We start from the raw sequence: 57456 nt of genomic DNA, 5'->3' as shown, positions 1-57456 counted from the left end.
AGCGCGCTGTTGCCGATGCTTTCGCTCGGTATTCCCGGCTCGGCCACGGCCGCCGTCATGATGGGCGGGCTGATGATCTGGGGATTGAACCCCGGACCGATGCTGTTCGTCGACCAGAAGGATTTCGTCTGGGGGCTGATCGCCTCGATGTATGTCGGCAACATCGTCGCGGTCGCGCTCGTGCTGCTCACCGTTCCCGTGTTCGCCGCCCTCATGCGCATTCCGTTCGCCGTCATCGCGCCCCTGATCGTCATCATCTGCGTGGTCGGCGCCTATTCGGTCTCGAACTCATATCTCGACGTCGTCCTGATGCTCGGCTTCGGTATCGTCGGCTATCTCTTCAAGAAGCTGCATTATCCGCTGGCGCCGTTGGTGCTTGCGATTGTGATCGGTGACAAGGCCGAGGACGCGTTCCGGCAGGCCATGCTGATGTCCAAGGGATCGCTTGGGATATTCTTTGCGAACCGGCTGGTGACGACCCTCGTCCTGGCAGGGATGGCGCTGTTGCTGCTTCCGCTCGCTCTGCAGATCGTGCGTCTGCTGCGAAAATCGGACGAAGCCGCTCATGAAAAGGTGAGGATCATATGAACCTGCATAGCCCCGGCAAGCCGGTGATTGCGCTGGCAATGGGAGACCCCGCCGGCATCAGCCCGGAGCTGACCGCAAAACTCGCCTGCCTCGACGAAATCCGCTCCCGCGCACGCCTGATCGTGATCGGAGACCGCCGCGTTCTCGACGAAGGCGCGCGTGTGGCCGGCGTCAGAACGGACCTGCCAAATGTAGCGCCATCTGCGGACCCTCGAACCATCGGCAGTGACGCCGTCTTTATGGACCTTGGCCATCTCGATCCCGCGACCATCCAACGTGGTGTCGCGAGCCAAGCCGGCGGCGCGTTCGCGCTGGAGAATTATCGTCGCGCGCTCACGCTGGCGCGTGACGGGCGGGCCGATGCCGTCTGCTTCACGCCGTTCAACAAGAAGGCGATGCGGCTCGCGCGCGCGGAGTATGACGACGAGATCGCGTTCTCCGCCGAGATTGTTGGCCTGAAAACGCCAGCCAGCGAGTTCAACGTGCTCGACAGGCTTTGGAATGCCCGCGTCACCTCGCACATCCCGCTCAGGGACGTGGCCTCGCGTCTCTCCATCGAACGGATTCATCGCGCGCTGAAACTGACCGATGCCTGCATGCGACGGGCCGGCTTTGCCGAGCCCCGCATCGCGGTGGCCGGGCTCAATCCGCATGCAGGCGACGGCGGCAATTTCGGCCGCGAGGAGATCGACGTGATCGAACCCGCTGTGATGGCCGGCCGGGCCGACGGAATAGCGGCGGAAGGACCGTTTCCGGCCGACACGGTTTTCCTGCGGGCGAAGAACGGGGCCTTCGATGCGGTGCTGACGATGTACCACGATCAGGGCCAGATCGCGATGAAGCTGATGGGTTTCGATCGCGGCGTTACGATCCTCGGCGGCTTCCCGTTTCCGATCTGCACGCCGGCCCATGGCACAGCCTATGACATCGCAGGCCAGGGTGTCGCCTCGGTTGGTGCCAGCCGCGCGGCTTTGTTGCTCGCGGCTGAGATGGCGGGCGCGGCCAGGGTGGGAAATCGCGCCGCGTGAGGCGCCTGTCTAGGCGGCGGCCCTCAACGCCGCAAAGCCACGCTCGAGATCGGCCTTGAGGTCGTCGATATTCTCCAGGCCGATGTGGAGCCGCAGCGTCGGCCCGCCGGGAGACCATTTGGTCGCAGTGCGATATTCATTGCAGTCGAACGGAATGATAAGACTTTCGAAGCCGCCCCACGAATAGCCCATGCCGAACAGCTTGACCGCATCGAGCAGGGCATCGACCGCCTTCTGCGGCACCGGCTTCAGCACGATACTGAACAGGCCGGAGGCGCCCGTGAAATCGCGCTTCCAGATCGCGTGGCCGGGATGGCTTTCGAGCGCCGGATGCAGGACCTGCAGGACTTCGGGGCGGCCGGCAAGCCAGCGCGCCATTTCGAGGCCCGAGCGATAATGCTGTGCGAGCCGTACCGAGAGCGTACGGGTGCCACGCAACGCAAGGAAGACGTCGTCCGGCCCTGCACAAACGCCGAGCAGGCGGATGCCCTCAGCGAGCAGCGGCCAAGTTTTCGCGTTCGCCGAAATGGTGCCGAACATAATGTCGGAATGGCCGCCGATATATTTGGTGGCGGCCTGCATGCTAATGTCGACGCCCTGGTCGAGCGAGCGGTGAAACAATGGCGTCGCCCAGGTGTTGTCGTCGATGACGAGCGCGTCCCTTGCATGCGCGACTTCGGCGATGGCAGGGATGTCGCTCATTTCAAACGACTGCGAGCCGGGCGCCTCGACCAGCACTGCACGCGTGTTGGGCTTGAACAGCTTTTCGATCCCAGCCCCGACCAGCGGATCGAAATGGGTCACCTCGACGTCGTAACGGGCCAGCATGCCGTTGCAGAAGTTGCGCGAGGGCCGGTAGACGTTGTCGGTCACCAGCAGATGGTCGCCGGCCTTCAGCACCGAGAGCAGGGTGGTGGTGATTGCGGCCAGGCCCGACGGCGCCAGGCCGACGCCTGCGCATTGCGGCCCTTCCAGCGACATCAGCACGTTCTGCAACGCCTGCGTAGTCGGGGTGCCATGGCGCCCGTAGGAGAATTCGGCGCGATGGGCGTGCAGGTCCTCCGCGGTCGGATAGAGCACGGTCGACCCGTGGTACACTGCCGGATTGACGAAACCCCTCTGTCCCTTGGTGTCACGACCGGCGGTGACCAGTCCGGTTTCGGGTTTTTGCGGGTTGAACGGGCCGTCGTTCGAAAAGCTCATGCGTTTGCATTATCCAAGACGTTATGCCGCAGCCACAACTTGATCGCGAAAACACCGTCAGGCGGCGGGTGGGACCGGGAGACTTAATAACAAGAGACAGAAGACGGCAGTCAACCCCTTGACCCGGCACGCCAGTCGTTCTGAGATGCGCGCCAACTAACAGTCGCTGCAAGTTGAGGGGCCTGCCGCGATACCAGATCCACCGCCCGACCGAATGGCACGTCAAATGCACGGTCGGGATGTCGCTTTTCAGCGCGGGATCAGCGGGTTGGCCCCACAACGTCAGGCGTTGCCTAAAAAAACGATCTCCGGACGACCCCCTTGAAAGGCCTTGCCCATGAAACGCGTATCTCTGGTTGTTACCCTTGCCCTGGCCGCCGGTCTCTCGGCCGAGGCCGCCTCGGCGCAAACCCTCAAGACGGTCAAGGACCGGGGCATGCTGTCCTGTGGCGTCAGCCAGGGCCTGCCGGGCTTCTCGACCCCGGACGACAAGGGTAACTGGACCGGGCTCGACGTCGACATTTGCCGGGCGATCGCGGCGGCCATTTTCAACGACGCGACCAAGATCAAGTTCGTGCCGCTCTCGGCCAAGGACCGCTTCACCGCGCTGCAGTCGGGCGAGATCGACGTGCTGTCGCGCAACACCACCTGGACGCTGTCGCGCGACACCTCGCTGGGCGCCAACTTCACCGGCGTCACCTATTATGACGGTCAGGGCTTTCTGGTGAAGAAGTCGCTGAAGGTGAATTCGGCGCTGGAACTGAACAGCGCATCCGTCTGTGTGCAGACCGGCACCACGACCGAGCAGAACCTCGCCGATTACTTCAAGGGCAACAACATGAAGTATGAGGTGATCGCGTTCGGCACCGCCGACGAAACCGTCAAGGCCTACGAATCCGGCCGCTGCGACGTCTTCACCTCCGACGTCTCCCAGCTCTATGCGGAACGGCTGAAGCTGGCCACACCAGCCGATCACGTCGTGTTGCCCGAGGTGATTTCGAAGGAACCGCTCGGACCGATGGTGCGCCATGGCGATGACCAGTGGTTCGACATCGTGAAATGGACGCTGTATGCGATGGTCGGCGCCGAAGAACTCGGCATGACCCAGAAGAACGTCGACGAGGTGGCCAAGTCCGATAAGCCCGAAGTCAAGCGCGCTGTCGGCACCGACGGCAATCTGGGCGAGCAACTCGGCCTGACCAAGGACTGGCTGGTCCGGATCGTGAAGGCGGTCGGCAACTACGGCGAGTCCTTCGAGCGCAATGTCGGCTCCGGCTCCAAGCTCGGCATTGCCCGCGGCCTCAACCAGCTCTGGAGCAAAGGCGGTATCCAGTACGCACCGCCGATCCGCTAAGCGCTAGCGAGAGGGGCTGCGGCGATGGCCATCGAACCCCGAAAACCACCGTCGCAGCTTTTGCCCAAGCTGCAGCGGGCGCTCGGCGGCCGGGCGGGCTGGAGCGGCTTTGTGCTGCAACTCCTGTTCGTCGCCGCGCTCGCCTGGATCTCCTACGAGATCGTCGCCAATGCCCGCGCCAACCTGCAGGCGCAGCGGATCACCGCGGGCTTCGGCTTCCTCGCCAACAATGCGGGTTTTGATGTCAGCCAGAGCCTGATCCCGTATTCGGGATCCGATCCCTACACGCGCGTATTCTTCGTCGGCCTGCTCAACACGTTGCTGGTGTCGGCGATCGGTATCTTCTTCGCCACCCTGATCGGATTCCTCGTCGCACTCGGCCGGCTGTCGCCGAATTGGCTGCTGTCGCGGATCTCGGGCGGCTATGTCGAGCTGATCCGCAACCTGCCGCTCCTGTTCCAGATCCTGTTCTGGTATCTCGCCGTGCTCGCCGCTTTGCCCAATCCACGGCAGAGCATTTCGATATTCGACAGTTTCTTTCTCAGCAACCGCGGGCTGGTAATTCCGAAGCCGATCGGCCAACCCGGTTTTGAGCCTTTCGTCTTCGCCCTGTTGATCGCGATCGTCGCCACGATCGCGTTGTGGCGTTATGCCCGGCGCCAGCTCTTCCAGAGCGGCAAGTTCATCAAGGTCTGGCCCTATGCGCTGGGTCTGTTGATTGGCCTGCCATTGCTCAGCGCATTGATCTTTGGTGCGCCCGTTTCGTTCGAAATCCCGGCCCTCAAGGGTTTCAACTTCGCCGGCGGTTCGCGCGTAATACCGGAATTCGTCGCGCTGACGCTTGCGTTGTCGACCTACACGGCGGCCTTCATCGCCGAGATCGTGCGTGCGGGCATTCTGTCCGTGCATAAAGGCCAGATGGAAGCCGGCTCCTCGCTCGGGCTGCAGCGCGGCTCGGTGCTGCGGCTGATCGTGATCCCGCAGGCGATGCGCGTGATCCTGCCCCCGCTCACCAACCAGTATCTCAATCTCACCAAGAACTCCTCGCTGGCGGTCGCGATCGGCTATCCCGACCTGGTTTCGGTGTTCGCCGGCACCACGCTGAGCCAGACCGGGCAGGCGATTGAAATCATCGGCATCACCATGGGCGTTTATCTCCTGATCTCGCTCGTCACGAGCGCAATCATGAGTTTCTATGGATGGCGGATCAGCCGGAGCATGGGCGGATGAGCGACACCACTTCATCCATATTCGTCCGCCAAGACCTCGTGCCCGAGCGGCCCGCGCCCGTGAAGACCACCGGCTTCATAGGCTTCCTGCGCACGCGCCTGTTCAATTCGCCGACCAATATCCTGATCACGATCATCAGCGTGTTATTGCTGTGGGTCGTCGTCGTTCCCGCGGTGAAATTCGCGCTGGTCGATGCGGTCTGGATCGGCAAGGATCGGACGGCCTGTCTCGCTGAAAACGTCGGACGCCCGGTCGGCGCCTGCTGGCCGTTCATTCAAGCGAAATTTTACCAGTTCATCTATGGCTTCTACCCGGAGCCGGAGCGCTGGCGCGTCAACCTGACCTTCATTCTTGCGGCTATCCTGCTGGTTCCGCTGCTGATTCCGCGGCTGCCGGCCAAGGGTCCCAACGCCGTCCTGTTCTTCCTGGCGTTCCCCGCGGTCGCCTTCTTCCTGCTGCGGGGCGGCGGACTGGGTGGCCTCGGCGTGAGCTGGACCGCCGGGCTGCTGTCTGGCTTCAATGATAGCGTCGGCGACGGCGGCAGGAAGCTGGTGGCGGCGGGCGAGACAACGGCCGTTATTGGACCGTTGCTGTGGGTGATCGGCAAGCTGATCGTGCTGCTGAGCACGCTGGTCGGCTGGGTGTTGCTGCCGTTGACCTGGCTGCGCGATCAGATCCAGTCCTTCGGACGTCCGGTCTGGGCTGACCTCCTGGCGACCACCGTCATCGTCTCTGGCCTGCTATTCTGGCTCAGCGGCGGCCTGCGTACCGGCTGGCGTCCGTTGGCCGCCTGCCTGTCGATCTTTGCCGGTATCGGCCTCGTGATCGCCGTGATGGGGCTCGACAGTGGCGGATTGCCGGAGGTGGATACCCGGCTTTGGGGCGGTCTTCTCGTGACGCTGGTGGTGTCCGTTGTCGGCATCGTCGCCTCGATGCCCGTCGGCATTGCGCTCGCGCTTGGGCGGCGCTCCACCATTCCGCTGATCCGGATCTTCTCGATTGCCTTCATCGAGTTCTGGCGCGGCGTTCCGTTGATTACCGTGCTGTTCTTTGCAACCTATATGCTGCCGCTGTTCGTGCCGGCCGGCTTCACCATCGACGGGCTGATGCGCGCGCTGATCGGCATTGCGCTGTTTGCCGGTGCGTACCAGGCTGAAGTCATCCGCGGGGGTCTGGCGGCCATCCCGCGCGGGCAAGGGGAGGCAGCGAGCGCGCTCGGCTTGTCCTGGGGCAAGACTACGGCGCTGATCGTGATGCCGCAGGCGCTGCGGCATGTCATCCCCGGTCTCGTCAACAGCTTCATCGCTCTTTTCAAGGACACTTCGCTGGTCTCGATCGTTGCGCTATTCGACCTGCTTGGCAGTCTGCGCGCCTCGTTCTCCGATCCGGTGTGGTCGACACCGACGACGCTGTTTACCGGCTTTGCCTTTGTCGGCATCATCTATTTCGTTTTCTGCTTCGGGATGTCGCGTTACTCGCTGTTCGTCGAGAACCGGCTGAACGCCCATCGTCGCAACTGAGTACATCACCATGGCCGCAAACTCGATCGTTGGCATTAACGCACTCAACAAATGGTACGGCGATTTTCACGTGCTGCGCGACATCAACCTCGATGTCGCCAAGGGCGAGCGCATCGTGATCTGCGGCCCCTCAGGCTCGGGCAAGTCGACGCTGATCCGCTGTATCAATGCGCTGGAGGAATTCCAGGAAGGCCAGATCGTGGTCGAGGGCATCGAACTCGGGCCGAACCTGCGTCGAGTGGACGAAGTCCGCCGCGAGGTCGGCATGGTGTTCCAAAGCTTTAACTTGTTTCCGCATTTGACCGTGCTGGAGAACTGCACGCTGGCGCCGATCTGGGTGCGCAACATCCCGAAAAAGGACGCCGAGGCGATGGCGATGAAATTCCTTGAGCGGGTCAAGATCCCGCATCAGGCCAACAAGTATCCGGGCCAGATGTCCGGTGGTCAGCAACAGCGCGTGGCGATTGCCCGCGCGTTGACGATGAACCCGAAAGTGATGCTGTTCGACGAGCCGACGTCGGCGCTCGATCCCGAAATGGTCAAGGAAGTGCTCGACACCATGGTCGATCTTGCCAAGGAAGGCATGACCATGCTGGTCGTCACCCACGAAATGGGATTTGCCCGCGAAGTCGCCAATCGCGTCGTGTTCATGGACGCCGGTCAGGTGATCGAGTCAAACACGCCGCAGGAATTTTTCGCCAATCCGCAGCACGCGCGGACGAAGCTGTTCCTGAGCCAGATCTTAAGGCACTGATCGGGCGACGTAGCCCGGATGGAGCGCAGCGCAATCCGGGACAGCATCGCCGCGGTGAAACCGCCCCGGATTCGCTCCGCTCCATCCGGGCTACAAACGCGCGCTCACACCTTCTCGAACGGCACGTCGATCTTGGTGCGCTTTTCCAGCCATGCCGGCACCGGCAGGTTCTTCGAGCGCATGAACGCCGGATTGAACAGCTTTGACTGATAGCGGCCGCCGGAGTCGGCAAGGAGGGTGACGATGGTCTTGCCAGGTCCGAGCTGTTTAGCAAGCCGGATCGCACCCGCCACGTTGATGCCGGTCGAGCCGCCGAGGCACAGACCTTCCTGCTCGAGCAGCTCGTAGATCACTGTTACGGCTTCCTCGTCCGAAATCAGGAAAGCGTCGTCGACAACAGCGGTCTCGATGATGGGCGTGACGCGGCCCAGCCCGATCCCTTCGGTGATCGAGTCGCCTGGCGTCGATTTGGCAGTACCATTCTTGAACAGCTCGTACATCGCGAAGCCATGCGGATCGGCACAGGCGGTCACGATGTCCTTGTTCTTTTCCTTCAGAAACCGGCTGGTGCCCGCGAGCGTGCCGCCGGTGCCGACCGAGCAGATAAAACCGTCGACCTTGCCGCCGGTCTGCTCCCAGATCTCGGGTCCGGTGGATTCGTAGTGCGCCTTGGCGTTGTCGAGATTGTTCCACTGGTCAGCGAACAGCACGCCGTTTGGCTCCTTCTTGCGAAGCTGGTCGGCCAGCCGCCGCCCGACATGCTGATAGTTGTTCGGATTGGAGTAGGGCAGCGCCGGCACTTCGACGAGCTCGGCGCCGCATAGCCGCAGCATGTCCTTCTTTTCCTGGCTCTGCGTTTCCGGGATCAGGATCAGCGTGCGGTAACCGCGGGCGCTGGCGACCACAGCAAGCCCGATGCCGGTATTGCCGGCGGTTGATTCCACGACGAGCCCGCCAGGCTTGAGGTCGCCGCGCTTCTCGGCCTCCAGGATCATCCATTTGCCGGCGCGGTCCTTGACCGACTGGCCGGGATTCATGAATTCGGCCTTGCCGAGAATGGTGCAGCCGGTCGCTTCGGAAGCGTGCTTCAGCTTGATGAGGGGCGTGTTGCCGATCGCTTCGATGACGTCTTTGTTGAAGGCCATGTCTTTGAAATCGCCGGTTTTGTTTGCCTAATCGTTAGGCGACCCTAAAGGAGGGCCGCCAGCCACACAAGCCAGCGTTGGTGAGGGGCGATCAGCCCGATTTCGCAAACACCACCTGGCGCACATCGATATTTCCGGACAGGAAACCGGCCTCGCAATACGCCAGATAGTATTCCCACAGCCGACGGAAACGGTCGTCGAAACCCGATGGCGTCAGGTTCGGCCAGGCCGCGCGGAAATTGCTTCGCCAGATCGCGAGCGTCTTGGCATAATCTTGCCCAAAGATGCGTTCGCGAATGACGGGAACGCCGAAGCGCTCGCCCAGCGTCTTCAGGATCTGCGGCGAAGGCAGCATGCCGCCCGGAAAGACATAGCGCTGGATGAAATCGACTTCGCGGCGATAGGCCTGGAACAGGCTGTCCTGGATGGTGATCGCCTGGATGCCGGCGAGCCCCCCCGGCAGCAGGCGGTCGCGCAACTGTGAAAAGTACTTTGGCCAGAATTGCTCGCCAACCGCCTCGATCATCTCGATCGAGACGATCCGGTCATAGCGATCACGCTCGTCGCGATAATCCCTGAGCTTGATCTCGACCCTGTCGCTGAGCCCGGCATTGTGAATGCGCGCTTGCGCGAAATCGCGCTGCTCCTTGCTGATGGTGAGGCCGACGACCTTCGCGCCGAACGTCTTGCCAGCGTATTCGGCAAAGCCGCCCCATCCGCAGCCGATCTCCAACAATTTCTGGCCCGGCCGCAGATCGATGGCCTCGGCGAGCCGGCGGTATTTGTTGTGCTGCGCAGCCGTCAGGTCGGGCGTGTGGTCCTCGAACAGGGCCGACGAATAGGTCATGCTGGGATCGAGCCACGCCGAATAGAAGGCGTTGCCGATATCGTAATGCGCATAGATGTTGCGGCGAGCCTGCCGCTTGGTGTTGCGGTTGAGCCAATGCCTGACCGCCTGGAAGGTGCGCGTCAGCGGATTGGCGACCAGCATCGTCTGCATCCAGTCCTGGTTGACGCAGAACAGATAGAGGAATTGCGTGAGATCGGGCGTGTCCCATTCACCGCGCAGAAAGGCTTCGGCGATGCCGATGTCGCCGCCGCGCAGCAGCCGCGAGGCAAAGCCGTAATCGTAAATCTTCATCACGGCGGCAGGGCCCGGCCGGTTGCCGCCCAATCGGACCATGCGGCCGTCGGCCAGTGTCACGTCGAGCGTGCCATGTTGCAGCTTTGAACCAAAGCCCAGCGCCAGCCGGACCATGCGGGGCAATTCCGGAAACGTCGCGTCTACAGTTTCCGATGTCACCGAAATCAACTCGGGCATGGGCGATCCATCGAACGTCGGTTGACCCGGACTTCGCATGACCGATCGGCCCTGCTTCAATCCTTGGCATGGGCGGACAACGCGGGCGAAGTATAATCGTTGGATTTGCCCGTCGCCAAGCCAGTATTGAAGGCTGCGTCCTTCCGCGGGACCAGCCGCATGCCCGTGAGCCAGAGCCGCAGCGCCTTCCTCAATGCTCTGCTGGTTGAAGGTGAGGATGTCACGGAGCATCCAGAGACAGGAGGGCGACAACAGGTTGCGAGGCTGCGCGAACAACCCGCGTGTGGTCTCGAACCAGTTATTGCCGCCGCCTTTCCACTCGAAGCGGCCGGTGTCCGCCGTCACCGCAAAACTCATGCAGCTTTCGACGGTTTCGACGCCGAGATGGGCGAACAGCGCCGTGAGGTCCGGATAATTCTGTTCGTTGTACACGATGAAGCCGATGTCGACCGCAAGCCGCGCGCCATCATAGTCGATGCTGACGGTATGGCTGTGGCCGCCGGGCCTAAGTTCGCGGTCGTAGACGGTGACCGGATAATGTTTCGACAAGGTCCAGGCCGCGGCATTGCCGCTGATTCCCGTACCACCACCGCGACCCGCATTTTGGGGCCCTCCATTGCACGGTGCGAGATACGGGGGCTGTTCCCGGAGTTTCAAATCGGCCACAGGCCGGGGCCTCGCTGTGCGATGAGCCGGTGTCGGACGCTAGAACAGGGGAAAAAACCCATGAAATCTTCGTAAGAATTCGGCGGCCCTGCGGCGTCCCGAAATTGTTCCAAGCCCTATAAAACAAGGGTAGAGAGCTCTTTGCCGCCCGTTTTACGCACCTAAAAGCACGATCGGCGAGGGGCTGCGCGGGGCTGTCCGCGTGCAGATCGCAAGGCTAGTATCGGGCTCGGATCCAACGGAAGCATCACCCCCGTGAACCTACCCCAGCCCATCAGGAGAAGCGCGCGCATTGCGCCGGGCCGGGATTTGTCCGGTGGAGAACGGGTGTGACCCAGCGAATTGCAATGGCTGCGATCAAAGCGTGGCCTGTTCTCATCGCGGACGGCAAGCGACTGGCGCGATGGCTTACCAAGCTTGGCCTCGTCGCCAGCTCCGCAGGCTGTATCCTGACCAAGGATCTTCCCGATCCTGCGCTCGACATACCCGACGGCTACAAGGCGGCCCGGCTTTCGAAGGCCGCGGACGCGCCGCCAACGCTCGACTGGTGGCGTGGCTTCCGTTCGCGGGAGCTGACGGGCCTGATGGAAGAAGCGCAGACTGTCAATCTGGATATCGCAGCCGCCACCGCGCGGTTCAGGCAGGCCGATGCGCAGGCACGAATCGCGGGCGCGGCGCTGCTGCCAAGTCTCAGCGGCAGCGGCTCGGAGAGCTATTCCCGCACCTCCGGATCGAGCGCCAGCGGTCTGTCCATTGGCGGCCGCGAGGTGGTCAATTACTCGGGCTCGCTCAGCGCCAGCTACGAGCTGGATTTCTGGGGCAAGAATCGCGAAGCCGCCCAAGCGGCGGAAGAGACCGCGGTCGCCAACCGTTTCGATCGCGACGTCGTGGCGCTGACCACGCTGACGACGGTTGGCAACGCCTATTTCCAGGTGCTGGCGGCGCAGGACCGGATTCGCACCGCGCAGCGAAATATCGCCAGCGCCGAGCGCATCCTCAATGCCATCCGCGACCGCTTCAAGGCCGGCACCGGCACCGACCTTGATGTCGCTCAGCAGGAGAGCATTCTCGCCAACCAGCGCGCGCTGGTGCCGCCGCTGCGGCAGACGCTCGACCAGAATATCAACGCGCTGGCAACGCTAGTGTCGCGGCCGCCGGAAGCCGTGCGTGTCACCGGGGGGTCGCTCAACCAGATCGCCGCGCCCCGAGTCACGCCGGGCCTGCCTTCTGAGTTGCTGACGCAACGGCCTGACATCCGCCGCCAGGAAGCCCAGCTCGCCTCGGCGACCGCCAATATCGGCAACGCCCGCGCGCAGTTCTTTCCGAGCATTCAATTGACCGGGCAGGGCGGCTATCAAAGCTCGGCGTTGGCCTCGCTGTTTCAACCGCATGCCGCGTTCTTCAGCATGGTCGGCAGCCTGACCCAACCGATCTTCGATGGCGGCAGGATCCTCGGCAATTTCGAGTTCACCAAGGCGCGGCAGGACGAACTGCTGCAAACCTACCGCAAGACGGTGGTGCAAGCCTTTGCCGATGTCGACAACGCCCTGATGTCGATTCGCCAGACAACGGAGAAACTGCGGCTTCAGCGCGAGGTCGTGGCGGCGTCGCGGCGGGCGTTTGAATTGTCCGAGCAACAGTTGCGGGCAGGAACCGCTGACATCGTGGTTGTGCTAAATACGCAGCTGACATTGTTCCAGGCGGAGGATGCGCTGTCGCAGGCCCAACTGGCCCGGCTGCTGGCGATCGTCAGTCTCTATCAGGCGCTGGGGGGCGGCTGGGAGCCTAGGATGGAAAGGCCGGTCAATGCTCTTTAAGCCGGAAGTAAAGGACACGAAGACGGCGGGCAAGCGCGTCGCGCGCGGCATTGGCCGGCGGATGGTGTCGCTTTCGATCACGCTGTTGATTCTGGGCGGCCTCGGCTATCTCGGCTGGAACGCCTTTCAGCAGAAGCAGAGCGGCCGCGGCGGTCCCGGCGCACGTCCCGATCTCCCGGTGCCGGTGTTGGCGGCGACACCGCGAACGCAGGACGTGCCCGTCTATCTCGATGCCGTGGGCTCGGTCCGCGCGCTGAACACGGTGACGGTGCGCGCACAGGTCGACGGCAAGCTGATCAAGGTGAACTTCGTCGAAGGCCAGGACGTCAAGCAGGGCGACGTGCTGGCCGAGATCGATCCCGTCATCTACCAGGCGCAGTACGATCAGGCGGTGGCGAAGAAGGCGCAGGACGAGGCGCTGCTCGCCAACCAGAAGCTCGATCTGGCGCGCTATCAGCAACTTGCCGCATCCAACGCCGGCTCCAAGCAGCAGGCCGATACGCAGCGCGCCGTGGTCGCCCAGCAGGAAGCACTGGTGCAGGCCGATCAGGCCGCGATCGATAATGCCAAGGCGATGCTCGGCTACACCAAGGTGATCGCGCCGTTGTCCGGGCGCGCCGGCCTGCGCCAGGTCGACCAGGGCAACATCATCCGCGCCTCTGATGTTACCGGCCTCGTCATCATCACCCAATTGCAGCCGATCGCGGTGCAGTTCAGCCTGCCGCAGCAGCAGATCGTGCGGGTCAACGCCGCCGCCGCCAAGGGTGTGTTGACGGTGGACGTGTTCGGCAACGACAGCGTGACGGTCATCGATACAGGTACGCTCAAAGGCATCGACAATCAGGTCGACCCGACCACCGGCACGCTGAAGCTCAAGGCCGAATTTCCCAACGCCAAATTCCAGCTCTGGCCCGGACAATTCGTCAATGTGCGGCTGAAGGTCGAGACGCTGGAGAAGGCGATCGTGGTGCCCGCGTCGGCCGTGCAGCGCGGCCCCGTCGGTACGTTCAGCTATGTGATCGGCCCCGACAATGTCGCGACCGCGAAGCCGGTCGTGGTGACGCAGCAGAACGAGAATGACGCCGTGATCGCGAGCGGGCTTACCACCTCGGACCGCGTCGTGACCACCGGCTTTGCCAATTTGTCCGACGGCGCCAAGGTGCTGATCGGGACGGACGATCGGGCACCGACCGCCGACCTCGCGCCACGCAAGCGCAGCCGTTCGCCGGACGCCAAGGGAGGTCAGGGCAAAGACGGACAGGCCCAGCAAGGCAAGGATGGTCAGGGCAAGGAAACTCAGGGCAAAGACGTCGAGCACCGCGGCAAGCGCGAGCGCGGCGAGGGCGATCAGAAGGGACAAACCGGCCCGGCACCAGCCGAGCCAACGGGCGGCGCTGCGAAGTCGCAGCCATGATTGACGCCGCCCGCCTGAAATGAATTCGCAAGTGAGCACGCAACCATGAGCGTCTCCGAACCGTTCATCCGCCGGCCGATCGCGACCTCGCTACTCGGGATCGCGCTGATGATCGGCGGTGCGCTCGGCTATTGGGCGCTGCCGGTATCGGCGCTGCCGCAGGTCGATTTCCCGACGGTGCAGGTGACGACGCAACTGCCGGGCGCGAGCCCCGACGTGGTGGCATCCCTGATCACCGCGCCGCTGGAGCGCCAGCTCGGGCAGATCCCGTCGCTGTCGTCGATGCAGTCGACCAGTTCGTTCGGCGTCAGCCAGATTTCGCTGCAGTTCGACCTCAACCGCGACATCGACGGCGCGACCCAGGATGTACAGGCGGCGATCAATGCGGCGGCAGGTATTCTGCCAAAGAATCTGCCGTATCCGCCGACCTACGCCAAGGTGAACCCGGCGGATGCGCCGGTCCTGACACTGGCGCTGACATCGGAGACGATTTCGCTGCGCGCGATGAGCGATATCGCCGATACGATCCTGGGCCAGCGGCTCAGCCAGATTTCCGGTGTCGGGCGCGTTGCGATCCTCGGCGGGCTCAAGCCTGCGGTGCGGGTGCAGGCCGATCTGGCGCGGCTCGCGGCCTATGGCATCTCGATGGAAGATTTGCGTAACGCCATTGCGGGCGCCAACGTCTCAGGGCCGAAGGGATCGCTCGACGGCGCGCAGCAGGCCTACACCATCGCCGCCAATGACCAGATTGCGGCGGCGGAGGCCTACAAGCCCATCATCATCGCCTATCGCAACGGCTCACCTGTCACGATCGGCGACGTCGCCATCATCATCGACGGGTTGGAAAACGACCGGACCGGCGGTTGGTATCAGGGCACGCCGGCGGTGATTATCGATATCCAGCGGCAACCCGGCGCCAACGTGATCGAGGTCGTCCGGCAGATCCGCGCGGAAATCCCAAAAGTGCAGCGCGCGATTCCGGCTGGCGTCAATTTGACCATCGTCTCCGACCGCACCGTCACCATCCGCGCCTCGGTGCGGGACGTGCAGTTCACGCTGATCCTTTCCGTGGTGCTGGTCACGCTGGTGGTGTTGCTGTTCCTGCGATCGCTGCGGGCGACCCTGATCGCGGGCGTGGCGCTGCCGCTCTCGCTGATCACGAGCTTCGGCATCATGTATTTTTCCGGCTTCAGCCTCGACAATCTGTCGCTGATGGCGCTGACGATCGGCACCGGATTCGTGGTCGACGACGCCATCGTGATGATCGAGAACATCGTCCGCCACATGGAAAACGGCGAATCCGTGATGGAGGCGTCGCTGAAGGGCGCCAGCGAAATCGGCTTTACCGTGATTTCGCTGACGGTATCGCTGATCGCGGTCTTCATCCCACTTCTGTTCATGTCCGGACTGGTCGGGCGCATGTTCCGCGAATTTGCGCTCACGCTGACGATTGCGGTCGTGACCTCGGCGATCGTATCGCTGACGCTGACGCCGATGATGTGTTCGCGGCTATTGAAGCATGTCGGCGAGGAGATGACGGTCCCGGGGCTTGCCGCCGTCAGCCGCTTCATCGATCGCATGGTCGCCTTCTATCATCGCACGCTGCTGTGGGTGCTGCAGCGCCAGCGCGCGACGCTTCTGGTGACGTTCGGCACCATTGCCGCGACGCTCTTCATGTATGTGATCGCGCCGAAGGGCTTTTTGCCGCTGCAGGACACTGCTTCGATTACGGCGGTGACAGAAGCCGGCCCCGACGTTTCCTTTGCGGAGATGCAGACCCGGCAGGCGGAGGCCGCGGCTGCGATCCAGGCCGATCCGGATGTGATCGGCGTGGTTTCCGTGATCGGGGCGGGCTCGGTCAATCCGACCACCAATGTCGGGCGCCTGGTGATGACGCTTAGGCCACGCGGCGAGCGGCACGACGATATTTCCGTCGTGGTCGACAGGCTGAAGCAACGCACCGCGTCGATTCCCGGCATGACGATCTATTTCCAGCCGGTGCAGGACGTGCAGATCTCGACCCAGTCGAGCCGCTCGCAATACCAATATACGCTGACCGGGACCGATGCCGCGCAGGTGGCGCTGTGGTCGCAAAAGCTCGTCGCCGAAATGCGCCGGGATCCACTATTCCGCGACGTCTCGTCGGAAGCGCAGGAAGGCGGCTTGCGCGCCGCGCTCAACATCGATCGCCAGCGCGCCGGCCAGCTCGGCGTCAGCATCCAGGCGGTTAACGACACCCTCAACGATGCCTTCGCGCAGCGGCAGATTTCGACCATCTACGGCCAGGCCAACCAGTATCGCGTGGTGCTGGAGGCGATGCCGATGTACCAGCGCGATCCGTCGATCCTGTCAAAGCTCTATCTGCCGGGGGCCGCGAGTACCACCGCCGGCGCGCCGGGCGCCCAGGTGCCGCTATCGGCGGTGGCGACGCTGACCCGCACCACGGCGCCGCTGGCAATTTCGCATCTGGCGCAGTTTCCAGCCGTCTCGCTCAGTTTCAACCTCGCGCCCGGCGAGGCGCTGGGCGATGCGGTCGAGGCGGTCAAGAAGATCGAGACCAGGATCGGCATGCCCGGCAGCATCGCCGGCGTCTATGCGGGTGATGCGGCCGAGTTCTCGAAATCGCTCGCCGGGCAGCCATGGCTCATCCTGGCGGCGATCGTAACAATCTACATCGTGCTTGGCGTGCTCTACGAAAGCTACATTCACCCGATTACGATTCTCTCGACGCTGCCGTCAGCCGGCGTCGGCGCCATTCTGGCGCTGATGCTGTTCGGGCAGGACCTGTCGGTGATCGGCCTGATCGGCATTATCTTGCTGATGGGCATCGTCAAGAAGAACGCGATCATGATGATCGATTTCGCGCTGGAGGCGGAGCGGCACCAGGGCATGTCGCCCTCGGACGCGATCGTGCAAGCCTGTCTGTTGCGTTTCCGGCCGATCATGATGACGACGCTGGCGGCGCTGTTCGGCGCGCTGCCGCTGGCGATCGAAAGCGGCACCGGCGCCGAGCTGCGCTTTCCGCTCGGCATTTCGATCATCGGCGGCTTGCTGCTGAGCCAGTTGCTGACGCTGTATACGACGCCGGTGATCTATCTGGCGCTCGACCGGATCAATCGCAAAATCGAGAAGGCCGTGCCGGACCCGGGGCCGCCCGGACCCACGGTTGCGGGCGCCACCGAGGGGATGCAGTAGATGGCATCGATCTCGGAGCCCTTCATCCGCCGGCCGGTGGGCACCACGCTGCTGGCGATCGGGCTCTTTCTGGTCGGCATGGTCGCGTATGTCTTTCTGCCGGTATCGTCGGTACCCAACGTCGATTTTCCGATGATCCGGGTGTCCGCCACGCGTCCGGGCGCCGATCCTTCCATCATGGCCTCGACCGTTGCAGCCCCACTGGAACGCCGGCTCGGCCAGATCGCGGGCCTCGACCAGATCACCTCGACCAGTTCGCTCGGCACCACCAGCATCCAGCTGCAATTCTCGATCGGCCGCAATATCGACCGTGCCGCGCGCGACGTACAAGCCGCGATCAATGCGTCGCTGGCGGATCTGCCGAGCGACCTGCCGTCGCTGCCGCGATTCCGCAAGGCCAATCCCGCGGCCGCGCCGGTGTTCGTGCTGGCGCTGACGTCGAAGACGCTGACAACCAGCGCGATGTATGATGTCGCCGATACCGTGATCGCGCAGCGTATCTCGCAGGTGCCAGGTGTCGGCGAAGTGAACGTCACCGGCGCTGACCAGCCCGCTGTGCGCATCGCGCTCAATCCGGTGGCGCTGTCGAATGCCGGAATCGCCACCGACGACGTGCGGCTCGCCATCATCAACGCCAATCCGCTGGGGCCGGTCGGCATCTTCAACGGCGGCCGCCAGAGCGAGACGATTGCGACCAACAAGCAGATGCGCACCGCGGCCGAATTCCGCGACATCATCGTCAAGAGTTCGGCCGGCAATTTCGTCCGCCTTGCCGATGTCGCCGATGTCGAGGACTCCGTCCGCAACAGCCGCTCGATCGCCTGGTTCAACAAGCAGCCGGCGGTCCTGATTCAGATCACCAAGCAAGGCGATGCCAACGTCATCGACACTGTCGACCGGGTGCGGGCGCTGTTGCCGGAATTGAAGCAGTGGCTGCCCGGCGGAGTGGAGATTTCGACCCTCGTCGACCGCACCGGCACCATCCGCGCCAGCGTGCTCGACATGCAGTTCACGCTGCTGGCGACTGCGTTCCTGGTGATGATCGTCGTGTTTGCGTTCCTGCGCCGGCTGACGCCGACGATTGCAGCCGGCGTCTCGGTGCCGCTGGCTTTGGCCGGCACCTGCGCCGGCATGTGGCTCGCCGGCTTCTCGATCGACAATCTGTCGCTGATGGCGCTCGCGATTTCCGTGGGCTTCGTGGTCGACGACGCCATCGTCATGATCGAGAACATGTACCGCAACCTCGAACATGGCATGGCGCCCTATCCGGCGGCACTCGAGGGCGCCAAGCAGATCGGCTTTACCGTGCTGTCGATCAGCCTGTCGCTGATCGCGGCTTTTACGCCGTTGATTTTCATGGACGGGATCGTCGGCCGCTTGCTGCGCGAGTTCTCGCTGACGCTGACCTTTGCCATCGTGGTCTCGACCGTCGTCTCGCTGACGATCACGCCGATGATCTGCGCGCATTACATCAAGGAGGCGACCTCCGATCGCGCGACCTGGTTCGACCGCCTGGTCGAGGGCACGCTGTCGCGCATCGTTTCCTTCTACACCTGGACCCTGCGGGCGGTGCTCGGCTTCCCGTTCCTCACCCTGCTCGTGTTCTTTGCCACCATCGCGCTGACGGTGGTGCTCTATATTAAAACCCCCAAGGGCTATTTCCCGACCGACGACAGCGGTTTTGTGATCGGCGCGACACGCGCATCCCCCGACACGTCCTTTCAGGCGATGCTCGGGCTGCAGCAGCAACTGGCCGATATCGTGATGGCCGATCCGGCGGTCGCCGGCGTCGGCTCTTCGCTCGGCGGCAGCGCAGGTCCGGGCGGCGGCGGTTCCAATCGCGGCACCATGTTCATCAGCTTGAAGCCGCCGGAAGAGCGGGCAGGGATGTCGACGGCGCAGGTGATCGATCGTCTGCGGCGCAATCTCTACCGGGTGGCAGGCATCCGCCTGTTCATGTTCGCGGCGCAGGACATTCGCACCGGCGGCCGGCAGAGCGATTCCGATTACCAGTATACCCTATCCAGTACCAACCTCGATCTCCTGCAGAAATGGGCGCCGCTGGTTGCCAAGCGCATGGAGACGGTGGAGGGAATCACCGACATCTCGAGCGATCGCGATCCCGGCGGGCTGCAATTGTCGCTGGTGATCGACCGCAAGACCGCTTCGAGCTTAGGGGTTCGCGTCCAGGACATCGACAACGCCCTGAACAACGCGTTCGCGCAGAGGCAGATTTCGATCATCTATACCCAGCGCAACCAGTACATGGTGGTGCTGGAGATCGATCCGAAATTCCAGAGCGACCCTGCCAACCTCGAGCGCATCTTCGTGGCCGGCGCCAACGACGCCCAGGTGCCGCTGTCGGCGGTGGTGCGCTACCAGCGCGGCCTGTCGCCGCTCGCGGTATACCACTCGCAATCTTTTCCTTCGACCACGGTCTCGTTCAATCTCCTGCCCGACGTGCCGCTGGAGGTCGCGACGTCGAATATCCAGCGCGCGGTCGAGGAACTGCACATGCCGGAAGGCATCCGCGGCAGCTTTGACGGCAATGCTGGCGATTTCAACAGGACCAGCGGCCGGCAGCCGCTGTTGATCCTCGGGGCACTGGTGGCGATGTATATCGTGCTCGGCGTACTCTATGAGAGCCTGGCGCATCCGATCACGATCATCTCGACCTTGCCGTCCGCAGGCCTCGGCGCGCTGCTGGCGCTGCAGGTGACGAATACGCCGCTGACCGTGATCGCCTTTGTCGGCATCATCCTGCTGATTGGCATCGTCAAGAAGAACGGCATCATGATGGTTGATTTCGCGCTCGATGCCGAGCGCAACCGCGGCCTGTCGTCGGCGGAAGCGATCTTCGAGGCGTGCCGCGTCCGCTTCCGGCCGATCCTGATGACGACGATGGCGGCGTTGTTCGCCGGTATTCCGCTGGTCATTGCCACCGGCCCCGGCACCGAGCTGCGCCGGCCGCTCGGCATCACCATCATCGGCGGATTGTTCGTCTCGCAAATCCTGACGCTGTACACGACGCCGGTGATCTACCTCCTGATCGACCGGCTGCGGCAGCGATCCCGGCCGGCCGCGATTGCCGCGCCTGCCGAATAGTTGAATTACTCGCCACGAAGCGTATAGCGGGCGGATGTCAGAACGATCCAATCCCCAAGCCGGCGCCGTGGAAGCGGTCGCGGACTGTCCGCATTGCGGCAAGCCGCTGCCGCTCTGCATCTGCGACAGCGTCACGCCGATCGAAAGCAAGATCTCGCTCCTGATCCTGCAGCATCCGCAGGAGCAGGACAGGATGCTCGGCACCGCGCGGCTGACCGCGCTGCATTTCAAGAATGCGGTCGTCAAAATCGGCCTGTCCTGGCCAAGCCTCTCCAAGGCGCTGGGGCGGAAGGTTGACGATCCCTCGCGCTGGGCGGTGCTCTATCTCGGCTCCGCCAAGGTCAGCGATCTCGATACCGATGCCGAGATTGTCGCGATCAACCGCAAGGGCGAGGTCGAGCCGCACCAGCGGACCATCCTGGCCGACATCGAAGGCGTCGTGCTGCTGGACGGCACCTGGAGCCAGGCCAAGGCGCTGTGGTGGCGCAACGCCTGGATGCTGAAATGCCAGCGGGTGATTCTGGGGCCGAAACGCCCATCGCGCTACGGCAAGCTCCGCAAGGAGCCGCGCCGCGACGGCCTCTCCACCATCGAGGCCACCGGCCTGCTGCTCGCCGGACTCGAAAGGCGGCCCGAGATCGCCGAAACGCTCTATGCGAGCTTTGACCGCATGCTGGCACGGTATCGGGAAGTGCAAGCGGAAATGCCGGATCTCGCGCCGAAGCCGAAAAAACGGGATTATCGGCGGCGGAAGCGGGGATGAGATTTTATTGGGTACCTCTTCGGGACACCTCAGCCCTAGCCGAGCTTTTTTGCCGCGCCCTCCACGGGAAAAAGCTGCAATTTTCGGCCATTTAATGCACTACCTTAGGGAGAACCTTGGACCTCCTTCGAACCTTTGCGCGATGGCCGGACTCAGATTGTGTCGGACATTCCTACCATGACTCCCCTAAGAATCGGGTATCGCAGCGATGAGCGACGCCGCAATGAGGCGGAGTGACTTCGCGAAAAGGTAGAATGCGACCTGGGATTGCGGCAAATGCAAACACATCCGACTAATCCGCGAAAGTCGTCCATGCGCGTGCTCGTTGGGACGCCGACACGGTTCGGTTCCAATGTCGGGTTCATGACAATAACTGGTGCAGCGCAAAAAATGATCACCCGAAACGCCTGTTGATAATGATGACATTTATCTTGACGGTGTTAAATTTGGTGGCTTCCGCGTAACAGTTTGGAGATTATTTTCATGTCTGTATCCGCCGAAATTCTCACTCGCTCTCCATTGCTCGATGCCGATGAAATCGAAGGGGAGATCGGCAACATCATCCAAAATCGTCGGCCAATGGATAACGTGAGCAGCCCGACGATCCGCGCCATGCTGAACGACCATCCACTGCCAAAGGGCCCGATGCCCGACTATGTTGAGCATAGGCAAGGCGTCAATCAGGTTGGCAAGCTTTCAGCCGAAGCGGTCGTTCGCGAATATGATGCGGCGGTGAAGGAGATTGAAGCGCTCGGTGTTGAACTAGCTGATGCCGCCAAGAAGTGCGAAGCCATGGTGGCCGGCGTTCACAGCATGGTGGGCGAGATCAAGGAATTGGCTGCAAATTATCGCGAGGAAGGCAAGCGCTACTTCCTGCAGATCGAGGACTGTTCCTTGATGACGTCCGAAGTCCGCACCGTCTGTGAAGCTCTCAAGAAGAAAATTGCGGCAGGTAGTAGCCTAGCGGCCTGATGTTCCGGCTTTGGCCCGTCTTGCTGGTGGCCGTGCCGTTCATCGTCGCGGCCATCAGCATGATGTTGTAACGCCGCACCGGGCATCACGCAAAGCAGTTCACCTGTGGGCGACGTGAGGTCCTTGGCGGGTGAGCGCTTTCGATGTTCAAACGCGCGTGAGTCCGGCCGCAAATAGGCCGCGGTCCGGATAGCGGCCGCCGGCCAAAAAAAGCCGCCCACGGCAGCCTGAGGCTCGGGGCCGCGGTCCAATCCCTATGCCATTGTGGCGATATGTCGCCAACGCCGCCACGGGAACGGGGAGCCATTTGCAGGCTTAATGATTATCTGCGCCGAGCGTATCTGAAGTCGGGCCGCTGGGCGCGGCTCGTCTTCATCACGGACGTGCAAGGCTCGAGATAACGAAGCATCGTGGGATAACCGCCCTCGAAGTCTACGGCGTTCGGGACGCAAATATTGCAATTGAACGGACGGAGCTTGTCTCCTGTCTCCAGGGAAAGGATATTCGCGCTTTGCCGCCTTCGATCACCTCGCATCTTCCTTTCGGTGGCGCCGAGCTCAGCCTCCGGAAGAAATTCCGCCTGTTCTTCACGGTCGGCATCATCGTCCTGTTACTCGGCGGCGCCAAGGCAATCGTTCACTATTTCGGATTCGAGTTCCTCGATCTCAACGGGCTGGTGACAAGCGGCATTGGTGGCTCCATATTCATTATCGGCTTTCTGCTCTCGAGCATTCTCAAGGACTACAAGGAAGCCGAGCAAATTCCGACAGCACTGCGTACCGCGACCGAAGCAATCGACGGGGATCTTGAGTGCTTCGCGCGGACCAACGAGCGCTTCAATCTCAGGGAAGCACGGCTGATCCTGATCGGGGTCATCGCAAAGCTGCGCGAAGGTCTGGATCGTGCCTACGACCACAAGAACATTTCCCCCGTGCTCGACGAGCTCAGCAAGCTGACGCCAATCCTCGGCCGATTGGAGGGCATGGGTATGGCGGCGAATTTCGTCGTGCGCCTCCGCACCAATCAGGACGCGATCCGCAGGGCGCTGCTTCGGATCTACACCATCCAGCGCGTCGAATTCGTCCCATCGGTGCATGTGCTCGTGCAAACGCTGGTATTCTCGATCATCGTCCTATTGCTCCTGCTGAAGACGGAGGGTGATCCGGCCGCGGCCCTGTTGTTCGGATTCATCACCTACATGTTCGTCTACGTCCTGTATCTGATCCGGCTCCTCGAACAGCCCTTCGCCAAGGGGCGCGGCTCCGTCGACGATGTCAGCTTCTTCCTGCTGGACGAACTGGAGGAGCGGTTGCGGCGCTCGCTCGACCAGGCCGGCGGACGTCCGCGGATCCAGGCAATGGAGCGGGTCTGAGCGGGGCACAGCCTTATCAGGGGGCGCGACCCCCCAGACTTCCGGATAACACGATGTTGCTCCATTCTGCGGCGCGCACTATGGCTGATTACATCGGATACGGGGGGCAGCGGATGGAATTGGTTGCGCATTGGCGCCTGTCCAAACAGGCTTTGATCGATATCGTCTTCTTCTGCGGCGTTCCGATCGTGCTGGCGATGCTTTCGGTGATTCTTGGACCTTATGCGGCCATGATGGGAGGCGCCGGCGCGACGCTTTATGTTCTCTCGCTCGCCATTGTGCCCTGGTGCCTGACCGGCCTCGCCACCCAATTGGTGAGCAAAGCAGCCGGGCGAAGACTGCCGCTCTGGCTGGTGGCGGCCATCGGTGCCATCGTCTCGGGCCCGTTCGTGTCGCTGTACGTCTTTTTCGTCAATTCAATCGCTTCAGACGTCTGGCCCGCCATGAACGCCTTGTTGCCGGCGACGTTCAGCGCGGGACATATCAAATCCGCCGCCCTGTCCGAGCGGCGGGCCATCGTTCTCTGGATCGCGTTCGTCGTCATTTTCCATGAGACCCTGGGTTGGACGCGGTTTGCAGCGCCGACCAGGGAAACTGGTCGCGAAGACCGCTTTCAACTGAGCGGCGCCGAATGGACGGCGGAAGACGATGTGCTGCTGCGCTTTCTGATCGGCAGCGGCAAGCCTCCTAGAGTCATCGCACTCGAAATGAAGCGCACGGTAGGGGGCATCCGCGCAAGGACTGCCAAGCTGGGTCTGCGAAACAATCGCCTCGGCAATACGTCTGCCGACTGAAGCGGCATGGGCGCGGTAACGCGCGCCAACGAGACGAGCGGTTGGTCGGCAACAGCAGGGATTTCGCCGCGATGAAGCCCGGGACGGGCCGGACCGATTCAAACAGTGTCGGTCCGCTAACCAGCGCGGGCAGGAATTGCGCTGCTCGGTTGCCTATCCGGGGCCGGCCGTATATGAGTGCGCCCGATGGGGCCACGTGGCGGAGTGGTTACGCAACGGTCTGCAAAACCGTGTACACCAGTTCAATTCTGGTCGTGGCCTCCATCCATATAATCAATGACTTAGACCGATCATATGAGAGGCCGCAGCAAGCCGGCCGGTGGTCAGCAGGCGGCGTACCAGCCTTCCGGAAACGGAACCAGCGGCCAAGAGGCTCCGTTGTCGTTGGCGGCACGCGGCCACGGATAAAAGCCCTGGATCTGGACCACGAAATTATCCTCCGGCGCTGGCGCAATGGCCGTCTGCACGGCTTCCAGCAGCAAATCGTATTCGACTTCGCTCATCGCGCTCTCCGGGGTTCCAGAGGCGAATGATCGCAAACGTATTTTGTTTCCAGATTGAGCGGATCGTTCGAATTTTATCGATTCGGCGGCCGCGGCAAAGCTGGTTATTAAAGTGTTGAGTTCGCGGTGCGAATGCTAGGTCCGCGCACGCGCGGCGCGTGTGAGAAAAATCACATTTTGCAGAAATTGGTTCGCAAGGCACGCCCGAACAGCGCAGGGCCTGCACGCCCGACGTTTACCGGCTCTGTGCCGGCGAGATCCCGAACGCGCGTGCGGTTATCGCCTGCCTGCGCCGGCAGAAGGCAAGCCCGGAAGGCACGCGGTCATGGCAGCACTTCCTGATCGCCAATCTCGTGGAGATCCTGCCGGGGTTGGTGCCGACTAAGGACAAGCAAGTCGCCGGCCTCTGATGTTGATTACATGGCCCGCCGGTTCACGCTGGCGGGCCTGTTCGTCTTTGTGTCGGGAGCCGGACAGACTGCCGTCGAAGTTAGGAACGATCCCGCAAGATCTTGGAACGATCACACGCCGGTCCAATTTGTACGACGGGCATCAATGGAGATGCCAACGATGGCTCGCTTTTATTTTCATCTTCGTGAGATGGACCAACTAGTAACCGATGACGAGGGTGTCGAATTACCGGACCAGTCAGCAGCCCTTCGCGAAGCTCAACGAGGTGCCCGCGATCTTCTCGCTGACGCGATTAAGACGGGCAAGGACACGGTTCCGGACGCATTCGTGATCGCCGATGAGCAAGGCCGAGAGATCGCCACCCTGCTGTTCGAAACCGTGCTGCCGAAGCCATTAAATAAGTAAGGGCGCCTCAGTTGGCGGCCTCTTCGATCCAATAAGGCAACGCCTCCCGGGTCGTTTTCCTCGAACCACCTCTCGCATCGTGAAAAATGACCGTGAAATCGAGATCCTTTTCAGACGCCTCCGCCTGTACGACCAGCTCGGGCGCCGGGCTGAAGGTCTTTGCCGAACGATCCAGAGAGAATTGAAGGAGCGCTATGGGCCTAAGATCACGTTCGTTCCGAAATCGAGCACATGAGCGTCCAGGTCGGAAGACAGCGTAGGGAGATCCTACAGCTTCACCGCGCCAGCATCTCGACTGCATCGGCCGAGCTGCTGCTAACGCGGATGCTCGCGAAGATCGAGGGGCTGTGCGCCGAGCGGGACCGGCTCAGGAAAGTGCAGGGCGGCCCGACGAAAGGACGCGTGCTCGGCGGCCGGAGTTGGTAATGCCGGAGCCGCTGCAGTGGTACGACGAGAAGGCGGCCGACAATTCGCCATGGCTTAGGGCGCTGGCTGAAGTGCGTCAGCGAGCCGCGCGCGAGGGCTACTGTTATCAGCACGTCCAGGCCATCACAGTCGCGATAGATCAATACGCCGAGAAGGTGTTAGGCAATCGCGATTACTTTCTCAACAAGCCCTACAGCGTAGGCTGAGCCGCAAAGGACGACGACACTGAAGACGCATGACGCGCCGGTCGACGCAGAATTAGCGTCGCACGGGCTCTTTTGAAGAGCCTGTGGTGTTAGTGTCGCTCTTAACAGCACCGGAGGAACCAGCCCCGGCTGGCCCACCAGTCGCACCACCGGCGGCAGCGGCCGAGGCGTCGCCCGAACCGGAGCCTTGCGCGCTATCCCGGGGGCCCGTCGCGTCTCCCTTGACTGCGCTGGAGGAACCAGCCCCGGCCGGTCCGCCCGTCGCGCCGCCGGCAGCAGCGGCGTCAGAACTACCACCTTGTGCACATGCGAGTGTGGAGCCGAGCGTCAGGATTGACGCCAAAGCGATTGTCGTGAGCCTCATGGGTTGTCCTTCCATAGTAGTAGGACAACCAACGCGTTTATTCGAACGTTCCGAACAAGCGCAAAATGTCTTTAGGCAATCGCGATTACTTCCTCAACAAACCCTACGGCGTCGGTTAGCGCCGGAATCGTTGCGCGTCGGGCCGCTATTAGGAACGATGTTGGCTTGTAAGCGTTCGATGCGGTGGCTTCCGGTTTGCGTCGCCCGAACAGGCTCCCGCCGGAAGTGGACGGCTCTGACGCCTCGTTAGGGCCGTCTTGTTTGCCCTGGCGGGTTCTTCCTGCACCGCGACAGCTTGGCGACGACGAGAGCGCCCACCGCGATGACCAGAACGATAAGGCCGATTGCGTCGGTGTCCATGACACGCCCCGCTAAAGTGTGCAGGAAGTGTGCAGGCACCAAAATCGCCGCCGATTTGGCTGCTCGAATTTTCTGCTAAGTCGTTGATTTGGTTTGGCTCCCCGGGCTGGAGCCATCGGTGCGAGATAAGTCTTTGATATTGTTGCGGGACAATGCGGCGGCTGTTTGCGGTACCCCGATTTGATACCCCGGTTTCGATTGCTTTGGCCCCAAAAAAAATTTTCGTGAATGGCCGGTTGTCCACCACGTTGGGTATCGGCTCCTGTCCGCCAACACAGACGAGGCACATCACCCCGAGGAGAATGGCACTGACCCTTGTGGGTTAGAAATCCCGTTTTCCTCAAATTTAGTCGTTCGTCTCATTTACCGGGCTTTGACATTTCAGAAGTTTAGCTCCTATCGTCAATGCTGGGTTGAAGAGTCGACATCCGTAAAAATACGGGTGTGGGGGCGTTGGAAGTGCGAGCAATCGAGAAGGTGCGAAGCGTAGCTTCGCAAACGCTGGGCCGGTTTCATCTGGTGACCCAGATCGCCATAGTCATCGTCGCCTGCATTCTCGTGGGCGGGTTGTTTTTTTGGCTCTGCAATGAACTTGTCTATTACTATCTTGCCCGCAGTTATGCCGAAGAGCTTGCGGACGCCTACGATCTAAATCGCGGTATTACGCGAGCCATCCTCTGGGCGAGCTTTGCAGCCATCGCCATTTGTACCGGCTTCTTGTTTTCTTTTTCGAAACAGAAGCGCCGAATTGGGTATGCGGGTCTCCTCTCGCTCCTCATCGGACATTCGCTGTTGTTGGGAAGGATCGAAACGAACTTCTCGAAAAGCGGAGCCGAAAAATGCTACGTGGTGACTCGTACAAGCATTAAGACGCTCAACCGTATCGGCATTGATCCTGAAACCGGGCGTGAATGCCGCCCGCTCACGCCCCAAATTGCCGAAAAGATAGCGGAGTATAGAGGCGGTCACCGGCCGAAACAGATCACCTCCACTGACCCGACGTTCTTCGATCCGACAACCGGCGAGCCGGTCGTGTGGTACTCCAAAAACACCCGCGATCAGATCGAGTTGTTCGATTTGATGGGGTTTCACCCGCAAACTGGCGAGGAGCTAATACCGATCACTCGGCCAATCGTCGAAACGTGGAAGCAGCAGGCTGCAAAGATAATTCGACGGGTGCCGGTTCGCGTCGATGATCCAGAGAAGTTTGGGTTCTTTGAACCCACCACTGGGTCGGCCAAAGTTTGGTACTGGCGTGGTGCGACCGGAGACTATGAGTTTTACGACGGGCCGGGCTTTCATCCTCGATCTGGCGATCAATTCCAGATCGTCACCCGCGACGTCATCGCGGAATGGCGTCGGCAGCAGGAAGCTGTCGCAGCGAAGAGAAGGGCGGAGCAGGAACAACGGGAGAAGGAAGCCCGCGAACGCGCCGAACGCGAAGCGCAACAGGCACGAGAAGCCGCCGAACGCGAACGGCTGGCAAAGGAAGCTGCTGCTGAAGCTTTGCGACAACAGCAACAAAGCGCAAACGAATGCGACCGGCTCGCCGCCAATCCTACCGACGTTAGGAAGACCGGGGACGGTGTATCCTTCGATCTGTTGAAGCGCCAAGCTGATCAAGCGTTTGACGCGTGCATCAGAGCGGCGCAGACCTTCCCATCCGAGCTTCGGTATCAGTATCAGCTTGGCCGCGCGGCGCAGTTCAAGGACAAGAAGCAGGCGTTCGATATCTTCACGCGGCTGGTCCAAGCAAACTATGCGGCGGCCTTCGATAACCTCGGCGGCATGTACCTTTATGAACGAAAAGACGCAGCCACCGCCATTCAGCTATTCAAACGTGGTAGCGCGTTGGATGATGCGGATTCCATGGTTAGCCTCGTCGATCTGATCGACAAGGGGCTGGTTCAAACTCCCGATCCAGAGCAAACGAAGTTAGCCCTATTAAACCGCGCGGGGCAATTAGGACATTCGGGGGCTCAAAGAGGATACGAACTAGAACTTCAAAAAGCCAATCAAGCACGCATCAATCAAGTTAATCAGCAGCAGATGATGCAGTTGTTTGGGGCGTTCGTTCAGGGTGTTGCTAGACGTTAAGGGGCAAAACAATGCGTAAGGCTGGTGGAATTGTAGCACTCATAGCAGGAATTTTTGGAATTTTCGCAGCCGGAATTACACTTTTGGTAGGTGGTGTGGGCTCGGCCGTTCAGGCAAATGATGCCCAGTTGGTTGTTGGTCTTGGCTGGGGTGGCGTGGGGTTTTCCTTCTTGGTTATCGTGCTCGGGGCCGTCGCAATGGGCTCCAACAGTCGTATCCCCGGGATGCTCTTGGTACTCGCGTCTATCGCCGGGGCCGTCCTAGGTGGCACGCTAGTGGCTATATTTATGTTGCTCGCCTTCGTCGGTGGCGTGCTTGCCACAATCGGTGGCGGACGCGCGGCGGCTCAGTCTGCTTGAAACGAACGCTTGAAGTAGTTTTTTGGTGCGTGGTCGCGCTGGTCGGCGTACCCGTATTCGCGGCTTTGATTTACACGATTTTCCCAAAGCAGAGCGGCGTTGACGGAGCTACTGTCGCCTCGGATGCAAGATTAGCTTCGGAAAACGCTTCCGACCTTGCACCGACAGGCGAGCTTGCCGAAATGTTTTCGTTCTTTTCAAATTCCACCCAAATTCAGCGAGACGAAAAAGAGCGCGAGATCAAGGGCAAAATCGTTCGGTGGAGGTTACCAGTCTATAACGTCTCCGAGCGCCACGGTTACTATGTAGTTCAAACCAAATCGCGCCCCGGCCTCGTTAGCACCTTCTGCTATGTGAGGCTCTCCGATGACGCAGCCAAGCAATACGTCTTGTCGCTCAAGGAAAATGACTTAATCACGTGTAAGGGGCAAATTGCCGGGACATCAATGCGCTCTATAGAGATACGTCCGGCCGTGTTGCAATAGCGTATTCAAACTTTCGGCGAGCTGTTAGCTCGGGCTTTGAGGCGTCATCATTTTCTGGGCGGACTATCAATGCGTGCGAAAGATGAAATTCACCAACGACCGTCCGTTCGCTGATCCTGACAAGCGCGGCTGATGGAGCACGCGCGGGCCTCCGAGCCCATTCAGGACGGTCGCATCTACATCGAGGCTGTCAACGGCCCGTTTCTGTTCGGAGACAAGGGCACGCGGCCTGAATATGCGGCGGGTCTAGATCATGCGATTGCGCTCGGCTGGCTTGAACTGCATGACAGCGGCACGTTCGTGAAGTTCACGCAAAGCGGCGCGGATACCTTTTCCCCTGACGCCGTGGTTCAAGCGGTTTTATGATCCGATCATCCTGCCGGACGGGCGCAAGCTGTTGACGCTGCGCGATGCCGCCGAATACATCACGATGCAGCCGATTGGCAGGTCGCGATGGAAACGCTGCTGCTGGTCGCCGAGCGCGACGGGCCAGAAATGCTGGCGCGGATTGCGGTCTTGAAGGCACTGAACCGGCACAGCGATGCGACGCCAGCAACGGAAGAGCGCCAAGGTTGTTCGAATCGTTCCGTGATCAAGGCAACCCTGTGAATAACCGGGAGAAGCGTCCCAATTCTCGTATTGCTACCCTGCATTGTGTCATCGTGACGTCTCGCGATTCGCAGGAAAACAAACGACGTCATGCCTATTACTCTAGACGATTTAAAGCGAAGGATCGATCCGACGCGGACCGTTTTATTGCTTGGCGCGGGCGCATCAGTACCTTCAGGCGCGCCTTCAGGGGCGGAACTGGCAAAGCGGCTTTGGGCGAAGATTGCGCAGAGCGACCCTCAAAGCGAAGACCTTATCGAGACGGCCAGCATCCTAGTGCGTCGCCACACCCGACTTCCCGTGGTCGAAGCCGTGCGGGATGAACTCCGAAAATTAAAACCGAATGGAGGAATTCTCGGTCTTCCGCCGTTCGGATGGTATCAAATTTACACGACGAATTTTGATCGACTTGTCGAAGCTGCGTTTAAGGCTCAGGGGCTTCCGCTCACGCCGATCCGGTCCAACTACGACTTTAGCAACCGGGAAAACGACGCCCACCCTAAGCTATATAAAATACACGGTTGCATTACGCAGGATAAAGCGTTCGGTGACAAACCGTCTATGATCCTCACGGACGCCGACTACGTCGAATTTGCGAAATATCGGCAGGCCTTGTTTTCTTCGCTTCAGACTGCCCTGCTCACGCGCGACGTATTGATTATTGGGCAGTCCCTCCGAGATAGACATTTGCAGGACCTAGCTCGACAAATCCTCACTTCAAAACAGGAAGGTTCGGTAGGCCAAGTCTATTTGCTGATCTACAACCCGGATGATTTGCGCGCTCCGCTCCTAGAAGACCAAGGGGCTGTCATTGTGTTTGGTGGCATCGATGAGCTGGTGCATACCTTAGCTCAGGATTTCTCTGAATCGACGACCGAGGCAAGTGACAACGACACGGAGACGCACGTCCTTCCCCTGCGGCTTGTTGGCTCCACCGATAACGTAGCTTCCTCGCTCTTAGCTGCACCCAATGCAAAGAGAATGTTCCACGGAGGTCCAGCGTCGTATGCCGACATTCGATCCGGGTCGGCGTTCGAACGGGCTCTGAAGGCACGAATATTTGAGCAAATCGATACCGAACAAAATCATGTAGTAGCGATCACCGGCGCAGCGGGCGTCGGCAAGACTACGTTCGCGCGGCAGCTACTCACCGCTTTTCATGACGCCGGATACCACGCATGGGAGCACCGTTCTGACTTCTCGTTTTCCCATCAGGATTGGCTTCGCGTAGAGGCTAGTCTTCGGGCACAGAACAAGCGGGGAGTTCTGTTTGTCGATGAATGCACAAACGCAATGCGCGCTACAAACGTTCTTGTGGACCACCTGTCCAAACAGGAAGGTTCTGGGCTTTCGTTGATTGTTACGGCAAACGCTGCACAGTGGGCACCACGCATGAAAAGTCCCTATTTTGGGACAAAAGGTGCCCATTATGTATTATCCTCTCTGCAGGATGCAGAAATTTACTCATTGATTTCCTTGGTTCAACACAATCCCCAAGTCTCCGCCCTAGTACACTCCGACTTCAAGCGACAACGCCGAGATGACCAATTCTCGTCACTCCGCAGGAAGTGTGCTTCGGATATGTTCGTGTGCTTGAGGAACATTTTTGCAAACGAGAATCTCGACGTTATTCTTTTGCGAGAATTTGACGATCTGGACGAACCCCTGCAGGAGTATTACCGTTTTGTAGCCGCACTGGAGTCCATCGGAACGAGAGTTCATCGGCAACTAGTTATTCGGATGCTGCAGATCAACCCAACTCGCATTGGTGCGCTGCTAGACGGGCTTACGGGCATAGTCGATGAATACACTATAAGCGAGAGGAATGGGATCTTTGGTTGGTCCACGCGCCATCCAGTTATCGCTCGGCGGATCACACAGTATAAGTTCTCGGGTGCAGAAGAGCTGGAAAAGCTCTTTGCAACCGTAATCGACAATCTGAACCCGACAGAGCCATTGGAGTTGCAAACGGTTCGTGCGATCTGCGATAATGAATTCGGCATTGGACGCATCGGCGATGCAAAAACGAGAAAGGCCCTCTATTCTAAGCTTACCGCGCTTGCCCCGGGTGAGCGAATTCCGTGGCACCGGCTAATTCGTGAATTGCTGAACGAGGGCGATTACGAAAACACTGAATATGTCATTAGGGATGCCGAGGCAGCGGTCGGAGTGGACGCTCCGATTGCGCGCTTCAAGATAAGATTGATCGTTGCGCGCGCGACCCACACGAAAGGAATTTCCCGGCCAGACAGGCTGGCAATGCTTCGTCATGCCTATGAGCAGGCCGCCAAGAACGCCGAAATCAATCGTTTGGATAAATATTCTTTCTCCGTGCTTTGCGATGTCGCGGTCGAAGTCGCAAACATGGACGGGGGAAGGTATTTGTTGGACGAGGCAATCAATTCAATGCGGCAAGCGTCATCACGCATCCTAGATCCAGAAATGGACACACGACTGCACCTGTACGAAAGAACGCTTGCTAGAATGCATTAGATATCGCGCGCGCAGCTCGACCGCGTGCGGCAACGCTAAGGAGCGGATCGATCTTTACCTCTATCTCGAAGTGAAATGCCTTGGCCGCAACACGCATCAGACCGTTGCCCTCGACATCGTGCGGCGACCGAAGGCAACACCGATCCATGAGCTGGAGCGATACATGGCGGTGCAAGGATTGCTCACAGCTTCAAGAGCGGCCGTACAAGCGCAGCGATCTGGTGGCGCTGAGACCGACGAAGATTTCGGCCAGCGACCCGCCGTCAACGTGGTGGCCGGGAGAGCGATAGAAGGAAAGGGCTAGGATGGATGCAAATGACGATCAATGAACTAATTGGTCCTGCAGTCGTTGCTGCCGTCGTATCAGGCTTCGTGACAATAATCGGCAACATCTTTTCAAACCGGTCATCGCGCACGATCAACACCGAGAAGATCGCATCAGAAAGCAATCTCGCTGAGCGGAAATTCGAGTTCGAGAGAGAATTGTCGGAGCGGAGGTTTTGGTATGAGCGAGAACTCCACGACTATCGGCGGAGTGTCGAATTTGCCGAGGAACTGCTGGCCTCGTTCTATAAATTGAAGGACACGATCCGCGAGATCAGGGGCCCCTTTTCATTCGGCGATGAAGGCTCCGCGCGTAACCGGAAGGAATACGAAACCGAGGCTGAAGCTCGCTCGCGAGATGGTTACTACGTTCCGATTGCACGAATTCACCAACACAAAGATTTCTTATCGGAGGTAACCAGTAAAAAATATCGCGCGCAGGCAATTTTTCGAAGCGACATCCGACGCGCCTTCGAACTGATGGTTGAGGTGCTGAACGCAATTCAGATTGCGTCCAACATGTTGGTCCAGAACGTGGGGCAAGACAGGAATGACCATGATCTCTGGCAAAAACTCGAACGCCAAATCTGGGATGTTTCGAAGCCTGACGAACCCGACGAACTGTCTCAGAAAGTAGAACAAGCGATTGCCATCGTCGAGAGGGCCGTTCGTCCGACACTGGAAAGAACGGATAAAGCTGGCGCGAAACCCTAAAGCTCGGTGCTTTTCGGTAGAGGATGTCCGAAATACGATGTGCAACCTTTACAGCATCACGACCAACCAAGAGGCCATCCGCGCAATCTTGAGCGCGATGAACCGCTACGTCGGAAACTTTGCGCCGATGGCGGGCGTGTTTCCCGTCGGTTCTCGACTTCTTGGAAGCCAACCGGCGCAGGCTATTCGGCCCAACTTTAATTGGAAAGAGAAGCCGCTCGGCCGTAGGTCCTCTGGACCATTCGGCACGGGAGCAGGCTCTAATGGCCGTAAGACGCTGGTCAGTGAACGCGGCGTTCCCAACACAGCAGCCACTCTGGCTTCACGTCAAGCGCATGACACAGCTTTATGAGTTCGTTCGGATAGAGCCGCGCGCGCCCGCGCTCCCACTGCACGATCTGTGCTTCACTGTAACCCGTCAGTGCGGCGAGTTCTCGGCAATCCACGCGGGCCTTAGCCATCGCGCGCGACAAGCGCTCGCCGATCCGCTGTTGCTTGGCGACGTAGTTCTCCTTGAGCATCGTCGCACCTCCCTTGTCTCAGTCCAGCCTACACCTAAACCGCGGACGTTTCACACACAATTCGCGCGACCATGCGAAGACCTATTGACGGACGGCCGCGCGTGGTGGTCCTGACAACCGATGAAGAGCGCGACGTTTGGATGCGCGCGCCGTGGGATGAGGCGAAGGCATTGCAGCGGCCGTTGCCGGACGATGCCTTAAAGACCGTGCTGCGAGGGGTGGACAAGGAAGACAAGGTTGCTGCGTGAAACATGCTACCGTTCGTCTGCGCCGACCTCGAGCAAGGATGCACCTTTATCTCATCTGCTGTTCAATAATCCGTGGCCAATCAGGCATTCGAGGGCAGCGCGTTGCGGAGCAAGTGTAAGGGACTGCTAATTCTTCAGCGATGAGTGTCTCACCGATGTTCCTACCGTTCACGGAAAGAACGGCGCATTGAGCAAGCGCCCGGCTCTGCGAGCGGGTAGCAGCGCAGCGGGCGAACCTCCGCCGTGCAATTGCGCCGAGGCGCTAGTGGCGAGTTGGCGGGGCTTCAAAGACTTGGCTTACGTCAGGCTCTTCAAGCCCGTCACCACCCACGCACTCACACGGCATGCTCGCCCGGCACTGGCATCCCAACTCTTCGCTCCAAGCCTGCTTGGGATGATCTTCGCATACCGCCGAGCTACCGAATAATGAGCGATGGACTGGATTGAGGAAGGGTGCGAAAAGGCAATTTTCTGCATTTGTCTTTTGCTCCAGCAATAAGGGATGGCGGAAATGCTGCACATTACTGTCGAGCTTTGGCCCGGTGGAATCAGGGACCTTGCGCGCACTCTTGCAATCGCTGATATCGCCAACGTTAGCGATCTCGCGGACCTGGATGACTATCAGGTGCATGCGATGGAGGCGGCAAATCCGTTGACGGATACTACCGATTGGGAAGCGACCGGAAGAATTCCCGATCACGACCGCCACTCATCGGTCTGGTCACTAGTTGCAAAAGTTGCTGACTGGGCGGCAGAGCAGGCAAAAGGAAAGAAGTCAGCGGCGGCCCCCCCGCCTGAACCGGGCATCGCATAACCTCAGGAATGACTATCTTTCACTCGGGTGTGTGCGCTCGATGTCCTGAATAGTTTGCATCGGTCGGCTTGTCTGTGGGGTAGTGGCCGTGGGAATGGAGGCGGCTTGACGAACGAACCAATCCGAAGCGCGCTAGCTTTTCGGCATCGGCCGTCATGATTCGCCGTACAGCGTCTCACGCGAGGTGGGCCAAGCATGAAGGATTTCGGATACCGACCCCATGAGGAGATCGCCGCGTATCGGCGGCCTGGCAGCCTGATTAGCGTTGCGTTGGCGTTGAAGATCGGTTGTCGCACGCTGGCAAGCCATACCGCACGCCCTTTCCAGGCAAACGGACCAGCCCAGCCAATTGATACGCCGCACAAAGCGATCCAAAGTGGTGAGCCACGGTGGCCCCTGAAGGCAACTTGGTATCCACATCTATCCGGGTGGCTGAAACCGCACCCTCGCGGGCTGCCAGCCGCCTCAACCCATGCAGCATGTCTTCCGAACGAATTGAACAGGGTGACGGTATCCGGGATAGCGCGGCTGTCGTGGAACTATCCCACCTTCTTTCTTTCGCTTCCAGGCAGCGAACTTCCTCTGCGAGTGAGTTTGGGCGGGTAGCTTTGCCAATATCCACGTTTTGGTAAGTGAACCAAATCGCTTGATAAAATAGTACGCCGTAGGCGTGTCTCCATTCTGGTCGAGCAAAGCGCCCGAAATGAAGCCGTATTGCTTGTAAAGTTGTTGGACGGCTCTAAGAAGTTTCGCATCCGTCCAGCGAGCACCGTGGTAGTATTTATCGCAGCCGGCAGCCTTTCGGCGCTTCCACGAACGACGCTGGTTTTTACTGTGCGACAGCACAGGCAAACCCGCCTCTCTCATCGCCCCAGGAATGGATCCGAAGTTACGCCGGATGTAGGCTTGGGACGGCAGATTGGGAGATGTGTCTATGAGGAGCGTCGAAATGTATCCGTGGGTGGCATAGAGCTCCTGCAGGCCACCGAGTATCGCCTTCTTGCTCCAATGTTTCCCGTTCGCTCCAAACGGCGTGAGCGTCGGCTTATAGCCAACTGCCGCATATGCCTCATGGAGAGAGCCGAAGTGATTGACCACGGCTTCTGAAGACGGAACGCCCGGCGCCTTGTTGATCAAATGCTGTGTGAGACGTCCTTCCCTAACGAGCAGACCCCGCAAGGAACTCATGATGGTTTCTCTGTCCCAAGGTCGACTTCTCAAGTGAAGGAGTTCCTGGGCCTTCCGGAATTGTGAAACTGGCACTATCGGTTCGAAAGCTGAATATCTCGTCCACAGATGCTCCGGGTTTTTCAAGGTGGGACCTTGCAGCCGCTTTGTTGTCAGGTTGTATGTCATTCGGCCGATGCACAGTTCGTTGGAAAGAATGTGCCGAATGGTGGATCGCCCGATAGGTTTGTCGCCGAATCCCTTCATGCCTGCTTTCGCAAGCCGGCTCACAATCTCCGGGATAGTCAGGTGCTCGCGCACATACAGCCTGAAAACCCGCCTTATTACTGCGAGTTCTTCCGGTGGGCCGGGAATGACGGTCACTTTGTCGGTATTGAGAGCTTTCCTTTGTCCCTCGTTCAAGACCTGCCTGGGATTGCGAGCAGGGTCCACCAGAAGCCTTCGGAAGCCATAGATCAGTCTTGCACCTTGGCGAAAGCCGAGTTGCGCTTGTTGAAGGTGGGCTCGGCACAGTTTTGCGGATAGTTCGCGACTATATTCGCCGGCCATGACCCGCTTCAAATGCTTAATGATCGTCGTAATAGGAGCAACGTCTTCGCCGAACGGTTCTGCACAATAGACAACCCGTACGCCTGCCTCCCGACACAGGAACTCGTAATGAGCGGCTTGGTCAGGGTTTTGGAAGCGTCCCCATCGACTGACATCGAGGACCAAAACGGCGTCGAAACATCGCTGAGAGGCAAGCGCATCTTTGAGCAGCTGCTTAAGCGCGCCTCTGCCCTTTAATGAAAGGCCACTTTTTCCGGGGTCAATATAGGTTGCGACGACTTCGTAACCATGCTGGCGGGCATACTCGCCAATGGCATTCTGTTGGCTTTCGGTGGAGTACCGCTGGTGGTCCGAAGACATGCGCAGGTACTGCGCAGCGCGTACAAGACCGCTGCTATTTGCGTACTGATGTGAGAGATGCTGGAGCATCGCAACACCGGCCGCATCCGAACAAACCAACGCTGGGCGAAAGTCACCGAACCGAAGATAACACAACCGAGGATCGAATCACACTTAATTTGGGGCGCTGGAGTAGATGAGTTCCTCATTGAGTCGGAAGCCCGCTAGGGACTGCGCCGCCCTCCGGCAGTCGGAAGGTCAAAAGCCAATCTCAGCAGACAACCAGCTAAGGTCAGCTTTACACCGGCCCCAGCGACGTCGGTTGGCAGGCCGGAAGCGTACAAGCAAAAAAAAAGCCCCCGGAGATGTTCTCTCCGAGAGCCTCTTGGATCGCTCAGATTGGGTACATCCGCCAATCTAACGAAGCTTCTCTCGACATCTCGCCACCCGATCGTGTGCAGTATGTGGCAGCGGTGCGTCACTCGCGTGATTTTATCTCTGCCAGAAAGGTGCGAGCAGACAACTCACGCCTTTTGCAATCGGCACGCCGCGCGAGTTCGATCGCCCGTGCTTTGCGGGCCTGCACATCCGAAATCAGCGCATCGATCTCGGCGCCGTCCAGCGTCCGCTTAACGCGCAATAGGATCGACAACGCCATCACTACATCACCGTAAGGCATCAATAGGTCGCGTGCCGCGACGTCGCAGTGCGCGATGAGCGTGTCGATGGCGCTCTCGGAAGAGCAGATCAAGAGTGCCAACTCACGTGCCTGCCGAAGATCATCGACCGGCGCAATAGGTTCGCCATCTAGCACGATGCGTTCCGCAGCGCGGCCAGCCAAGAACTCAATGCATTGATCGCGCACGTGTCCGAAGATGTCCGCCACCCCGCGGCGATCCTCACCCGGTTCTGGCATCAAAGGCGCAAGCGCTTCGCGAACATCAGAAGCATCGCCACGGCCCTGAGCAAACGCTTCCGTGTATCCGACGCCCCAACAAAGTCCCTCGAACCCGCCGTCGGCGGCGGGGTTGATGGTGACACCTCCAACCTGACGTCCAAGCAGTCGCGCGGCCACAGCGTGACCCGCCTCGTGAACCGCGATACGCTGATCCTGCTCTTCAGTTCGCCCGATCGACGCGAGCAGATCGTTGTAGCCATCATCAGTTTCGTCATCATGAGGCCAGCTCGCCGAACTCGCGAGCTGGCCGCCATCCGACAAACTGCACGCTCTTGCCTCGTCGATCGGTTCGTCGGGATTCTTGGTCATCGTGATGTTCCCTTGGCACTACGGTTCGCCAATCGCTCTCGATGAGCGCTCGTATACGCGCTGTCGCGCAAGCATGCGGGCGCGGATAATTCCGATCAACTCGGTGCCACAAGACGGCGAGGATCGCGCGATCATTTCAGCAACGGGGGTCGGTATGCGATCCTCGGCACCAATCCAGCCGTCGAGGCGTGTCACGATCTGATGGGGCACCCAGCCCGGCGGTGCGGCGTTCATGCTCATACTCGCGGCACCGCAATTTCGATCGTTCGGTTCTCCGCCGATCGATCCAAGACGATGAAGTTCGCGTTGCTGCTTGCGAGCGGCACTTGTTGCGGACCAATCGTTTTCTCGTCATCGAGGTCCAGGATATCTGGCGCGCGCGGATCAACAGCAAACCCGCCACGCGTACCCTTCAGATTAGCGCGGCATGGATCAGTCATCGGCACGGCAACGCCGCTTTGTAAAGCGCGCTGCGCGGTCTGAACCGGCATCTCGGCGTCATCGTACTGCCGTGCAATCCGCACCATGCCTTCGTGGTCGCGGAACCGCGCTGAGCGCATCATGAAGATCGTTTGCATCGGCGGCCGCGGCTCGATCGCCGAGACCGGCTCAGCGGTCGCTTTCGACGCCGGGATCGGCGCAACGCCGTCGCGGATTGCGTCTACCATGCAGCGAAGCTCTTGCATCACAAATGCAGCGGCAACTTCGACTTGCGCTTGTCCGTTGCGAACGAAAGTCGCCATTTGCGTGGCCTCGAACTGATGGTGGATTACCTCCAACGAATTAGCAAGACGCCGACCGGCGTCCAGGTAGTCCGGCAACGCCCGCTCGACCGCATCGAGATTGCGTCCAAGCTCCTCGCTCGCGGCCTTGCGCGCGGCGGCCGCTCGTTCGGCTGCGATCCGCTGCTCGCTGTCGGCGATCTGCGCTTGCACCTCCCCGAGCGCATCGAGGTAACCGTCGCGCGTCACGGCGCAAGCAGCGACCGCCGCCTCCAGTTTCGCGCGAACCTTGTCATCGGCATCGAGATCGGCTTCGAGATGATGGCGCTGGAGCTTAGATTTCGCTTCCAGAAACGCCGCGTCCGCTGCTGCATGGCGGCCGCTCAAGTTCTCGGCGCGACTGCGGAGCGCCGCCAGTTCGGTGTCAAAGTTTTCCATGAGGGATTTTCTTCGGAAGAATGTTGCCATGCCGAGAAACCTAGAGACGCCGGGCTGATTTGCGAAGGGTCGACCTGTGGCGTGCGCCAACGCACGAGCGATTGTTGTGGAGCGCACCAAAAATGGAGGCGCGGGGCGCTGCCGCCTGTGCCGTGATCGCGGCCGAAGCTCTAGGCAAGTTTCGCTTGGTTGACCAACGGATGCGCCATGCAAGCAGCGTCAGCTTTCGGCAGTTGCGGACAACGCTTGGCGTGCGCTGGCGGCAGCTTTGGGCCAGCAGCAGACTCCACAAGACGCACTTTTACCCCGGTTTCACTTCGCCCGCTTGAATACCAGGTCGAGCGTTATTCCAGCAGGTGTGCGCGGGTTGGTTAACCTCAACTCCTCGTCGGTAATAGATGTGACGATCCGGCGCTGATTGGGGGCGCTGACCAGATTAGGAAACGAGCTCGTCTCGACGTTGGCGTGGACCGTCTTTGTGCTCTCGTCCACTGTGTAAGTCCCGGTATAAGCAACGACGCCCGACGCGATGGCCATGGCCTCGTCCGGCGTCGGACGTGCAGGATCGCCTGACGCATACTTCGGAGCGTCGGTTCTCACCGTGATGAAGTGGAATCGGCCATCGCCTGTGTAGGTCACCGCACCCTGCAAGCTCGGCCGCTGCACGGCGCTGCCATCTTCACGCTTGCCTGTACTGGATACGTAAATCCAAGTGCCGACCAGTTGATCTTTGAGCGACTTTCCCTGCGCCACTCCGCTGTTCGGGAAAGCAAAGCAAGAAATCAATGCGATAGTACAGAAGCCAAGCGCAAAACGTCCGCTCATAAGAAGCCCTCCCTTTTTACCAACGTCAGTCCACTAACGCTAAGCGGGTTCCTGATTGTCTGCAACGGGTCAAAACCCGAACGGCGCTTCTGGGTCTACAATTCCGGTTTCGCCAAGTGCGGACATGATCTGCGAGACTATTGCCTACAATCTGCTTATGCCGCGCAGGTTTCCTGACGAAACCCTACACGCAGGTTGAAGACCTCAGCCTGCCGCACGCTGCGGCACCGCAAGCGGCTCCTGTGGCCGCGCCCAGCCTTCATATTTTCGCGCCCGCTCCTCGGCGTGCTGGCGCACATGCGGACCACGACGCCGGTCGATCTTGCCCTGCTCAAGATCGTCGAGCAGTTCCAATTTGCCGACCATCCACCGGTTCGCAAATTTGATACCAAGCGGGTGGTTCGTTCCGGCGGTCAACTCACACTGCTTGCGGATTTTTTCGTCGGAGCACTCAGCAACGTCGGCCGCCTGCTCAAGGGTTAACAGCTCGCCACGGAGAATACGGGCAACTACACTGCTTTCGGGTTCGAGCTGCCGCAGACAGGCTGCAAGCCGCGCAGCGTTCGCGGTGAGCCGGTCAAGCTCGGCGGCCAGCGATTTCGGATCGTCGGTCATCACTCCGCTCCTTCCGCCAAAACGGCCCAGCATTCATCTAGGCTCCATTCACACGGCCGCTCGAAGTTGCGCAAGGCCAGCCGGAAATGCTGGTCACAGCGCAATGAAGCGCGCAATTCGTCCTCGCGACGTGCGCGAGCATCGGCGCGCATAGTCTTATCCAGTTCGACGAGCACGACCATCAACCTGCGTGCCTCACGGCGCCGCTCTTCTAGGTCGCGCAGGTGGCCGAGCCCCTGACAGCCGGTATCGAACTCCTCAAAGAGCGCGTCCAGCGTCGTATGAACAGGCGCTGCGTTATGCCGCCCGAGATGTCGATCCACAGCTTCAATGATCGTCTTCATCCGCCAACGCGGCTGCTTCTTTTCGTAGCCCTCGGGCTCCACGTGACGCAAAGCGCGGCGCACGGTTTGCCGGTCAAGTTCCAGCAGGTCCGCCGCGCCGAAGGCAGAAACCAGTTTCAAGTTGAACTCCTTCTGTTGTTGTTGTTGCCTTTGGAATTTGCTGGGGCTGGCCGTACCGGGGGCGGCCGCGCTCCCCCCCCGCATATCGGGGGCGAGACAGGGACCCCGGAAGCGCGGCCAGCTCCTGGGGCCAGCCAGCGAAGCGGATCAGGAGCCTGAACCACTTGCACTGGTTCTTCCTCCCTTCTTGAAAACTCATGGGAAAAATACGGTCTCCTACAATTCTCTCTAGATAGTGGTGACACTGGTGAAGTGGTGATTATGCCTGCGGCGCAGCGGTTTCCGGCATCACCACTGCGTCGGCGGCGACTGGTGCGTGGCGCTTGAAAGTGGTGACGTTGCTGTCCGGCTCGGCTTCGGCGGCCTTCTTGGCTGCATCGATCACCACTTGCCGGGCATCCTGCTCGGCTTCATCACCACTCGGAGGGCGCACATACACCCAAGGACGCTTGATCACCTCCTTGCCCTGCACCGTGTTCTTGATGGTGACCTGCTTCCGCGACCAGCCCAGCCGCTTCATGCAGCGGGCGACCCGGTTCATGGCGGCCTGATCCCAGGCCACCTCATTAAGACCAATGTCCCGGAACACGTGTTCAATCTTGACTTGGTAGGCAGGATGATCCGGCGGCTGGTGCAGGCGGCTGTCGAGATAATCGGCAATCAACGGCTCCCATGGGTCTGCTTGGAAGCGGGCTTCCTGTTCCTGCTCGGCTGTTGCAGCAGCAGCCTTGCCGGTATCCGTGCCGGTGAACCACCACGGCACACCGGCGTCGTACAGAATGCGAGCCTCGGCCCACAGCATGTCGCGGTCGCGCTGCAAGCCTTCGATATCGATATTGGTCGCCTTAACCGGCAGAAACCGGCGCGCGCCAGTCGCGTCCTTGAGGTAACTACTCTCGTTAGTGGTTCCGATGAGGACGCATTCACGCGCGCGTTCGATCACGCGCCGACCATAAGGCGGACGGAAGCGGTCGTCCGTGCGCGAGATGAACGCCTTGATCTTGGACACCTCTGCCTTGCTCATCGCATCGAGTTCGCCAATCTCGATGCACCACACACCGGCGACCTGCATCGATGCGTCCTTGCTTCCGAGATCGCTAATGTCGTCGGTGAACCATGGGTAGAACAGCGTCTTGATCGCGGTCGATTTCATCAAGCCCTGCGGGCCTTCGATGATCGGCACGGTATCGACCTTGCAGCCGGGCTGGAAAATCCGCGCGACTGCGCTGATCATCATGTTGCGACCGACTAGCTTGGTGTATTCGGACTGCTCGGCACCGAAATAGGTCGATAGCATCGTGTCGAGCCGGAACATGCTGTCGTGCTCAACGCTGTTGAGATAGTCCTGCACCGGGTGATAGCTGCGGTCCCGCGCCACCAGCTCGACGGCCTGCGCCATCACCGCAGGCGTCACCGCAATGGCTTCCTTGGTCTGCAGCCAGTGCGTCGCCGCGAGATCGTCCTGCTCAGTCCACGGTCGCGGCTGGAAATTTGCCGCGTCGATGAAAGACTGCCATGGTGGCACATCCATGAGCATGCTCTGATGCGCGAAGACGTCGAATGCCAGAATGCCTTGCCAGCATTGGGCGCCGCGCAGCGCGATCACCGCATTCGCGAAGAGCGGTTTGGGAATGCCGTTCTTGGCGACGATCAGTTCAGCTCGCCAATCCATGGTGCGTGCGTTCACGAGCGCACCCGTGCATTGTATGCGAGATCCGCATAGGTGCGAGCCGTCTCTTTGGTGAAAGCAAAACGCTGACCCAGCCGTCGTGCTTGCAGATCGTGCGCTGCTGCCTGTTGCGGCGACACTTCGCGGAATTGCGCCTCATCGTCTTGCGCGCGCGCAGATGTGCTGTTATAGAATTTGGACATTGAGTGTTCCTACGTGATTTGGAGAGGGCGGCTGTCGGGGCCGCCTTTTCTGCGACTAGGCGGCGCGGGCCGCCATGCGCGCATCGGGCAGCGAATTCAGAAACGCTTCGACGCTTTCGAGCTCGACGATCGTTTTGCCGTCAAGCTTCTTCGCCTTGATCAGGCCGCGATTGATGAGATCGTGTCCCTTGGTATTGCCAACGCCCAAGATGCTGAATGCCACCTTGCGCGGCACGTAGCGGTTGCGCTGGGTAGGGGCGATGAGTTCTTCGGTCTGCATGTCTTGATCCCGTTCGTTGGCCGCATCCGCGGCGGTTCAGTGGGACCAATCAAAACTGAAAAGGACGCGGCTGGATAACCGGGTGAATATCCGTTATTTCGCTTGGTCGATCAGCCGCCACCGAATGTGGGTGCGGAACCTATCGTCAAAGGCGGCGCCGAAGTCGGCGAGGGGGCCGGTGGTTTCCCCCGTATGCCGGTTGTCGGTGACCGTGCGGCGTCCGCAAAGGTCCACAACCGCCGCGCGGACTATATTCGCGAGAGCTTTCGCTTCTCCGTTCGATTTGTTGCCTTGGCGGTCGGCGGCGGGCGCCACCTCCAGCTCGCGGCGAACACGCCTTATCTCGTGGAGGACATCCTCCGGCCTAGGCCCGATCAACGCGCTGCCTTCAATGCCTAGGTCTTGGGGCTTGGCGCGGGTGAAGCCAACCTTGCGGGGTCCAGTCTCGTCGGCATGCAGATCGCGGTATTGCCGAACGACGGGACCCCATTCCGGGCGCCAGATCAGCCGCCGCACTTCCAGCGAAGTTGCGGACCATGCTTTGATCCAACGCGTAGGGCCCGACAGCGCGGCACGTTCGAGGCGCTCCAGTTCACTTGCGGGCCCTTCGGATTCGGTGGTGCGCTTGCTGGTGGTAAATCCATCCTTGATGCTACCCGCGAGGTTGAGGGGGCCTAGCTCGCGAGCTCGAAGCGCGGTCAGGCGATACGCGATCTCCCGCGCGTGCTGGACGATGACGTTATCGGAACGGCCCTCGCTGTTGATCTTGACCAGCTCGTTGATCAGCCAATCTACGTCGGGGGGCACAAGACCGGGTTTGTGGTCCTCGGAAACAGGCCGTGGACCTGCACGATCAACCCGCGCGGCCATCTCGTTGACGACCCAGTCACCGCTCCAGTCAGCGCCTTTGGCGGTCACGCGCGCCAATCCGCTACAATCTTGACGCCGTGGCCGTCGCGAACCACATTCTCTCGAAGCACGTCAATCTTGTCCGCCCAGAACTGCATCAGTTCGATCCGCTCGGGCAGGCGGTCATCGCGGTCATAAACCGCGCGGGTCGAAGCGTCGAGACGATCCTGCTGCATTTCGATCAGCTCGCGCTCAAACCGGCGGCGGCCGTTGACCCGCTCGCGATTGAGCAGTGTCGAGGCGGTCGAGCGAAAGCCATGGGCGCAATGACTGCCCTTATAGCCGAGCCCATGCAGAGCATAGTTCAGCGTGTTCTCACTGATCGTGCGGCCGTCGCCACGGCCCGGGAAGAGATATTCGCCATCGCCCGTGATCTTGTGCAACTCGCGCAACAACGCGACCGCTTGGCGCGAGAGTGGGACGATATAGTCGTCCACTGACTTGCCCGCCTCTGACCGCTCGGTCGCCATCTTCAATCCCTCGAATGGCACCACCCAGAGCGCCTTCTTGAGATCGAAGTGCGCCCATTTAGCGGTGGCAATAGTGCCCGGGCGCACGAAGGTGAGGGCGAGCAATTCGAGGGCGTGGCCGGTCAGGTTGTCGCCGCGGCCTTCATAAATCTCGATCTTGCGCAGAAGATGACCGAATTTGACGGGGTCCGTGATCGCCGGGCGGTGCTTCTCCTTGTGCTTGGCGAAACCTGCCTCGAAGTCGATGTCGGCGAAAGGAGAGGGGCGATCCTTGGGCCACATGCCGTGGGCCTTGGCGCAAGAGATGATCTTGCGGGCCGCCGAGATCAGGCGAATACGGGTTGGATGGTTGACCGCCTTGAGCAGTGGCAAAAGATGACCCAGTTCGATTTGATCCATGGTCGCCTTGGCAAAACCGGGCGCGATCCCTTTGCCTTCTTTGAGATAACGGACCATGCGCGCATCCCGGTCGTACCGCTTGCTCTTCTTGCCTTCAGGCGGTTTGCGGGTGTCGAGCCATTCGTCCGCGGCCTTCGAGAAGGTCTTTTCGCGAAGCGCGGCTTGCGCCTCTGCGGCCTGCTGCTCGGCTTGCCGCGCCGCTGCGGGGTCAGTCCCGCCCTGCAGTTTGATCTTTGCGTCTTGGTGGGCCTTTCGAGCAGCCGCGAGCTTAACGGCTGGATACTGTCCGAGTGAAAGCAGCTTCTCCTTTCCCTCGAACGTATACTTATAGCGCCAGAGCATCGAACCGTTTGGATTGACGAGGAGGTACAGCCCCCCACCATCAGTCAGCTTGTACGGCTTCTCGCGGGACTTGACGTGCCGCAACGTTGTATCGGTCAAAGCAAATTTCAGCTTCATGTTCCCACCTGCCCGCGTCGTCGGGGGTATTGACAGAACACATCGGCAACGAATGTCGGGGATACCCCGGCCGATACCCCGGAAAATCTGCCGATGTTCGCGAACGGACGCGAACCGCCGCGACCCGCAGCTAGGCAGGAAGTGCTTGATTTGCAAAGGGCTAAGGGGAGGGAGCGAACGAGTGCGAACGCAAAAGAACGGATGAGAACATCCAATTGGCTCCCCGGGCTGGATTCGAACCAGCGACCATTCGATTAACAGTCGAATGCTCTACCGCTGAGCTACCGAGGAATAGGCGAAACAAAGGTTCGCGAGCGGGCAGCGTATAACAAAGCCTTTCGGGCTTGCAAAGGACCAAATCGCAGGCTGCGCACTTGCTTGAAGCAGGGCCTGAAAGTCTCCGTACTATAACGAGTTGTCGCCGTTTTGTCCCCCCGGGGCAGACGGCGGACGGAACCGGATGCTTGCAATTGCGTCATCTAGACGGGCGCTGGAACGGGCCGCCAATTCGACTCAATCGGTCCGAAGGCTCTGTCATGCCGGGTTTCACGGGAGCTGATTCGATGTCAACCATTTCGACCGATTCGATCCGCGCGCCTTCGATCGTTCCGAGCGACGTTGCCGCCCTGAGCGACGACGAATGCGTACTTCGGCTAGTTCAAGCCATTGAAGAGCATGATACCGAGCATCTGGACGAGGTCGCGCGGTTGATCGCCCGGCTTGCCGTTACGATCGAGTAGGCGGCCTTTCCCTACCAGCGGCGGTGGTTCGCAATAGGCGCCCGCATGTTGCGTTTTGCCGGAGCTTGTACCAAAGATGGCCCGGTTTCAGCTCTCGCTTCCAGTTCTCTTGCGGCAACGCCGCATGCTTTCAGGGTCTTAGCCTATGTCCGGTTTTGCGGCCGCGCGCCAGAAAATGGTCGATGGTCAGGTGCGTCCAAGCGACGTGACCGATATCCGAATTATCGATGCCATGCTGGCGGTGCCGCGCGAGGCTTTCGTTCCCAAAAACAAGCAGGCGCTGGCCTACCTGGACCTCGATCTCGATGTCAGCGAGGCTGGCTCGTCGGCCAAGCGCTTCCTGATCAAGCCGGCCGTGCTGGCGAAGATGCTGCAGGCGGCCGAGATCAAGCAGACCGATCGCGTCCTCGTGGTCGGCTGTGCCACCGGATACGCCGCCGCCGTGATTGCCCGGCTGGCGCACCAGGTGACGGCGACGGAGAGCGAATCGGCGCTGGCGGCGAAGGCGCAGGCGAGTCTGGCTGACAATGGCTGTGGAAACGTCGTGGTCCGGACGGCGGCGCCGGCCGATGGAGACCCGGCGAACGCACCCTACGATGTCATCGTGCTGAACGGCGCCACCGAGATCGTGCCGGAGCAGCTCTACGGGCAGCTGCGAAATGGCGGCCGATTGGTGGGCGTTTTTGCAACATCGCGGCCCGCACGGGCCACCCTCGTGACCTGTTCGCACGGCGATTTCGGTCACAGGACGCTGTTCGATGCCGTTGCCCCGGTGCTGCCCGGCATGGAACTTGTTCCGGCCTTCGTTTTCTAGCCTTTCAGCCGCTTCCAAGCCCAATAATCGCCCTCCGGGCTACCTAAATCCTCTTCGAAATCAGAAGTGTGGCCCGATTGCCCCACGTGAAGAGTTTCGACGGTGTTTGCTTGCGGGGTAGTTCCGTCCGGCTTACGCGCGGACTAAGGTGAGCCGGGACTCACTTCGAGTGAAGCGACGTTCGGTTAATGATCGTGGTGCAATCATGGTTATTGGCCGGGCAACCAAAATGATCGGATTGCTTGGGATGCGTGGGGTGAAGGCATTTGCCGGGGCCGCGGCTTCGGCCCTTCTATTGGTGTGCATGGGGCCGACGCCCGTCTTAGCCGATACGATCGAGGCTGCGCTGGTGCGCGCCTATCAGAACAATCCGCAGCTCAACGCTCAGCGCGCGCAGGTGCGCGTCACCGACGAAAACGTGCCGCAGGCGCTGTCGGGCTACCGGCCGAGAGTCGCGGTCACGGCAAGCGCGGGATACCAATATACGGACACGCTGAGCACACAGGGCGGCAACGCCAACGTCCTGGTGAAAACCAATATTCACGGCACCAATCCACCACGCAGCGTCGGCGCCACCATCACGCAAACGCTCTTCAACGGGCAGCAGACCGCGAACAGGACCAGGGCCGCGGAGGGCCAGGTCTCCGGCGCGCGCGAAGCGCTGCGGTCACTCGAGCAAACCGTCTTGCTCAGCGGCGCGACGATTTACATGGACTATCTGCGGGATTCCGCGATCGTCGAGGTGCAGAAGAGCAACGTTCGCGTGCTCGAGCAGACGCTGAAACAGACGCGCGACCGCTTCAATGTCGGCGAAGTCACCCGCACTGACGTGGCGCAGTCGGAAGCCCAGCTTGCCGCCGGCAGGACGCAGCTCCTGACCGCGGAAGCCAATCTGACGACGACGCGCTCGAACTTCCGACGCATCATCGGCAACGAGCCGGAAGCGCTAGCGCCGGGCTCGCCGGTCGACCGCTTCCTGCCGTCGACGCTGCCGGCCGCTGTCGAGCTCGGCCTGACGCAAAATCCGAACGTTACCGCGGCGATGTTCGGCATCGATGTCAGCTATCTCCAGGTCAAGGTGGCCGAAGGCGCGCTGTTGCCGACGGTCACACTGCAGGCCGCGGTGCAGCAGTCCTACGAGCAGAGCCTGATCCAGTACCGCTCGTTCGGCGCATCACTGACCACGCAGCTTTCGGTGCCGATCTATCAGGGCGGCGCTGAATATTCACTGATCCGCCAGTCCAAGGAAACGGTGGCGCAGCAGCGCCTCGTTCTCGACCAGACTCGGGACCAGACCCGCGCCAACGTGGTCACCGCATGGGGACAGCTCGTCGCCGGCAAGGCGCAGGTCGCCTCCGCTCAGGCGCAGGTGCAGGCGTCGGAAATCGCGCTGAACGGCGTGCGCGAGGAGGCCAAGGCCGGACAGCGCACCACGCTCGACGTGCTCAACGCGCAGCAGGCGCTGGTGAATGCGCGCGTTGCGCTCGTCACCGCCCAGCATGACCGCGTGGTCGCGTCATACTCCGTGCTGAACACGATTGGACGGCTGTCGCCGCAGGTGCTGAACCTGCCCACCACGGTTTACGACCCGAGCGTGCACTACCATCAGGTGCGCGATAGCTGGGCCGGCGTTCGCACACCGGACGGCCGCTGACATCCGACTTATGATTCCCGCGCAGGCGGGACGAATATCACCGCCCGGCGCCTGAAGCGCCGGGCGGTTTGCTTGCAATCATTTGCGGCCATGACGTACCGTTTCCGGGGCGAGCTGAGCGATTCGCGCCGCGTCTTTGCATCTCACAGACGCGCGTCGGGTTGCGTTTTGAGGGGAAGCAGACCTCCCGCGCGATGCCGCGGGCGGGCTTGATCTGGGGACAAGTCAGGCTTGTGCGATGAAAATCCCAGCCTGCATATCCGGAACCGGCATTCCTTCGTGGCTTTGGTGTAAAATGGTTTCGATGTGGAGTCGGAGATGACGCAACCTGCAAAGGTCCAAGAGCCCTCGATGGAGGAGATTCTGGCGTCGATCCGTCGCATCATTGCCGACGACGAGGCAAAGCCTGCCGCTGCCAAGCCGGAGGCCGCCGCGGCGCCGCCACCGAAGCCGGTGATGAAGGATATCCCGCCGTCGGCGATTGCTCCCCCGCCGAAACCGGCTCCCGCGCCGAAGCCGGCCGCCCCGCCACCTGCGCCTGAACCAGCCGTTAGCAACAACAGCCAGGACGATATCGACGCGATGCTGGCGAGCCTTGATGCAGCGACGCCAGAGGCCGAGATAAGGCCGGCGCAACCCGAGGCCGACGTGTTCGAACTCACTGACGAGATGGCGGTGCCGGATCCGGCGCCACCGAAAGCGTCCTTCAACAAGATCGAGCCGGAGGACGACATCGAGTTCAGCGAATCCAGCAGGGGACGGCAGCCGGTTCACGAGCCGCCGTCGTTCGAAAACGTGGCACCTCAGCAGCCGATCTTGTCGCGCTCGACCGTTTCCGCGGTTGAATCCGCCTTCAATTCGCTGGCCAATACCGTGCTGAGCAATAACGCGCGGACGCTGGAAGATCTGGTCAAGGAGATGCTGCGGCCAATGCTGAAATCCTGGCTCGATGACAATCTGCCGGGATTGGTGGAGCGGATCGTCAAGGCCGAAATCGAGCGGGTTTCGCGCGGGCGCTAGCTCCAGGCGGCCCCGGCGGCCGCCGCTCGGGATCCTACAGGACATTCAAACCGGCGTTATCGTGGCTTCCTGCTGCCCCGGACTGAGTTGTCAGGTTGACTTGAGGCGCTGTGGCGGCTTTCTAGGGGCCGGCCCGGCGCCGATCACATCAGAACCGGGCGCTACCACTTTGATTTGATGCGTATTCTCTAAGCGGACCGGCGACGGCTTGCTCGAGAACGCCCCCCGACATCCCAATTGCAGTGCCATGATCGATAAAAACTATCAGCCCGCCGATATCGAGAGCCGCATGTCCCGGATCTGGGAGGAAAGCGGCGCGTTCAAGGCCGGCCGCTCGGAACGGAAAGATGCCGCGCCGTTCACCATCGTGATCCCGCCGCCCAACGTGACGGGCTCGCTGCATATGGGCCACGCGCTGAACAACACGCTGCAGGACATTCTCTGCCGCTTCGAGCGGATGCGCGGCCGCGACGTGCTTTGGCAGCCCGGCACGGACCATGCGGGGATCGCGACCCAGATGGTGGTCGAGCGCCAATTGATGGAACAGCAGGAGCACCGGCGCGACCTCGGCCGCGCCAAATTCCTTGAGCGCGTCTGGCAATGGAAGGCCGAGAGCGGCGGCACCATCGTCAACCAGTTGAAGAGGCTGGGCGCCTCCTGCGACTGGTCGCGCGAGCGCTTTACGATGGACGAAGGCCTGTCGCGCGCCGTCGTGAAGGTGTTCGTTCAACTGCACCGCGAAGGCCTGATCTACAAGGACAAGCGGCTGGTCAACTGGGATCCGAAGCTGGTGACCGCGATCTCCGATCTCGAGGTGCAGCAGGTCGAGATCAAGGGCAGTCTCTGGTATCTGCGTTATCCGATCGAGGGCAAGACTTTTAGCCCCGACGATCCCTCGACTTTCATCGTGGTGGCGACGGTGCGGCCCGAGACGATGCTCGGCGATACCGCTGTTGCGGTGCATCCGGAGAACGAGCGTCTCGGGCACCTGATCGGCCAGCACGTCCTCCTGCCGCTGGTCGGCCGCCGCATCCCGATCATCGGCGACGATTACGCTGATCCCGAAAAGGGATCGGGTGCGGTCAAAATCACGCCGGCGCACGATTTCAACGACTTCGAAATTGGCAAGCGTCACGGCCTGCCGCAGATCAACGTGTTCGATCGGGAGGGCTGTCTCGCTCTCGTCGACAACGAGGATTATCTGCGCGGATTGCCGGAAGGCGCGAGCCAGCTTGCCGAAGAGTTGCACAAGGTCGAGCGCTTCGCCGCGCGCAAGCAGATCGTGGCACGGCTGGAGGATTTCGGTTTCCTGGACAAGGTCGAGCCGTACACGCATATGGTGCCGCATGGCGACCGTTCCAACGTCGTCATCGAGCCCTATCTGACCGACCAGTGGTATGTCGACGCCAAGACCATGGCGCAGCCGGCCATCGCGGCCGTGCGCTCGGGTGCGACCAGCTTCGTGCCGAAGAACTGGGAAAAGACCTATTTCGATTGGATGGAAAACATCCAGCCCTGGTGCATCTCGCGCCAGCTCTGGTGGGGCCACCAGATTCCGGCCTGGTACGGGCCTGACGGCAAGGTGTTCGTCGCCGAGACCGAAGACGAGGCGGTCGGCAACGCGCTCGGCTATTACGTCGAGCAGGAAGTCATCACGCCGGAGCAGGGGCGCGAGATGGCGCAGGACCCTGCCAAGCGCGAGGGTTTTATCACGCGCGATGAGGACGTGCTCGACACCTGGTTCTCCTCCGGTCTGTGGCCGTTCTCGACGCTTGGCTGGCCCGACGATACGCCGGAAGTGAAGCGCTATTACCCGACCAACGTCCTCGTCACGGGATGGGACATCATCTTCTTCTGGGTCGCCCGGATGATGATGATGGGCCTGCATTTCATGAAGGATGCGCCGTTCTCGACGGTCTACATCCACCGCCTGGTTCGCGACGAGAAGGGCGCGAAGATGTCGAAGTCGAAAGGCAACGTCATCGATCCCCTGGGCGTGATCGACGATTTCGGTGCGGACGCGCTTCGCTTCGCGTTGGCGCGCGGCGCGGCCCATAGCCACGACATCAAGCTCTCGCCGCAACTGGTCGAAACCAACCGCAATTTTGCGACCAAACTCTGGAACGCCTGCCGCTTTGCCGAGATGAACGGCTGCGAGCAGCCCGCAGGCTTCGAGCCGAAAACGGCAAAGGAAACCCTGAACCGCTGGATCGCGCATGAGACCTCGCGGGCCACGCGCGAGGTCACCGAGGCGATCGAGGGCTATCGCTTCAACGATGCGACGAATGCGATCTATCGTTTCGTCTGGAACGTCTATTGCGACTGGTATCTCGAACTCGCAAAGCCGGTGCTGATAGGCGAGGAGGGGGCGGCGAAGGTCGAAACCCGCGCGATGATCGCCTGGGCGCGCGACGAGATCCTCAAATTGCTGCATCCGTTCATGCCGTTCATCACCGAGGAACTCTGGGCCGTGACGGCCAAGCGTGACGGCCTGCTGGTGCTGGCCGAGTGGCCGCGCAAGGCGCCGGCTCCACTGCCGGCAGAACTGGCTGCCATCGTTAAGCCGGCGCCCAGCGATCCTGAAATCGTCGCGGTTCTTGAAGCGTTCGCCAATGCTGACGAAGATTTCAGCGATCCCGCCGCTGAGGCCGAAATCGGCTGGGTGGTCGATCTCGTCACCGCGATCCGCTCGGTGCGCTCGGAAATGAACATCCCGCCGGCGACGCTGATCCCGGTCGTGCTGTCGGGTGCGTCTGCGGAGACGAAAGAGCGTGCGCAGCGCTGGAACGACATCGTCAAACGTTTGGCACGGCTAGCCGAGATTTCGTTCTCCGACCGCCCGCCGGAAGGCGCGGTGCAGTTGCTGGTGCGCGGCGAAGTGGTGGCGCTGCCGCTGAAGGGCGTGATCGATCTGTCGGCCGAAAAGGCCCGGCTCGACAAGGAGATCGTCAAGGCCGACGCCGACATCAAGCGCGTCGACGCCAAGCTCGGCAACGAGAAATTCGTCGCGAACGCGCCCGAAGAGATCGTCGAAGAGGAAAAGGAAAAGCGCGAAGCGGCGGTAGCGCGCAAGACAAAACTGCAGGAAGCGCTGGAGCGATTGAAGCTGGCGTCCTGACGCAAGGCGCTGAGTTATCCGCGTCATTGCGAGGAGCGAAGCGACGAAGCAATCCACTATCTGTTATGCGGCGATATGGATTGCTTCGCTGCGCTCGCAATAACGACGGAGGTTCTCAGTTATCATCGAGGAACTCATCGATGCTCGACCACGTCTCCATCACGGTATCCGATTTCGCCGCCGCTGAGCGCTTCTACGACGCGATCATGAAAGCGCTCGAAATTGTCAAGGTCGGCCGCAGCGACCGCTGGCTCGGCTATGGCGAACGGGCCGACGCCGAGCATGCGGATCGCGTCTACCTCGCCATCTACAGGGGTGCGAAGCCGGACGAGGCCTCCAGCCGCCACTGGTGCTTCAAGGCAAAATCGCGAACCGAGGTCGATGCGTTCTGGCGCGCCGGCATCGCCGCTGGCGGCACCGACGACGGCCTGCCGGGCCTTCGTCACTATCATGCCGCCTATTACGGAGCGTTCCTGCGCGATCCCGATGGCAACAAGGTCGAGGCCGTGTGTCACCGTGCGGTCTAGCCGCTCGATGCGTTGTCTTCGGCATCGAGCGACTGTCGCCGCAAGTCTCACACAAACAGAAAATCGCTGGCGTGCAGCTGGCTCATTGTCTTGTTCTGAATCTCGATCGTGTTGTTGGCGTCGACGGTGATCACGACGCTGGTGCCAACCTCGGCCATGTGCGATTGGAGCGCGCTGAAGTCGGCAAACACGGTCTTGTCGAACTGAATGATGTCCTGCACGCCATCGGTGTTCTGGAAGTCGGCAACGGTATCCTTGCCGAAGCCAGGAGCGAACACGAAGGCATCGTTGGCGGCGCCACCGGCCAGATAGTCGTTTCCGCCGCCGCCAGTCAGCCGGTCGTTGCCGCTGCCGCCATACAAAAACTCGCTGCCGGTGCCGCCCTGCAACCTATCGTTGCCGTCGTCTCCGAACATTTGTGTCGCCGCGGTGCCGCCTTTGAGCTGATCATCACCGGCGTTGCCATGCATCGTGTCCAGTCCGCCGCCGCCGGAGAGATAGTCGTTGCCGTCACCGCCGTTCATGACATTGGCGGCGCCGCTGCCATAGAGCTGATCCTTGCCGCTGCCGCCGTCGAGCAGGGCGCCGGTATCGCCGGTGCTGGCCTTGATGACGTCGTTGCCGTCGTCGCCATTGAGCTGATCGGTCGCCGTGGTGATTCCGGCGCCGCTGTTCATCGTGTCGTCGTCCGCGCCGCCGTGGATCACATCCGCGCCGGGGCCGCCGTTGATGGTGTCGTTGCCCGCGCCACCCTGGATCATGTCCGTTCCGGCACCGCCGCTGATCACATCATTGCCTGGGCCTCCTTCCAGATAGTCATCATCCGTCGACGAGCCGAAGAACAGGTCCTGGTGGCCGGTCATGTCATAGTGGATGGACTTGTTCTGGTAGAGGTTCCACGTCCCCGGCGAACTCGGATTGACGCCTTCCGACACGGCAAGATGCTCGCCGTTCACGGTGATGTCCTTGATATAAAGGTTGCGGTCGCCATTGGCGTTAGCGACATCGTTAATGAAGGCGAGATCGAGACTGGAGACGGTAGCCGGGTTGGCGAATGTGAATGTAAAGGTCTGGAAACCCGATGCGTCGGTCGCGCCGTGGAATTCGACTGTGTTGCCGACCTGCTGTCCGTTGATCAGGAGCTGCATTTTGGCGCCGACGCCGTCGACGACGGAGCTGTAGCCCGTCACCGTGACTGACGTCTCCGTGAGCTTCGGGATTGTATCGGGGCCGCCGGTAATAGTGTCGTCGCCCCCGCCTGCCTTGATCGTGTCGTTGCCGACCCCGCCCGACAGCACGTCGTTGCCGCCGCCGACATCCATCAAGTCGGCAGACGGAGAGCCCGTTAGTGTCTGGCCCGGCGGCTGGTGCTGACCTCCGTACCATTCAGTAATCAACTCCTGTGCAGGCTTTCCTTCGGGCGAGTAGCCGATCGGCGAGTATTTGTTGTTCGTATCCCAGTTCCAGATCGAGGCGCCCCTGAACCAGCTTCCGCCTTCCGACCCCCACACCTGAAAGAAGGCGTTGAAGGCATCGTATTGCTCCTGAACATCCTGCGTCGTGCCTTCGGCCCAGCCGCCGGGGCTGATATTGGTTCCGTCGACACTGCGATAGCCGGTCTCAGTGAAGAACACCTGCTTATCGTACTGCAAGGCAAGGGAATGGAAGAAATCGACCGGCGACATGTGGTTCATCACCTTCGCCCAGTAGTCGTCGGTCGACATGCTGTTCCACGCATTGACCATCTCTTCGACGGTCGGATCGGTTGTCGTCGTCAGCGGCGGATAGGCGTTGATTCCGATGACATCAACCTTGTCCCAAAAGCTGACATTGATGGCTTCGTCGGTTGCAGCTGCATAGGTGATCTCGCCGTGGAACACGGCGCGTATCGAATCGATGAGGTCGACCCAGTAGCTTCGATATTGCGCTCCGGAGAGTTTGCCCAGCTCATTGCCGATCACAAGCATGCTGACGCCTGCTTGTTCGGCGATTTCAGCCATGTGAACCATTTGGTTCTTGTAAGAAGCAAAGAATGCGGCGGGATCGCTCGGATTGAGCACGTATGCAAGCGAGCCATCGAGGGCCGAGACCATGGGCTTCAGCGTGACCGAAAGGCCGAGCGCCTGCGCATTTGCCGCCGCCTGAAGAATATTGGCGTCGCTCTCGGTCTTGCCGGGATCGGCGACAACGTCATTCGACGTCCTGGTTTGGATAAAGAGCCGCGGAGCGAGCTCGATCGAGTTTGCATTGGTGCCCGCGATCGCCTGCATGGCGGCGAGCGCGGAAGTGGCGACGAACGCACCATTGTAGTTGGAGAGAAATCCAAATCCCTGAACAGGAAATACGCCCGCCATCGTGCAGCTCCGTTTCTTCTTCAGTTTCTATTTGCTGCCTGATGACTCATTGGTTCCGCAAACGCACCGGCTGCGTGTTCCCCGCGTTTTCAACGCGCACAATTTCTGAGCACTCCACGAGCGCACAGCGAAGCAGCACGCGACGGATACGCCTTCACCGTGGGCGTGTCGTGACAGGATTGAGTCGTTGTTGCGATTGTTGAAGGAGTGGTGCGCATCGTTACGACAATTGCAGATGCGCTCCGTGGTCTAAACGGCGAATGGATCGATAGACTAAGAATGCGCAGTGCGTAGTTGCTGCAACGGATCATGTGTTGATTCGAGCTTGTTCCGATATAGTCACTTAACTCTTGGCCCGTGGTTTCGGGCCGCGCTGGCGGGCTTGAGAACGCGCTGCATCTTGCGCTCGATGTCGCTGTGCTCATGCTACTCACCTGCTGGAGGTAGCGGATTCATGAGCCTCTCGGCTGCGCCAGGGCGCGTGAACGTGATCGCAGGGCGGTTTTGCCGTGAGTGAACACAGCGCTCAGGACGTACGGCGCTCAACCGCCTCCGTCGGTACTTTGGCTGGCGAGCACTTGGCTGGTTGAAGTCTCTGGCAGGGGAAGCTGCGTACGGCAAAACCGTGTGGTCCTGGCACCCGTGGCTGGTGTCAAGCTGGCGGAGGCTTGCAGCACTCAACCGAGTCATGCGAGCCGCAATTCGTCAGTGATGGAGGCAAAAGAAATTCGTCTCCAGGGAGAGCCCGGCATAAGCTGTCAAACCATTGCGCAGGGAATGCCGGGCTGCTCCGCCACAGCGTACTGGATACCCCGCATTCGCGGGGTATGACAATCGAGTGTTGCGTCGCAAT

General features: G+C 60.7%; 50 protein-coding genes, 2 tRNA genes and 4 pseudogenes (1 of these 56 only partly in view). 36 read left to right on the top strand and 20 right to left on the bottom strand.

Annotated features, from left to right (window positions below):
• Positions 1–588, top strand: partial view of a tripartite tricarboxylate transporter permease gene (locus HCN58_RS12220; protein WP_171579643.1) — the 3' end only. The gene continues 939 nt to the left of window position 1, outside the view; only the last 588 of its 1527 coding nucleotides appear in the window; its start codon lies beyond the left edge, outside the window; its stop codon occupies positions 586–588.
• Positions 585–1616, top strand: a complete 1032-nt coding sequence (locus tag HCN58_RS12215; RefSeq protein ID WP_171579642.1) for a 4-hydroxythreonine-4-phosphate dehydrogenase PdxA — start codon at positions 585–587, stop codon at positions 1614–1616. The genes HCN58_RS12220 and HCN58_RS12215 overlap by 4 nt, the downstream gene beginning before the upstream one ends.
• A 9-nt stretch (positions 1617–1625) precedes the next feature.
• On the opposite strand, the gene metC is transcribed toward HCN58_RS12215, so the two are convergent.
• The gene (metC, locus tag HCN58_RS12210) at positions 1626–2819 is read right to left on the bottom strand and encodes a cystathionine beta-lyase (protein WP_171579641.1); all 1194 of its coding nucleotides are present in this window, start codon (positions 2817–2819) and stop codon (positions 1626–1628) included.
• A 337-nt stretch (positions 2820–3156) separates the two neighbouring features.
• Between metC and HCN58_RS12205 the strand changes: the two genes are divergently transcribed.
• The 4 genes from HCN58_RS12205 to HCN58_RS12190 are packed head-to-tail and all read left to right on the top strand — an operon-like array spanning position 3157 to position 7677.
• A complete protein-coding gene (locus HCN58_RS12205) occupies positions 3157–4173 on the top strand; it encodes an amino acid ABC transporter substrate-binding protein (protein WP_171579640.1) in 1017 nt (338 codons plus the stop codon).
• A 24-nt stretch (positions 4174–4197) separates the two neighbouring features.
• Entirely contained in the window at positions 4198–5403 is a 1206-nt protein-coding gene (locus HCN58_RS12200; RefSeq protein WP_171579639.1) for an amino acid ABC transporter permease, read from the top strand.
• Complete coding sequence (locus HCN58_RS12195) at positions 5400–6923, top strand: amino acid ABC transporter permease (RefSeq protein ID WP_171579638.1); 1524 nt, start codon at positions 5400–5402, stop codon at positions 6921–6923. The genes HCN58_RS12200 and HCN58_RS12195 overlap by 4 nt, the downstream gene beginning before the upstream one ends.
• A 10-nt stretch (positions 6924–6933) precedes the next feature.
• Positions 6934–7677, top strand: a complete 744-nt coding sequence (locus HCN58_RS12190; protein ID WP_171579637.1) for an amino acid ABC transporter ATP-binding protein — start codon at positions 6934–6936, stop codon at positions 7675–7677.
• A 104-nt stretch (positions 7678–7781) separates the two neighbouring features.
• Here HCN58_RS12190 and HCN58_RS12185 read toward each other — a convergent pair whose 3' ends face one another.
• The 3 genes and pseudogenes from HCN58_RS12185 to HCN58_RS36730 all read right to left on the bottom strand — a co-directional run.
• Positions 7782–8822 (bottom strand): cysteine synthase A, encoded by a 1041-nt coding sequence (locus HCN58_RS12185; RefSeq protein WP_171579636.1) that lies wholly within the window; start codon positions 8820–8822, stop codon positions 7782–7784.
• 91 nt (positions 8823–8913) lie between these two features.
• Positions 8914–10143 carry an SAM-dependent methyltransferase gene (locus HCN58_RS12180; RefSeq protein ID WP_171580343.1) on the bottom strand — a complete coding sequence of 410 codons (1230 nt, stop codon included), beginning with the start codon at positions 10141–10143 and terminating at the stop codon, positions 8914–8916.
• A gap of 261 nt (positions 10144–10404) precedes the next feature.
• Positions 10405–10809, bottom strand: a pseudogene (locus HCN58_RS36730) (NAD(P)-binding protein); the annotation flags it as partial.
• 347 nt (positions 10810–11156) lie between these two features.
• Between HCN58_RS36730 and HCN58_RS12170 the strand changes: the two are divergent.
• The 9 genes from HCN58_RS12170 (at position 11157) to HCN58_RS12130 (ending at position 24505) form a co-directional block, all read left to right on the top strand.
• Entirely contained in the window at positions 11157–12626 is a 1470-nt protein-coding gene (locus HCN58_RS12170; protein WP_171580342.1) for an efflux transporter outer membrane subunit, read from the top strand.
• Positions 12616–14040 (top strand): efflux RND transporter periplasmic adaptor subunit, encoded by a 1425-nt coding sequence (locus tag HCN58_RS12165; protein ID WP_171579635.1) that lies wholly within the window; start codon positions 12616–12618, stop codon positions 14038–14040. Before HCN58_RS12170 ends, HCN58_RS12165 begins: the two co-directional genes overlap by 11 nt.
• A 45-nt stretch (positions 14041–14085) precedes the next feature.
• Complete coding sequence (locus tag HCN58_RS12160) at positions 14086–17235, top strand: efflux RND transporter permease subunit (protein ID WP_171579634.1); 3150 nt, start codon at positions 14086–14088, stop codon at positions 17233–17235.
• Positions 17236–20340 carry an efflux RND transporter permease subunit gene (locus HCN58_RS12155; RefSeq protein ID WP_171579633.1) on the top strand — a complete coding sequence of 1035 codons (3105 nt, stop codon included), beginning with the start codon at positions 17236–17238 and terminating at the stop codon, positions 20338–20340.
• A gap of 34 nt (positions 20341–20374) precedes the next feature.
• Entirely contained in the window at positions 20375–21103 is a 729-nt protein-coding gene (locus tag HCN58_RS12150; RefSeq protein ID WP_171579632.1) for a tRNA-uridine aminocarboxypropyltransferase, read from the top strand.
• A gap of 483 nt (positions 21104–21586) precedes the next feature.
• Positions 21587–22075, top strand: a complete 489-nt coding sequence (locus HCN58_RS12145) for a hypothetical protein (RefSeq protein WP_210265979.1) — start codon at positions 21587–21589, stop codon at positions 22073–22075.
• A 511-nt stretch (positions 22076–22586) separates the two neighbouring features.
• Positions 22587–23447 (top strand): hypothetical protein, encoded by an 861-nt coding sequence (locus tag HCN58_RS12140; RefSeq protein ID WP_171579631.1) that lies wholly within the window; start codon positions 22587–22589, stop codon positions 23445–23447.
• 80 nt (positions 23448–23527) lie between these two features.
• Positions 23528–24241, top strand: a complete 714-nt coding sequence (locus tag HCN58_RS12135; RefSeq protein ID WP_171579629.1) for a hypothetical protein — start codon at positions 23528–23530, stop codon at positions 24239–24241.
• 190 nt (positions 24242–24431) lie between these two features.
• Positions 24432–24505: transfer RNA gene (locus HCN58_RS12130), tRNA-Cys, on the top strand.
• Positions 24506–24564: 59 nt separating this feature from the next.
• Here the strand turns inward: HCN58_RS12130 and HCN58_RS12125 are convergent.
• Positions 24565–24744 carry a hypothetical protein gene (locus tag HCN58_RS12125; RefSeq protein WP_171579627.1) on the bottom strand — a complete coding sequence of 60 codons (180 nt, stop codon included), beginning with the start codon at positions 24742–24744 and terminating at the stop codon, positions 24565–24567.
• A gap of 570 nt (positions 24745–25314) precedes the next feature.
• Here HCN58_RS12125 and HCN58_RS12120 point away from each other — a divergent pair.
• The 12 genes and pseudogenes from HCN58_RS12120 to HCN58_RS37795 all read left to right on the top strand — a co-directional run.
• Positions 25315–25560: a DUF6894 family protein gene (locus HCN58_RS12120; RefSeq protein WP_171579625.1), complete on the top strand. Its 246-nt coding sequence runs from the start codon at positions 25315–25317 to the stop codon at positions 25558–25560.
• Positions 25561–25791: 231 nt separating this feature from the next.
• Positions 25792–25986, top strand: coding sequence for a hypothetical protein (locus HCN58_RS12115; RefSeq protein WP_171579623.1), 195 nt, complete (start codon positions 25792–25794; stop codon positions 25984–25986).
• Positions 25986–26192 carry a hypothetical protein gene (locus tag HCN58_RS12110; protein WP_171579622.1) on the top strand — a complete coding sequence of 69 codons (207 nt, stop codon included), beginning with the start codon at positions 25986–25988 and terminating at the stop codon, positions 26190–26192. The genes HCN58_RS12115 and HCN58_RS12110 overlap by 1 nt, the downstream gene beginning before the upstream one ends.
• A 1243-nt stretch (positions 26193–27435) precedes the next feature.
• The gene (locus tag HCN58_RS12105) at positions 27436–29013 is read left to right on the top strand and encodes a tetratricopeptide repeat protein (protein ID WP_171579620.1); all 1578 of its coding nucleotides are present in this window, start codon (positions 27436–27438) and stop codon (positions 29011–29013) included.
• Between the two features lie 11 nt (positions 29014–29024).
• On the top strand, positions 29025–29372 hold the full coding sequence (locus HCN58_RS12100; RefSeq protein ID WP_171579619.1) for a hypothetical protein: 348 nt from the start codon (positions 29025–29027) through the stop codon (positions 29370–29372).
• Positions 29369–29857, top strand: coding sequence for a hypothetical protein (locus HCN58_RS12095; protein ID WP_171579617.1), 489 nt, complete (start codon positions 29369–29371; stop codon positions 29855–29857). Before HCN58_RS12100 ends, HCN58_RS12095 begins: the two co-directional genes overlap by 4 nt.
• 132 nt (positions 29858–29989) lie before the next feature.
• Positions 29990–30223, top strand: a complete 234-nt coding sequence (locus HCN58_RS12090) for a hypothetical protein (RefSeq protein ID WP_235983589.1) — start codon at positions 29990–29992, stop codon at positions 30221–30223.
• Between the two features lie 87 nt (positions 30224–30310).
• Positions 30311–30466 (top strand): hypothetical protein, encoded by a 156-nt coding sequence (locus HCN58_RS37055; RefSeq protein WP_171579579.1) that lies wholly within the window; start codon positions 30311–30313, stop codon positions 30464–30466.
• A gap of 90 nt (positions 30467–30556) precedes the next feature.
• Positions 30557–32959 carry an SIR2 family protein gene (locus HCN58_RS12080; protein WP_171579615.1) on the top strand — a complete coding sequence of 801 codons (2403 nt, stop codon included), beginning with the start codon at positions 30557–30559 and terminating at the stop codon, positions 32957–32959.
• 55 nt (positions 32960–33014) lie between these two features.
• Positions 33015–33249, top strand: a pseudogene (locus HCN58_RS35710) (hypothetical protein); the annotation flags it as partial.
• Positions 33250–33274: 25 nt separating this feature from the next.
• On the top strand, positions 33275–33997 hold the full coding sequence (locus tag HCN58_RS12075) for a hypothetical protein (RefSeq protein ID WP_171579614.1): 723 nt from the start codon (positions 33275–33277) through the stop codon (positions 33995–33997).
• A gap of 37 nt (positions 33998–34034) precedes the next feature.
• Positions 34035–34142: pseudogene (locus HCN58_RS37795) on the top strand (SOS response-associated peptidase); the annotation flags it as partial.
• 136 nt (positions 34143–34278) lie between these two features.
• On the opposite strand, the gene HCN58_RS12070 reads toward HCN58_RS37795, so the two are convergent.
• On the bottom strand, positions 34279–34518 hold the full coding sequence (locus HCN58_RS12070) for a helix-turn-helix domain-containing protein (RefSeq protein WP_171579612.1): 240 nt from the start codon (positions 34516–34518) through the stop codon (positions 34279–34281).
• Positions 34519–34622: 104 nt separating this feature from the next.
• Here HCN58_RS12070 and HCN58_RS12065 point away from each other — a divergent pair.
• Positions 34623–34766, top strand: a pseudogene (locus tag HCN58_RS12065) (SOS response-associated peptidase); the annotation flags it as partial.
• 511 nt (positions 34767–35277) lie between these two features.
• Positions 35278–35580, top strand: a complete 303-nt coding sequence (locus HCN58_RS12060) for a hypothetical protein (protein WP_171579611.1) — start codon at positions 35278–35280, stop codon at positions 35578–35580.
• Positions 35581–36045: 465 nt separating this feature from the next.
• Here HCN58_RS12060 and HCN58_RS12055 read toward each other — a convergent pair whose 3' ends face one another.
• The 4 genes from HCN58_RS12055 to HCN58_RS12040 form a co-directional block, all read right to left on the bottom strand.
• The gene (locus HCN58_RS12055) at positions 36046–37746 is read right to left on the bottom strand and encodes a recombinase family protein (protein WP_171579610.1); all 1701 of its coding nucleotides are present in this window, start codon (positions 37744–37746) and stop codon (positions 36046–36048) included.
• Positions 37747–38134: 388 nt separating this feature from the next.
• Positions 38135–38923: an ATP-dependent metallopeptidase FtsH/Yme1/Tma family protein gene (locus HCN58_RS12050; RefSeq protein ID WP_171579608.1), complete on the bottom strand. Its 789-nt coding sequence runs from the start codon at positions 38921–38923 to the stop codon at positions 38135–38137.
• Positions 38924–38941: 18 nt separating this feature from the next.
• Positions 38942–39157 carry a hypothetical protein gene (locus tag HCN58_RS12045; RefSeq protein ID WP_171579607.1) on the bottom strand — a complete coding sequence of 72 codons (216 nt, stop codon included), beginning with the start codon at positions 39155–39157 and terminating at the stop codon, positions 38942–38944.
• Positions 39158–39159: 2 nt separating this feature from the next.
• Complete coding sequence (locus tag HCN58_RS12040) at positions 39160–39501, bottom strand: hypothetical protein (RefSeq protein WP_171579606.1); 342 nt, start codon at positions 39499–39501, stop codon at positions 39160–39162.
• Between HCN58_RS12040 and HCN58_RS12035 the strand changes: the two genes are divergently transcribed.
• Positions 39496–40239, top strand: coding sequence for a hypothetical protein (locus HCN58_RS12035; protein ID WP_171579605.1), 744 nt, complete (start codon positions 39496–39498; stop codon positions 40237–40239). The two genes, HCN58_RS12040 and HCN58_RS12035, sit on opposite strands and share 6 nt — an antisense overlap.
• Before the next feature lie 156 nt (positions 40240–40395).
• On the opposite strand, the gene HCN58_RS12030 is transcribed toward HCN58_RS12035, so the two are convergent.
• The 9 genes from HCN58_RS12030 to HCN58_RS11990 all read right to left on the bottom strand — a co-directional run bounded on the left by HCN58_RS12030 (position 40396) and on the right by HCN58_RS11990 (position 46667).
• On the bottom strand, positions 40396–40908 hold the full coding sequence (locus tag HCN58_RS12030; RefSeq protein WP_171579604.1) for a lipocalin-like domain-containing protein: 513 nt from the start codon (positions 40906–40908) through the stop codon (positions 40396–40398).
• Between the two features lie 204 nt (positions 40909–41112).
• Complete coding sequence (locus tag HCN58_RS12025) at positions 41113–41523, bottom strand: hypothetical protein (protein ID WP_171579603.1); 411 nt, start codon at positions 41521–41523, stop codon at positions 41113–41115.
• Positions 41523–41987 carry a hypothetical protein gene (locus HCN58_RS12020; RefSeq protein ID WP_171579602.1) on the bottom strand — a complete coding sequence of 155 codons (465 nt, stop codon included), beginning with the start codon at positions 41985–41987 and terminating at the stop codon, positions 41523–41525. Before HCN58_RS12020 ends, HCN58_RS12025 begins: the two co-directional genes overlap by 1 nt.
• A 259-nt stretch (positions 41988–42246) precedes the next feature.
• Positions 42247–43674: a virulence-associated E family protein gene (locus HCN58_RS12015; protein WP_171579601.1), complete on the bottom strand. Its 1428-nt coding sequence runs from the start codon at positions 43672–43674 to the stop codon at positions 42247–42249.
• Entirely contained in the window at positions 43671–43859 is a 189-nt protein-coding gene (locus HCN58_RS12010; protein ID WP_171579600.1) for a hypothetical protein, read from the bottom strand. The genes HCN58_RS12015 and HCN58_RS12010 overlap by 4 nt, the downstream gene beginning before the upstream one ends.
• A gap of 55 nt (positions 43860–43914) precedes the next feature.
• Positions 43915–44139, bottom strand: coding sequence for a hypothetical protein (locus tag HCN58_RS12005; protein WP_171579599.1), 225 nt, complete (start codon positions 44137–44139; stop codon positions 43915–43917).
• A gap of 93 nt (positions 44140–44232) precedes the next feature.
• Entirely contained in the window at positions 44233–45057 is an 825-nt protein-coding gene (locus HCN58_RS12000; RefSeq protein WP_171579597.1) for a hypothetical protein, read from the bottom strand.
• On the bottom strand, positions 45054–46376 hold the full coding sequence (locus HCN58_RS11995; RefSeq protein ID WP_171579596.1) for a tyrosine-type recombinase/integrase: 1323 nt from the start codon (positions 46374–46376) through the stop codon (positions 45054–45056). Before HCN58_RS11995 ends, HCN58_RS12000 begins: the two co-directional genes overlap by 4 nt.
• 216 nt (positions 46377–46592) lie before the next feature.
• Positions 46593–46667, bottom strand: a tRNA-Asn gene (locus HCN58_RS11990).
• A gap of 272 nt (positions 46668–46939) precedes the next feature.
• Here HCN58_RS11990 and HCN58_RS11985 point away from each other — a divergent pair.
• From HCN58_RS11985 to HCN58_RS11960, 6 genes are all read left to right on the top strand, one after another.
• The gene (locus tag HCN58_RS11985) at positions 46940–47116 is read left to right on the top strand and encodes a hypothetical protein (RefSeq protein ID WP_171579595.1); all 177 of its coding nucleotides are present in this window, start codon (positions 46940–46942) and stop codon (positions 47114–47116) included.
• 145 nt (positions 47117–47261) lie between these two features.
• Positions 47262–47930, top strand: a complete 669-nt coding sequence (locus HCN58_RS11980) for a protein-L-isoaspartate O-methyltransferase family protein (RefSeq protein WP_171579594.1) — start codon at positions 47262–47264, stop codon at positions 47928–47930.
• Positions 47931–48177: 247 nt separating this feature from the next.
• On the top strand, positions 48178–49584 hold the full coding sequence (locus tag HCN58_RS11975; RefSeq protein WP_171580340.1) for a TolC family outer membrane protein: 1407 nt from the start codon (positions 48178–48180) through the stop codon (positions 49582–49584).
• 318 nt (positions 49585–49902) lie between these two features.
• Entirely contained in the window at positions 49903–50604 is a 702-nt protein-coding gene (locus HCN58_RS11970) for a PopZ family protein (RefSeq protein ID WP_171579593.1), read from the top strand.
• Positions 50605–50851: 247 nt separating this feature from the next.
• The gene (locus HCN58_RS11965) at positions 50852–53722 is read left to right on the top strand and encodes a valine--tRNA ligase (protein WP_171579592.1); all 2871 of its coding nucleotides are present in this window, start codon (positions 50852–50854) and stop codon (positions 53720–53722) included.
• Between the two features lie 140 nt (positions 53723–53862).
• Positions 53863–54249, top strand: coding sequence for a VOC family protein (locus HCN58_RS11960; protein WP_171579591.1), 387 nt, complete (start codon positions 53863–53865; stop codon positions 54247–54249).
• Positions 54250–54296: 47 nt separating this feature from the next.
• Here HCN58_RS11960 and HCN58_RS11955 read toward each other — a convergent pair whose 3' ends face one another.
• A complete protein-coding gene (locus HCN58_RS11955; protein ID WP_171579590.1) occupies positions 54297–56603 on the bottom strand; it encodes a glycoside hydrolase family 113 in 2307 nt (768 codons plus the stop codon).
• Positions 56604–57456: the final 853 nt, after the last annotated feature.

The organism is Bradyrhizobium australiense (assembly GCF_013114825.1).
GTDB lineage: Bacteria > Pseudomonadota > Alphaproteobacteria > Rhizobiales > Xanthobacteraceae > Bradyrhizobium > Bradyrhizobium australiense.
Note: the sequence above shows the minus strand (reverse complement) of the source record. Positions and strands in the feature narration are given on the sequence as shown.

Bases quoted from the DNA above. Each gene is read 5' to 3' on its own strand.
- HCN58_RS12090 (WP_235983589.1), top strand. From the start codon at position 29,990: ATGGAGCACGCGCGGGCCTCCGAGCCCATTCAGGACGGTCGCATCTAC.
- HCN58_RS37055 (WP_171579579.1), top strand. From the start codon at position 30,311: ATGGAAACGCTGCTGCTGGTCGCCGAGCGCGACGGGCCAGAAATGCTG.
- HCN58_RS11960 (WP_171579591.1), top strand. From the start codon at position 53,863: ATGCTCGACCACGTCTCCATCACGGTATCCGATTTCGCCGCCGCTGAG.
- HCN58_RS12040 (WP_171579606.1), bottom strand. From the start codon at position 39,501: ATGCAAACGATCTTCATGATGCGCTCAGCGCGGTTCCGCGACCACGAA.
- HCN58_RS12160 (WP_171579634.1), top strand. From the start codon at position 14,086: ATGAGCGTCTCCGAACCGTTCATCCGCCGGCCGATCGCGACCTCGCTA.
- HCN58_RS11985 (WP_171579595.1), top strand. From the start codon at position 46,940: ATGTCAACCATTTCGACCGATTCGATCCGCGCGCCTTCGATCGTTCCG.
- HCN58_RS12120 (WP_171579625.1), top strand. From the start codon at position 25,315: ATGGCTCGCTTTTATTTTCATCTTCGTGAGATGGACCAACTAGTAACC.
- metC (WP_171579641.1), bottom strand. From the start codon at position 2,819: ATGAGCTTTTCGAACGACGGCCCGTTCAACCCGCAAAAACCCGAAACC.
- HCN58_RS11995 (WP_171579596.1), bottom strand. From the start codon at position 46,376: ATGAAGCTGAAATTTGCTTTGACCGATACAACGTTGCGGCACGTCAAG.
- HCN58_RS12180 (WP_171580343.1), bottom strand. From the start codon at position 10,143: ATGCCCGAGTTGATTTCGGTGACATCGGAAACTGTAGACGCGACGTTT.
- HCN58_RS12195 (WP_171579638.1), top strand. From the start codon at position 5,400: ATGAGCGACACCACTTCATCCATATTCGTCCGCCAAGACCTCGTGCCC.
- HCN58_RS12135 (WP_171579629.1), top strand. From the start codon at position 23,528: ATGGCTGATTACATCGGATACGGGGGGCAGCGGATGGAATTGGTTGCG.
- HCN58_RS12145 (WP_210265979.1), top strand. From the start codon at position 21,587: ATGTCTGTATCCGCCGAAATTCTCACTCGCTCTCCATTGCTCGATGCC.
- HCN58_RS11955 (WP_171579590.1), bottom strand. From the start codon at position 56,603: ATGGCGGGCGTATTTCCTGTTCAGGGATTTGGATTTCTCTCCAACTAC.
- HCN58_RS12110 (WP_171579622.1), top strand. From the start codon at position 25,986: ATGCCGGAGCCGCTGCAGTGGTACGACGAGAAGGCGGCCGACAATTCG.
- HCN58_RS11970 (WP_171579593.1), top strand. From the start codon at position 49,903: ATGACGCAACCTGCAAAGGTCCAAGAGCCCTCGATGGAGGAGATTCTG.
- HCN58_RS12055 (WP_171579610.1), bottom strand. From the start codon at position 37,746: ATGCTCCAGCATCTCTCACATCAGTACGCAAATAGCAGCGGTCTTGTA.
- HCN58_RS12150 (WP_171579632.1), top strand. From the start codon at position 20,375: ATGTCAGAACGATCCAATCCCCAAGCCGGCGCCGTGGAAGCGGTCGCG.
- HCN58_RS12185 (WP_171579636.1), bottom strand. From the start codon at position 8,822: ATGGCCTTCAACAAAGACGTCATCGAAGCGATCGGCAACACGCCCCTC.
- HCN58_RS12080 (WP_171579615.1), top strand. From the start codon at position 30,557: ATGCCTATTACTCTAGACGATTTAAAGCGAAGGATCGATCCGACGCGG.
- HCN58_RS12200 (WP_171579639.1), top strand. From the start codon at position 4,198: ATGGCCATCGAACCCCGAAAACCACCGTCGCAGCTTTTGCCCAAGCTG.
- HCN58_RS12070 (WP_171579612.1), bottom strand. From the start codon at position 34,518: ATGCTCAAGGAGAACTACGTCGCCAAGCAACAGCGGATCGGCGAGCGC.
- HCN58_RS12170 (WP_171580342.1), top strand. From the start codon at position 11,157: ATGGCTGCGATCAAAGCGTGGCCTGTTCTCATCGCGGACGGCAAGCGA.
- HCN58_RS12060 (WP_171579611.1), top strand. From the start codon at position 35,278: ATGCTGCACATTACTGTCGAGCTTTGGCCCGGTGGAATCAGGGACCTT.
- HCN58_RS12005 (WP_171579599.1), bottom strand. From the start codon at position 44,139: ATGCAGACCGAAGAACTCATCGCCCCTACCCAGCGCAACCGCTACGTG.
- HCN58_RS11975 (WP_171580340.1), top strand. From the start codon at position 48,178: ATGCGTGGGGTGAAGGCATTTGCCGGGGCCGCGGCTTCGGCCCTTCTA.
- HCN58_RS12190 (WP_171579637.1), top strand. From the start codon at position 6,934: ATGGCCGCAAACTCGATCGTTGGCATTAACGCACTCAACAAATGGTAC.
- HCN58_RS12215 (WP_171579642.1), top strand. From the start codon at position 585: ATGAACCTGCATAGCCCCGGCAAGCCGGTGATTGCGCTGGCAATGGGA.
- HCN58_RS12125 (WP_171579627.1), bottom strand. From the start codon at position 24,744: ATGAGCGAAGTCGAATACGATTTGCTGCTGGAAGCCGTGCAGACGGCC.
- HCN58_RS12155 (WP_171579633.1), top strand. From the start codon at position 17,236: ATGGCATCGATCTCGGAGCCCTTCATCCGCCGGCCGGTGGGCACCACG.
- HCN58_RS12165 (WP_171579635.1), top strand. From the start codon at position 12,616: ATGCTCTTTAAGCCGGAAGTAAAGGACACGAAGACGGCGGGCAAGCGC.
- HCN58_RS12100 (WP_171579619.1), top strand. From the start codon at position 29,025: ATGCGTAAGGCTGGTGGAATTGTAGCACTCATAGCAGGAATTTTTGGA.
- HCN58_RS12010 (WP_171579600.1), bottom strand. From the start codon at position 43,859: ATGTCCAAATTCTATAACAGCACATCTGCGCGCGCGCAAGACGATGAG.
- HCN58_RS11980 (WP_171579594.1), top strand. From the start codon at position 47,262: ATGTCCGGTTTTGCGGCCGCGCGCCAGAAAATGGTCGATGGTCAGGTG.
- HCN58_RS12075 (WP_171579614.1), top strand. From the start codon at position 33,275: ATGACGATCAATGAACTAATTGGTCCTGCAGTCGTTGCTGCCGTCGTA.
- HCN58_RS11965 (WP_171579592.1), top strand. From the start codon at position 50,852: ATGATCGATAAAAACTATCAGCCCGCCGATATCGAGAGCCGCATGTCC.
- HCN58_RS12025 (WP_171579603.1), bottom strand. From the start codon at position 41,523: ATGACCGACGATCCGAAATCGCTGGCCGCCGAGCTTGACCGGCTCACC.
- HCN58_RS12115 (WP_171579623.1), top strand. From the start codon at position 25,792: ATGAGCGTCCAGGTCGGAAGACAGCGTAGGGAGATCCTACAGCTTCAC.
- HCN58_RS12030 (WP_171579604.1), bottom strand. From the start codon at position 40,908: ATGAGCGGACGTTTTGCGCTTGGCTTCTGTACTATCGCATTGATTTCT.
- HCN58_RS12045 (WP_171579607.1), bottom strand. From the start codon at position 39,157: ATGAACGCCGCACCGCCGGGCTGGGTGCCCCATCAGATCGTGACACGC.
- HCN58_RS12050 (WP_171579608.1), bottom strand. From the start codon at position 38,923: ATGACCAAGAATCCCGACGAACCGATCGACGAGGCAAGAGCGTGCAGT.
- HCN58_RS12205 (WP_171579640.1), top strand. From the start codon at position 3,157: ATGAAACGCGTATCTCTGGTTGTTACCCTTGCCCTGGCCGCCGGTCTC.